Raw genomic sequence first — 48749 nt, 5'->3', positions numbered from 1 at the left:
CCTCGGGGTGCGAGGTGCTGAGGCTGCCCTTGTCGGGGCGGATGAGGAGCAGGAGGACGTCCTCCGCGATCAACACGCTGCCACGGTAGCCCTCCCGGAAGACGAGCGGGACCCGGCTGGAGAGATCCGGTCCGCTGCGCTGCGGGGTCGACCGTGGCAGGGGTTCGTGGCAGGGATTACTGCGTCGACTACTGCGCCGACCTCACCCGGATGCCGCTCAGCGGCACCGTGGTGGTGCCGGCGGGGTCGGTGAAGAAGTCGTTGCCCTTGTCGTCGACCACGATGAAGGCGGGGAAGTCCTCGACCTCGATCTTCCAGATCGCCTCCATGCCGAGCTCGGGATACTCGTTCACCTCGACGGACTTGATGCAGTCCTGGGCCAGCCTCGCCGCGGGGCCGCCGATGGAGCCGAGATAGAAGCCGCCGTGCGCGTGGCAGGCCTCGGTGACCGCCTTAGACCGGTTGCCCTTGGCCAGCATCACCATCGAGCCGCCGGCTGCTTGGAACTGCTCGACGTAGGAGTCCATCCGACCCGCCGTGGTCGGCCCGAACGAGCCCGACGCCATGCCCTCGGGGGTCTTGGCGGGGCCGGCGTAGTAGACCGGGTGGTCCTTGAGATAGGCAGGCATCTCTTCGCCGGCGTCGAGCCGCTCCTTGATCTTCGCGTGCGCGATGTCGCGCGCGACGACCAGCGGCCCGGTCAGCGACAGCCGGGTCTTGACCGGGTAGGACGACAGCGTCGCCAGGATCTGCGACATCGGCTGGTTGAGGTCGATCTCGACGACCTCGCCCGACTCGATGGTCTCGGCGACGCCCGCCTCGGGCATGTAGTGGGCGGGGTCGGTCTCGAGCTGCTCGAGGAAGACGCCCTCGGCGGTGATCTTGCCCAGCGCCTGGCGGTCGGCCGAGCACGAGACGGCGATGCCGACCGGCAGCGAGGCGCCGTGGCGGGGCAGCCGCACGACGCGGACGTCGTGGCAGAAGTACTTGCCGCCGAACTGGGCGCCGATGCCGAACTCCTGGGTGAGCTTGAAGATCTCCTCCTCCAGCTTCGGGTCCCGGATGCCGTGGCCGGTCAGGTCGCCCTCGGTGGGCAGGTGGTCCAGGTAGTGCGCCGAGGCCAGCTTGGCGGTCTTCATGGTGTGCTCGGCCGAGGTGCCACCGATGACGACAGCGAGGTGGTACGGCGGGCACGCGGCGGTGCCGAGGCTCTTGAGCTTCTCGTCCAGGAACGTCAGCAGTCGCTCCGGGTTGAGGATCGCCTTGGTCTCCTGGAACAGGAACGACTTGTTCGCCGAGCCGCCGCCCTTGGCCATGAAGAGGAAGTGGTACTCAGGCGCCTTGCCCTCGGTGCCCGGCGTGGAAAAGATCTCGATCTGCGCCGGCAGGTTGGTGCCGGTCGGCTTCTCGTCGTACGTCGTGATCGGAGCCATCTGCGAGTAGCGCAGGTTCAGGCTGGTGTAGGCGTCGTAGATGCCCTTCGCGACGGTCGCGCCGTCGTCGGTGCCGGTCAGGACGCCCTCGCCCTTCTTGCCCATCACGATCGCGGTGCCGGTGTCCTGGCACATCGGCAGGATGCCGCCCGCGGAGATGTTGACGTTCTTGAGCAGGTCGAGCGCGACGAAGCGGTCGTTGCCCGAGGCCTCCGGGTCGTCGATGATCTTGCGCAGCTGGGCCAGGTGGGCCGGGCGCAGGTAGTGCTGGATGTCGTGGATCGCCTCGTAGGTGAGGCGACGGATCGCCTCCGGGTCGACCTTGAGGAACGTGCGCCCGTCGACCTCCACCGTCGACACACCCTCAGCCGTCACCAGCCGGTAGGGCGTGTCGTCGTGGTGTGCGGGCAGGAGGTCGGAGTACTGGAACTCAGGTGCGTTCGCCACGGTGCCTGAGTTTATCCCGCGTGCTGGGTCGCCCGGGAGGCGGTGCGCCTGATCGCGGCGACGTACGTCGGCCACAGCGGCTCGGGGAGGTCGTGTCCCATCCCCTTGATCAGCAGCAGCTCCGAGCCGGGGATCGCCATCGAGGTGGCCCGGCCGCCCGAGACGTGGACCATCCGGTCGGAGAGTCCGTGGACCACCAGGGCGGGCACCGTCAGGCGCCCCAGGTCGCGGGTGCGGTCGCGCTGGGTGAGGACCGCCATCATCTGCCGGCCGGTGCCCGCCGCGCTGACGCCGTACTCCCAGGTGGCCTCGGCGTTGTAGACCTTGCGGGCCTGGGTGAGCCGGAAGGCGGGGGACTCGATCAGGGACCAGATCCGCACCGAGTTGCGGACGAACCCCTCCTGGCCGTTGGCCGGGGTGAGCAGGGCCGGCAGGATCCGTGGGTCCTGCCAGCCGACCGTGCGCTTGCCGGTGGTCGACATGATCGAGGTCAGCGACCTGACCCGCTCGGGGTGGCTGACCGCCATCGTCTGGACGATCATGCCGCCCATCGACATCCCGACCAGGTGGGCGCTCTCGATGCCGAGGTGGTCGAGCAGGGCGAAGGCGTCCTCGGCCATCTCCTCCAGGCCGTAGGGTCGCTTCACCGGCAGGCCGAGGAAGGCGCCGACGATGCCCGGCAGGGTGACCTTGCCGCGGATCTTGGTGGACTGGCCGGTGTCGCGGTTGTCGAACCGGATCACGTGGAAGCCGGCGTCGGCGAGCTGCTCGCACAAGCCGGTCTCCCACCAGATCAGCGGTCCGCCCAGGCCCATCACCAGCAGCAACGGCTCCGCCGACGGGTCGCCGAAAGTGTCGTAGGCGAGGTCGAGGGAGCCGAGCTGCGCGAGAGTCATATCGCGAGACTACGTGCCGAGGGGATCGCTCGCCTCCCGATGCGGGATCCGGCCGGCCCGGCCGAGGTCGACGGTGAGGTTCTCCGTGGTCGCCGGGTCGAACAGGTGCACCTTCTCCGCATCCATCCAGATCTTCACCCGGTCGCCCTCGGCCACCTCGCTGGAGCCGTCCAGGGTGATCACCAGCTGGGTGCGCACGACCTCGCCGTCGAGCTCCTGCTCGAGCTGGGTGAGCTGGCTGTGCACCTGGGGCGGCGCCTCGAAGGGGATGTAGGCGTAGGTCTCGTTGCCCAGCCACTCCACCACGTCGACGGTGGCGTCGAAGGTGTTGGCCTCGGAGACGTTGCGGGCGTGCGGTGCCGAGGCCTCGGCGAAGCTCTCCGGCCTGATCCCGGCGATCAGCAGGCCCCTGCCGGCGGCGGCCTGCGCCTTCTCGGCGGGGAGCTCGACCTCGCCGAAGGGGAGGGTGAGGGTGGTGCCCTCCACGGTGGCGGGCATGAAGTTCATCGGCGGGGAGCCGATGAAGCCGGCGACGAAGAGGTTCGCCGGGTGGTCGTAGAGCTCGCGTGGGGTGGCGAGCTGCTGCAGCACGCCCCGCTTGAGCACCGCGACCCGGTCGCCGAGCGTCATCGCCTCGATCTGGTCGTGGGTGACGTAGACGGTGGTGATGCCCAGCCGCTTCTGCATCCGGGCGATCTCGGTGCGCATCTGGCCACGGAGCTTGGCGTCGAGGTTCGACAGCGGCTCGTCGAAGAGGAACGCGTCCGCGTCGCGCACGATGGCGCGCCCCATCGCGACCCGCTGGCGCTGGCCGCCGGAGAGGTTGGACGGCTTGCGCTCCAGGTGCTCGTTCAGCTCCAGGGTCTCGGCCGCCGCCCTGACCTTCGTCTCGATCTCGGCCTCGGGGGTGCCCGCCAGCCGGAGCGGGAACGCGATGTTCTCGTAGACCGTCAGGTGCGGATAGAGCGCGTAGTTCTGGAAGACCATCGCCAGGTTGCGGTCGCGGGGCGCCAGGTCGTTGACCCGTCGTTCGCCGATCAGCATGTCGCCCGACGTGATGTCCTCCAGTCCGACGATCATCCGCAGCAGGGTCGACTTCCCGCAGCCCGAGGGGCCGACCAGGATCATGAACTCCCCGTCGGCGACGTCGATGCTGACGTCGTTGACGGCCGGGAAGCCGTCGCCGTACTTCTTCACGATGTGGTTCATGGTGATGGACGCCATGAGGTCACCCCTTCACTGCGCCGGAGGTCAGTCCGGCGACGATCTTGCGCTGGAAGAGCAGGACGATGATCACGATCGGGATCGTGACGATCACCGACGCCGTGGCCAGCTGGCCGTACGGCGGGTTGAACGGGTCGCCGCCGACGAAGAACGACATCTGGGCCGGCACGGTGCGGGCTCCGGTGGTCGAGGTCAGGGAGATCGCCAGGGCGAACTCGTTCCACGCGAAGAAGAACGTCAGGATCGCCGCGGTGAAGACCCCGGGCGCGGCCAGCGGCACGATCACCTTGCGGAACGCCTGCCACGGGGTGGCGCCGTCGACCTGGGCGGCCTGCTCCATCTCCCACGGGATCTCGCGGAAGAACGCCGAGAGCGTCCAGATCGCCAGCGGCAGCGTGAACGTCATGTACGGGATGATCAGGCCGGGCCAGGTGTTGAACAGGTGGAAGGTGCGCCACATGTCGAACAGCGGGCTGATCAGGGAGACCACCGGGAACATCGCGATCGCCAGTGCAAGGGACAGCACCAGGCGCTTGCCCCGGAACTCCAGGCGAGCGATGGCGTACGCCGCCAGGGTCGCGAAGATCACCGACAGCACGGTGGCGATGATCGCGATCCCGAACGAGTTGCGCAGCGCGTAGAGGAAGTCGGAGTTGCTCAAGATGTCGCGGTAGTTCTGCAGGGTCCAGGTCTGGGGCAGGAACTGCGGGCTGCCGGAGTTGGTCTCGGCCTGCGACTTGAAGGAGAGCGACAGGATCCAGGCCACGGGCAGCAGGCACCAGACCAGGATCACCACCAGCCCGACGCCGTTGCCGACGAGGGTCTTGCGCGTCGTGCGTGCCATCAGCCCTCCCCTCGGGCCCGGGCCAGGTCGACCCGGAAGAGCTTGACGATTCCGAACGCCAGCAGCAGCACGGTGAGGAAGAGCAGCACCGACAGTGCCGACCCCATCCCGAGCTGGAACTGCTCGATCACCTGCCGGTAGGTCAGGAACGACGACGACTCGGTGTTCTGGGCACCCTTGGTCATCACGTAGATGTTGTCGAAGATCCGGAATGCGTCGAGTGCCCGGAAGAGCACCGCGACCATGATCGCGGCCCGCATGTTCGGCAGGATCACCTTCCACAGCCGCTGCCACCAGGTCGCACCGTCGACCTGGGCCGCCTCGAGCATGTCGTCCGACACCTGGGAGAGTCCGGCCAGGAGCAGCAGCGACATGAACGGCGTGGTCTTCCAGATCTCCGAGACGACGATCGCGAACATCGCGGTCCAGTGGTGTCCGAACCAGTTCGTCGCATCGGCTCCGGTCTGGATCCCGGGCAGCCAGGCGAACCAGCTGTTGACGAAGCCGTTGTTCAGGCTGAACGCGAACTGCCAGGCGAACGCCGAGACCACGGTGATGATGCCGTACGGGATCAGGATCGAGGTCCTGATCAGCCCGCGGGCGAAGATCACGCGGTGCATCACCATCGCGAAGATGAAGCCGATCACCAGCTCGACGGCGACGCTCACGATCATGATCAGCACCGTGTTGAGGGTGTCGCGCCAGAACAGCGAGTCGGTCAGGATCGTGCCGTAGTTGCTCAGGCCGACGAAGGCCCGGTCGTCGGGCGTGGTCAGCCGGTAGCGGTAGAGCGAGAGGTAGAGCGCCTGGATCATCGGCCATGCGGTCACCACCAGCATCACGATGACGGCCGGTGCGACGAGCTTGAGGCCGAGACGGTTCTCCGCGGCGGCCCTGTCGGTCGTGGCGCGCTGCCGGTGGGGCGTGGCAGCGGTGGCGACGGTGGTGGTCACAGCAGCTTCCTTCCGTGCAGCACCTGGGTGATGAAGGTGGAGGAGGCGCCAGGCGTGCTCGGGCTGACCGAGACCGGGGGGTGCCAGGTGGACTGGATCGCGCCGGAGATGTCACTCCAGTACGGCGTGGTGGGGCGCGGACCCGCCTGGTCGACGCTGGTCTCGAAGAGCTTGAGCAGATCGGCGGGGTAGGCCTTCTGCAGGGCGGGGTAGGCGTACCCCGCCGCGCTGGCCGGCATGTTGCCCTCGGCCAGGGCGTACGTGCCCTGACTGGTCGGTGAGGTCAGGCAGGCGACGGCCTGCATCGCCAGGTCGGTGTGCTGGGAGTACTTGCTGACACCGATCCCGATGCCGCCGTACGGCGGACGCGACTCCTGCCCCGCCACGGTCTCGGGGTAGCGGGCATAGCCCAGATCGCTGCCCAGCGTCTTGCTGTGGGCGCTGTAGATGTAGGTCCAGTTGGTCAGGAACCCGCCGATCGAGGAGGCGAAGGTGGCCTCGGACTGGCCCTCCTGGGCGATGGAGAGGTCCGGCGGTGCTGCCGAGCTGTGCGCGAGCTTCTGGATCACCTGGGCGGCGGCCTTGCCGGCGGCGGAGTCGATGTCGACCTTCGCGTCGATGCCGTCGGTCAGGTTGCTGGCGATGTCGCCCCCGGCACCCATGATCAGGGCGTTGATCAGCACGACGTAGCCCTCGTACTTGTTGGCCTGGACGGCGACCTTGGTGCCGGTCTTCGTGGCGGCGTCGATGATCTGGTCCCAGGTCACCGGCTTGGTCATGTCCAGGCCGGCCTTGCGGGCCACCGACGTGCGGTACCAGAGCACCTGGGTGTTGGACCAGAACGGGGCCACCGCGAGCTTGCCGTCCCAGCTGGAGGCGTCGACGGCGCCCTTGAACGACTGCTGCTTCAGGCTCGCCTGGAGTGCGTCGGGCAGGGTCGCCAGGTAGCCGGCGTTCGCGAGCTCGGCGGTGTAGGCCGGGTCGAGGCTCATCAGGTCGATCGAGCTGTCGTGGGCGTTGAGCCGGCGGGCGAGCTGGACGCGCTGCTGGGTGGCGTCCTGGGGGAGGAGCTGGGTCGTGATCGTGTACTGCGAGGTGCTGCAGTCCTTGGCCAGGGCTGCCTGCCCGCCGTTGTCGGGGTTGATGTACCAGACCAGCTGGGGCGTGCCGCCCGAGGATCCGCAGGCCGCCAGGGTGGTCGAGGCCAGGGCGGCAGCCGCGACGGAAGCGAGCACTTTCCCTCGTCGCCTCATAGAGCTGCCTTTCCCGATGTTCAGCAGTGACCTACATCACAGGTATAACCCCTGGGGCTGGTGGCGTCCAGCGTCGTCGGAGTGGTGCCCCCATCTAGGGGAGATCAAACAGCGCCGCCCTCCCACGGGGGAGGACGGCGCTGTGGCGGCGGGGCAGGCTCAGCGACCGAAGTCGATCGCCGAGTACGCCTGCAGCTTGGAGAGCTGGTGCTCGGAGGCGACCTTGCGGATCGTGCCCGAGCGGCTGCGCATCACCAGGGACTCGGTGAAGACCGAGCCGTGCGGGCCGAAGGAGACGCCGCGCATCAGGTCGCCGTCGGTGATGCCGGTGGCGACGAAGAAGCAGTCGTCGCCGGTGACCAGGTCGTTGGTGTGCAGCACGAAGTCGGGGTCCAGGTTGTGGCCGGCGTCCAGCGCGCGCTGACGCTCGGCGTCGTCGGTGGGCCACAGCCGACCCTGGATGGTGCCGCCGATGGCCTTCATCGCGCAGGCGGCGACGATGCCCTCGGGGGTGCCGCCGACGCCGAGCAGCAGGTCGGCGCCCGAGCCCGCCCGGGCCGCGGAGATGGCACCGGCGACGTCGCCGTCGGTGATGAACTTGATCCGGGCACCGGAGGCGCGGATCTCGTCGACCAGGTCGGCGTGACGCGGACGGTCGAGGACGATCACGGTGATGTCGGAGGGCTTGGTGCCCTTGGCCTTGGCCACCAGGTGGATGTTCTCGGCGGCGGGCAGCCGGATGTCGACGACGTCGGCGGCCTCGGGGCCGGTGACGAGCTTCTCCATGTAGAAGACCGCGCTCGGGTCGTACATGGTGCCGCGCGGCGCCACCGCCATGACGGCGACGGCGTTGCTCATCCCCTTGGCGGTCAGGGTGGTGCCGTCGATCGGGTCGACGGCGACGTCGCACTCGGGTCCGGTGCCGTCACCGACCTGCTCGCCGTTGTAGAGCATCGGGGCGTTGTCCTTCTCGCCCTCACCGATCACGACGGTGCCGTTCATCGCGACGGTCGAGATCATCGTGCGCATCGCGTTCACCGCGACACCGTCGGCACCGTTCTTGTCACCCCGCCCGACCCAGCGAGCAGCTGCCATCGCGGCGGCCTCCGTGACCCGCACGAGCTCGAGCGCGAGGTTGCGGTCGGGGGCGGGAGTCGGGACGTCCAGGGACTCGGGGAGGGTGCTCATAAGGCGCACCTTAGCGGTCGCGGGTTGCCTCACGATGACCTCTGAGCGTGCGTTTGTGAGACCTACGTCGCTTGAACGATCCATAGTGCCCTCTGGAACACTGGTCCGGTGACTCAGACGCAGCAGACCCCTTCCGAACCGGCGCAGGGAGCCCGTCGGTACCCGCGGACGTTCGGGGGCCTGATCGCGTCGATGATCGTCGCGGTAATCGGCGTGGTGGCCTACTGGGCCCTGCAGAACGCCACCCACGACCGGCCCGAGATCCAGCCCGAGGCGGTCGACTACCTGGGCACCGTGCAGACCGTGCAGGAGGCGAAGTACGCGATCGCCTATCCGCCGACCCTGCCCGCCGGTGCGATCGCCACCGCGGTCCGCTTCACCCCGGGCGACCGTCCGGTCTGGGGACTGTCGGTGCTGACCAAGGACGACAAGTTCATCGGCGTGGAGCAGGAGAACGAGGACCTGAGCACGCTGCTGACGACGTACGTCGACAAGCACGCGCGCCAGGGCAAGGACGTCACCCTCACCTCGGGGCTGGCCACCGGTCCGACCGCCTGGACGACCTGGTCGGACTCGGGCGGCGACCATGCCTTCGCGACCAAGCTCGGCACCACCACCGTGGTGGTCTACGGCTCGGCCTCGGTCGAGGATCTTCAGGCGGTCGCCGAGTCCCTGACCACGGCGCCGACTACTGCTCAGACTCGATAACGGCGTCGAGGCGGGCGCGCGCCCCGTCGAGCCACTCCTGGCACACGGTGGCGAGCCGCTCGCCGCGCTCCCACAGTGCCAGCGACTCCTCCAGGGTGGTGCCGCCGTTCTCCAGCGCCCGGACGACCTCGACCAGCTCGGCGCGGGCCTCCTCGTAGCTGACCTTCGGCGCGGGGTCGGCGGGGGACTCAGTCTTCTTCGCGGTCGCCATCGGCGGCCTCCTTGTCGTGCTCGGTCGTGCGTACGTCGGCGTGGATCCGCCCATCGGCCAGCCTGATGCTCACCGGGGCGCCAGGCGCGGTCGCGGTGATGCTGGTCAACACCCGGCCCTCGCCGTCCTGGACCACCGCGTAGCCGCGCCGTAGCGTCGCCAGCGGGGAGAGCGCCCGGGCTCGGGCGCGGTGGTGGTCGATGTCGTCGGCGGCCCGGTCGAGCTGGTGGGAGAGCACCCGTCGGCTGCGCTCGCGCAGGGCGGCGATCTCGTCGAGGCGCCCGTCGACCATCGAGCGCGGGTCGCGCATCTCGGGACGGTTGCGCAGTGAGTCCAGGCCGAGCTGCTCGCGGCTGAGCCAGTGGTCGAGCACGGTGCGCAGCCGGGCCCGGGCGCCGGTGACCAGGCGCAGCTCCTCGGCCACGTCGGGCACCACGTGCTTGGCGGCGTCGGTCGGGGTGGAGGCGCGCAGGTCGGCGACCAGGTCGAGCAGTGGGGTGTCGGGCTCGTGCCCGATCGCACTGACCACCGCGGTGGTGAGCCGGTGCACGGCGCGGATCAGGGACTCGTCGCTGAACGGCAGCAGGTCCTCCACCGAGCCGCCGCCACGGGCCACCACGATCACGTCGACGTCGGGGTCGTGGTCGAGGCGGTCCAGTGCGTCGATCACCTCGGGCACACAGCGGGTGCCTTGCATCGGGGTGTGGATCACGCGGAAGGTGGCGCCGGGCCAGCGCCGGCGTACGGTCTCCAGCACGTCCCGCTCGGCGGCGGAGTTGGCGGCGGTGACCAGGCCGATGGTGTGCGGCAGGAACGGCAGCCGGCGCTTGAGCTCGGCGGCGAAGAGCCCCTCGGCGGCGAGCAGCTGGCGGCGCTGCTCCAGCCGGGCCAGGAGGGCGCCCAGACCGACCGGCCGGATCTCGCGGGCGAAGAGCGAGAGCGTGCCGCGGTTGGCGTAGAAGGACGGCTTGGCGTTGATGATCACGCTGGCGCCCTCGGTCAGCGGGGTCGCCAGCGAGTCCACCACGTGACGCTGGGCGGTGACCTGGATGGAGATGTCGGCATGGGAGTCGCGCAGCGTCATGAAGACCGTCGCCATCCCCGGTCGGCGGCTGATCTGGGCGATCTGGCCCTCGACCCAGACCGCACCCAGCTTGTCGATCCACCCCGAGATCGCGTTCGCGATCTGCCGCACCGGGGCGGGCTGCTCCGGGGAAGTCTCCAAGGCCATGACGCAACCGTAGACTGGCCCGGTGACAGATCTGGCGATGCCCCGCGTGCTCAGCGACGACGAGAAGCAGGTCCTGCTGGCCTCTCCGCGCGGATACTGCGCGGGCGTGGACCGTGCCGTCGTCACCGTGGAGAAGGCGCTGGAGCTGTACGGCGCTCCGGTGTACGTCCGCAAGGAGATCGTGCACAACAAGCACGTCGTCGACGACCTGCGCAGCCGCGGTGCCATCTTCGTCGAGGAGCTCGACCAGGTGCCGGCGGGGGAGACCGTGGTCTTCTCCGCCCACGGGGTGAGCCCGGCGGTGCACGCCGACGCCGAGGTCCGCCAGCTCAAGACGATCGACGCGACCTGCCCGCTGGTGACGAAGGTGCACTACGAGGCGGTCCGGTTCGCCAACGAGGACTACGACATCGTCCTGGTCGGCCACGCCGGCCACGAGGAGGTCGAGGGCACGATGGGGGAGGCGCCCGACCACATCCAGCTGGTCCAGCACCCCGGCGACGTCGAGAACCTGGTCGTGCGCGACCCGGCCAAGGTGGTCTGGCTCTCCCAGACCACGCTGAGCGTGGACGAGACGATGGAGACGGTCAAGGCGCTGCGGGCCCGCTTCCCGCAGATGATCGACCCGCCGAGCGACGACATCTGCTACGCCACCCAGAACCGCCAGCTCGCGATCAAGGAGATCGCCGTAGCGGCGGACCTGGTGATCGTGGTCGGCTCGCGGAACTCCTCGAACACGATGCGGCTGGTCGACGTCGCACTGGAGGCCGGCGCGAAGGCGGCGTACCGCGTCGACGACGCCGGCGAGATCGAGGAGGGCTGGCTCGAGGGCGTCCGCTCGGTCTCGGTGACCAGTGGTGCCAGCGTCCCCGAGGGTCTGGTCCAGGACGTGCTGGCGTGGTTGGCTGATCGTGGCTTCCCCGGTGCGCAGGCGGTGACCAGCGCCGAGGAGTCGCTGGTCTTTGCCCTTCCCAAGGAACTTCGGCGCGACCTCAAGGCCGCTGCCCAGGCAGGAGCGTGAGATGGCTCGTTATCTCGATGTCCACCCGGTCAACCCGCAGCCGCGACTGATCTCGCAGATCGTCGAGGCGCTGCGCGACGATCAGGTGATCGCCTACCCGACGGACTCGGGCTACGCCCTCGGCGCGCGGATCGGGTCCAGGGACGGCAAGGAGCGGATCCTGGCGATCCGCGAGCTCGACGAGAAGCACCACTTCACCCTGATCTGCCGCGACTTCAGCCAGCTCGGTCAGATGGTGCACGTCGACAACAGTGCGTTCCGGGCGATCAAGGCGGCCACGCCGGGGCCCTACACCTTCATCCTGCCGGGCACCCCGGAGGTCCCGCGGCGCCTGCTGCACCCGAAGAAGAAGACGGTGGGGGTGCGGATCCCCGACCACGTGGTGGTGCAGGCGATCCTGGACGAGCTCGGTGAGCCGATCCTCTCCTCGACCCTGATGATGCCCGGCGAGTCCGAGGCGCGCACCAGCGGGTGGGAGATCAAGGAGGCGCTCGACCACGTCGTCGACATCGTCGTGGAGACCGGCGAGGACACTCCGGCCGAGCCGACCACGGTGATCGACTGGAGCGAGGGTGCCCCCGAGATCCTGCGTCGCGGCGCGGGGGACCCCGACCGCTTCTGAGCGCTTAGCTCGGGTACGTGCCGCCCGCCATCGACTCCAGCCGGGCGATCCGGTCCTCCATCGGCGGGTGCGTGGAGAACAGGTTGCGCACGCCCTCGGTGTTGAACGGGTTGGCGATCATCATCGAGGAGACGTTCTGCAGCTCCGGCTCGGGGGCGAGCGGGGCGGCGGCGGTGCCGTCCTCCAGCTTGCGCAGCGCCGAGGCCAGGGCGAGCGGATCGCCGGTCAGCTTCGAGCCGTCCTCGTCGGCGTCGTACTCGCGGGTCCGCGAGATCGCCAGCTGGATGATGCTGGCGCCGATCGGGGCCAGGATCGCCATCGCGATCGCGGCCAACGGGTTGGCCCGGTTGCCGTTCTCGTCGCGCCCGCCGCCGAAGAACATCAGGAACTGGGCCAGCGACGTGATCAGACCGGCCATCGCCGCGGCGATCGAGGAGGTCAGGATGTCGCGGTTGTAGACGTGCATCAGCTCGTGACCGAGCACGCCGCGCAGCTCGCGCTCGTCGAGCAGGCGCAGGATGCCCTCGGTGCAGCACACCGCGGCGTTGCTCGGGTTGCGGCCGGTGGCGAATGCGTTGGGTGCCTCGGTCGGGGAGACGTAGAGCTGTGGCATCGGCTGGCCCGCCTTGGTGGAGAGCTCGCGCACGATCCGGTACATCGCCGGCTGCTGCTGCTCGGTCACCGGGTAGGCGCGCATCGCTCGGATCGCCATCTTCGCGGAGTTCCAGTAGCCGTAGAAGGTCGTGCCCAGGCCGATCAGCACGAAGATCCACAGGAGCGACGACTTGGCGCCGAGCAGGGCCCAGACGCCGAAGACGACCGCCCACATGACCCCGAACAGCAGCGCGGTCTTGAGGCCGTTGAAATGGTGGTGCACGTTCCTATCAACGCACATTTCGGTGTTCTCGTTCCCGTAGCGTGGCCGTGTGGACGCTCACGAGGTCGCCGTGACGGCCCGGCTGCGTGCGGCGGGCTGCGTCTTCGCCGAGGAGGAGGCGGCCCTGCTGATCCAGGCCGCCGCCGGTGCGGACCTGGAGCGGCTGGTGGTCCGCCGTGAGGCGGGGGAGCCCCTGGAGGTGATCCTCGGCTGGGTCGACTTCGGCGGGCTGCGGCTGCACCTGTCCCGAGGCGTGTTCGTGCCCCGGCAGCGGTCGCTGGCCCTGGTCGCGGTGGCGCTCGCGACCCCCGACCCGCCGCGGCGTCTGTTGGACCTCGGCTGTGGGTCGGGCGCCCTGGCTGCCGCCGTACGCCGTCACCTGCCCGATCTGGAGGTGTGGGCGGTCGACGTGGACCCGGTCGCGGTCGCCTGCGCGGCGCGGAACCTGGCCGAGCCGGGCGACCGGGTGCTGTGCGGCTCCTGGTTCGAGCCGGTGCCGGCCGAGCTGGGCGGCACCGTCGACCTGATCGTGGCCAACGCGCCCTACGTGCCCTCGGCGGCGCTGGCCACGATGCCGCCCGAGGCCCGGCTGCACGAGCCGGCCACGGCCCTGGACGGTGGCGCTGACGGGCTGGACCACCATCGGGTCCTGATCGCGCAGGCCCCGGCCTGGCTCGCGGTCGGGGGCCGGCTGCTGATCGAGGTCGGGGTGGACCAGGTCGCCACCGGACTGACCCTGATCGCCGATGCCGGGCTGCGTGGGGCGGCGGTCCGTGACGAGGAGCGCGAGGCGACGGTGCTGATCGCCACCCGCGCGTAACCTTCGGGGCGTCGCAGGGTTAAGAGTCGTGTGACGTACCTCACTCGGCTCCTGCTGGTTCCGCTCCTGGTCGCCGCGGGGCTGACGCTGCCGGCCCGGGCCGCTGTCGCTGCCGACGCGATCCCGCGCCCGCACGACGACGCCTTCTACGCCGATCCGGCGGGGATGGCGGCCGCCAAGCCGGGGGCCGTGCTGCGCACCCGGGCGGTGACAGCGAAGATCGTCTCGACGATCCCGGTCAACGCCACCCAGGTGCTCTACCGCACCCAGGACGAGCTCGGCCGGCCGTCGAGCACCGTCACCACCGTGATCGCGCCGGTCGGTGCGATCTCGGGGGTGGTGAGCTACCTGAGCTTCTACGACGCCCTCGGCGACATCTGCTCGCCGAGCTACACCCTGCGTGGCGGCGACGCCGGCACCGCCGACAACAACCAGCAGGCCCAGATCGAGTCCGGCCTGATCGCCAGCCTGATCGCCCAGGGGTACGCCGTCACCGTGCCCGACTTCGAGGGCAAGGACCTGCACTGGGTGGCTGGCCACGAGTCGGGGTGGAACACGCTCGACGCGGTCCGCGCCACCGAGTCCCTGCTGGGCCTCCCGGCCACGACCAAGGTCGGGCTGTTCGGCTACTCCGGCGGCTCGATCGGCGGGGAGTGGGCCGCCGAGCTGGCGCCCAGCTACGCCCCCGAGCTCACCATCGCCGGCACCGCGATCGGGGGCATCCCGGTCGACCTGGCGCACAACCTGAACTACGTCAACGGCTCGAAGACGTGGTCGGGCGTCATCCCGGCGGCTGTGGTGGCGCTGGGCAGGGCCTTCGACACCGACCTGAGCCGGTACCTGTCGCCGTACGGTGCCAAGGTGACCCGGGCGGTCTCGGACCAGTGCATCGGCTCCTTCAACGGCGCCTATCCGGGGCTGACCGTGCAGCAGCTGGTGAAGCCTGCCTATGCGGACTTCCTGCACATCCCGGTGATCACCCGGATCGTCAACCGGCTGATCATGGGCAGCGTGCCGGGCCACCCGACCTCGCCGATGTTCATGGCGGTCGGCAACGCCGACGGCATCGGCGACAACGTGATGATCGTCAAGGACACCCAGGCACTCGCGCACGAGTACTGCTCGCAAGGGGTGAAGGTGAACCTCCAGGTGGTCGACAAGGCCGACCACACCACGGCCGCGCTGGCGTTCTTCGCCCAGGCGCTGCCGTGGCTGGGAGCACGGATGGCGGGGCTGCCGATGATCGGCAACTGCTCCTCCATCCCGGCCGGCAGCTCGCTGGCACCGATCGCCCTGAAGCGACTCTCGATCTCGCCGACGCTCACGGTCACGAACCGCGGACAGCGCCACGACGTGCTGCGGGTCTCGGCCGGGGCGGACGCGGCCGGTGCCACGGCCCGCTTCTATCGACTCAAGGGCAAGCGGAAGGTCCTGCTGCGGACCGCGACGCTCGACGCTCAGGGGCAGGCGAAGCGGGTCGTGCGCGACCGTAACGGGCGGGCGAGGACGCGCTACCTGGTGATCGTCGCCCAGGGCCGCGACACGGTCGCGGGCAGCACGAAATGGGTCGCCCACCGCTGAGTCGGCCTGGGAGGATGGCCCGATGGCGATCGTCCCCGATGACAAAGACTGGACCTGGGTCCTGGAGCGGCAGTGCTCCGAGTGTGGCTTCGACCCGGCGGCGGTGCGCTTCGCCGAGGTGCCCGGCGTGACCCGGCGCCACGTCGCCCTGTGGGTGCACCTGCTCGAGTCGCGCACCGGTCTCGGGGCCAGGCCCGACGAGGCGACCTGGTCGCCGTTGGAGTACGCCGCCCACCTGCGCGACGTCTGCCGGATCATGCTCGCCCGACTCGACCTGATGCTCGTCCTGGACAACCCCGACTTCGCGAACTGGGACCAGGACGAGACCGCCCTGGCCGCCGACTACGGCTCGCAGGACCCGGCCGTGGTCGCCGTCGAGCTGGCCGCTTCCGGAGAGGCGATCGCCCGGGCGATCGAGCTCGTCCCGGCCTCGGCGCTGGAGCGGACCGGGCAGCGCTCCAACGGCTCGCGGTTCACCGTGGCGACGCTGGTGCCGTACTTCCTGCACGACCTGGTGCACCACGGTCGCGACGTCGGCCTGGTCTAGGACCCGGTGTCGATCCGCTCGGGCCAGGTGTAGACGTTCATCCCCGAGCCGCGGACGAAGCCGGCCAGGGTCAGGCCGGTCTCCTCGGCGAGGTCGGCGGCCAGGGAGGACGGCGCCGAGACCGCGGCCAGCACCGGGATGCCCGCCATCACCGCCTTCTGCACCAGCTCGAACGAGGCGCGGCCGCTGACCATCAGGATCACCTCGTGCAGCGGGGTGAGCCCCTCGCGCACCGCCCAGCCGATCACCTTGTCCACGGCGTTGTGCCGGCCCACGTCCTCGCGGACGGCGAGCAGGGTGCCCTCGGCGGTGAAGAGCCCGGCGGCGTGCAGCCCACCGGTCTTATCGAAGACCGCCTGCGCCTCGCGGAGCAGGTCGGGGAGCCTGAGCACCGTGGTCGCCGCGACCAGGGGAGCGGTCTGCGGCGTCGGTGCGGTGAGCGGCCAGCGGGTCTGACGCCGGACGTCCTCGATCGACTCCTTGCCGCAGACCCCGCAGGCGCTGGTGGCGACGAACGTGCGCTGCCGGGTCGGCGGGGTGGCCTCGGGGCCGAGCTGGATCTCCAGCACGTTGAGGTCGGAGTCGAAGCAGTGCTGCGCGGTGATCACGTCGGCGCCACCGCCGATGATCCCCTCGCCGAGCAGGAACCCGTGGGCGAGGTCGACGTCGGCGCCGGGGGTGCGCATCGTCACCACCAGGGAGCGGTGATCGATCCGCAGCTCCAACGGCTCCTCGACGGCCAGGGTGTCGGGACGGCGTACGACGCTGTCGGGACGGACCTTGAGAACGGGGCGCCGGGTCGTCACCCGGCCCATGCGGACGGCTCCAACCGGACGACGACCGACTTGGAGGTCGGGGTGTTGGAGCCGGTGGCGACGGAGTCGAGCGGGATCAGCGGGTTGGTCTCGGGGTAGTACGCCGCCGCCGAGCCGCGTGGGGTGTCGTACTCGACGACCCGGAAGCCGGTGACCCGACGGTCGATGTCGTCCCCGGGCCAGTGCGCGACGATGTCGACCCGGTCGCCGTCACGCAGGCCGAGGGCCTCGATGTCGCGGCCGTTGAGCATGACGACATGGCGGCCGCCCTCGATGCCGCGGTAGCGGTCACTGAAGCCGTAGATCGTGGTGTTGTACTGGTCGTGGCTGCGCAGCGTCTGGAGCACCAGGTGGCCCGGCGGCACGTCGAACTCGTCCAGGTCGGAGACGGTGAACTGGGCCTTGCCGGTCGGGGTCTCGAAGCGGCGTTCGTCGCGGGGCGGGTGCGGCAGCACGAAGCCGGCGGTGGAGGCGACGCGGGCCTCGAAGTCGTCGAAGCCGGGCACGACCTGCTCGATCCCGGCCCGGATCCGGGCGTAGTCGGCGCGCAGGCCCGCCCAGTCGATCCCGCTGGCGGTGCCGAGGACCGCCTCGGCGATCCCGGTGACGATCGCGACCTCGCTGCGCAGCTCGGGGCTGGCGGGGTCGAGGCGTCCACGGGAGGCGTGCACCACCGACATCGAGTCCTCGACGGTGACGAACTGGGGCCCTGCGGCCTGCTTGTCGCGCTCGGTGCGGCCCAGGGTCGGCAGGATCAGCGCGGTCGCGCCGGTGATCAGGTGGGAGCGGTTGAGCTTGGTGGAGATCTGCACGGTCAGGGCGGTACGACGCAGCGCCTCGGCGGTGATCGCGGTGTCGGGGGCGGCGTGCAGGAAGTTGCCGCCCAGGGCGACGAACGCCCCGACCCGGCCGTCCAGCATCGCCCGGATGGTGTCGACGGCGTCGTACCCGTGCTCGCGGGGTGAGGTGATCGCGAAGGTCGCGTCGAGGGCGTCGAGGAAGTCGGCCGGCGGCTTCTCCCAGATCCCCATCGTGCGGTCGCCCTGCACGTTGGAGTGGCCGCGGACCGGGCACAGGCCCGCGCCGGGCCGCCCGATGTCGCCCTTGACCAGGGCGAGGTTGACGATCTCCTTGAGGGTGGGCACGGCGTGGCGGTGCTGGGTCAGGCCCATCGCCCAGCACCAGACCGTGGCGGTGGAGTCGGCGACCATCGCGGCGGCGGCCTCGATCTGGCGCCGCTCCAAGCCGGTGATCCGCTCGATCTGGTCCCAGTCGATCTCGGCGACGTGGGCACGCCAGGCCTCGAACCCTTCGGTGTGGGCCTCGATGAACTCGGGGTCGATGGCGCCCCAGCGCAGCAGGAGGGAGCCGATCGCGGTGAAGAGCGCCTGGTCGCCGCCGATCTTGATCGGCAGGTGCAGGTCGGACAGGTCGGTGCCGTGGCCGACGACGCCGCGCGGGGTCTGCGGGTTGCGGAAGTTGCGCAGCCCCGCCTCGCGCAGCGGGTTGATGCTGAGGATCTTGGCGCCGCGCCTCTTGGCGATCTCGAGGGCGGAGAGCATCCGGGGGTGGTTGGTGCCCGGGTTCTGGCCGGCCAGCACGATCAGGTCGGCACGGTAGAGGTCGGTCAGCGAGACACTGCCCTTGCCGATCCCGATGGTGTCGCCCAGTGCGACGCCGCTGGACTCGTGGCACATGTTCGAGCAGTCCGGCAGGTTGTTGGTGCCGTAGGCGCGAGCGAAGAGTTGGTAGACGAACGCGGCCTCGTTCGAGGCCCGGCCCGAGGTGTAGAACGCGGCGTTGTCGGGGGAGTCCAGAGCATTGAGCTGGTCGCCGATGAGCGCGAACGCGTCGTCCCAGGCGATCGGGGTGTAGTGCGTCGCACCGGGACGCAGCACCATCGGATGCGTGATCCGGCCCTGCTTGCCGAGCCAGTAGTCGGTGCGCTGGCGGAGGTCGGCGACGCTGTGCTCGGCGAAGAACTCCGGCGTCACACGCTCGGTGGTGGCCTCCTCGGCGACCGCCTTCGCGCCGTTCTCGCAGAATTCCGCGGTGTGGCGGTGCTCCGGGTCGGGATCGGGCCAGGCACAGCTCATGCAGTCGAACCCGTCGACCTGGTTGAGCTTGGTCAGGGTCTTCGCGGTGCGGGCCGGACCCATCTCGTGCAGTGCCCGCCCCATCGCCACCGCGACGGCCTTCACCCCCGCGGCGTGGTCCGCCGGCTCGGTGATCCTCAGGTCGGGCTCGTCGGGTACGCCGAACAGGTCGCTGGCCTCCATGCTCGTCAGGCTACCCCTCGTGAGGCGGCTGGAGGCCCGACGTTGTGGAGCGTCGTGGTGCCGCTGGGCGTGCGGAGGTAGTGCCGCCCTGCCGGGGTGGTCCAGAGGTAGATGCCGGGTTCGAGGTGCTGGTACTGCCATCCGCTGTGGGTCTTGAGGCGGTGGTGGTGGCGACAGAGCGGTGCGAGGTTGGTGCTGGTGGTCTGGCCGGGTGGTCCGCTGGGGTTGTAGGGGGTGATGTGGTCGAGGTCGCTGGCTCTGGCGGTGCGGTCGCACCAGGGGTGGACGCAGGTCCGGTTGATCAGGATCGCTTGTTCGCGCATGGTCTCGGTGGGGACGTAGCCGTCGCGGGTGTGCGGGGTGGCGAGGTCGAGGACGGGTCGGATGATGACCTTCGTGCCGGCGGTGCGGCACCACTCAGCTACACGTTCGACCGGGGCCAGGGTGTTGCCGGCTTCGATGTGGGCGACGGGTGAGTCAGGGGTGAGGTGGACGTAGGTATGCACCACCCGCGTCACCGCTCCTGGGGTCTCCCCAGCGAGGTGCCGGCGCGCGATCACCCCGACTGCCTTCGCCCGGCGGACGTCCAGAGACTCGGACTCGGCGTTCTCATCCACAGTGGCAAGCTCGGCCGCGACCTCTTGGATCGCGGCCTCGAAGTCCGCCGCGTCAGCGGCATCCAAGCGTCCGAACACGTCCGCGAGGCCGTCGGGCTGCCCGGTCCCGGAGACACTGATCGCCCGGCCCTCGGCTGCTGCCCGAGCCCGGGCGACCGCCGCGTCGGGGTCACTCAGGATCTCGGCGAAGACGACCATGCGTCGGAGCCGGGCCATCCCGACCCGATGCGCGATCGGGGCGATCACCTCGTCGACGTACCGCGCACCCTCGGCCGGAACACCGCGGAGTGTCGCGGCGACCTGCCGGGCTCGCCACACCTCGACCCTGCCTTCGCGGACGGCAGCGAGGGTCTCGGGGAACCGCCAGGCCAGGTCCCACGCATCAGCGAGATACGACAGTGCAGCGCGGGGGCTCATCTGGGCAAACGCAGCGAACTCGGCCACTGCTTCCTCGCCGATGCGAGGGCAGCCATCGCCACCAACGGGCATCTCCAGGCCGTACCGCTGCTCCGACGGGCCTATCTCGGCCACCACGGTGAGCCAGCGGATCGCCTTGTCCAAGGCCTTCACCTCACGACGGCGAGCCTTGGCCTGGTCGGCACGCCAGCCCGCCAACAGTGCCTCAGCACTGTTGGTGACGACGTCCGAACCACTCGGCTTCATACCCATCACAGTATGGGAAGGCACCGACAAAACCGGGCGGCCCGACCAGCCCGGCTCACTCGTCGGGAATCTGCTCCTCGGCCTTGTCGGCGTTGATCGAGGAGAGCAGCCACGCGGCTACCGAGGCGGTCACGACACCGACGACGGAGATCCCGACCAGCATCAGGGCGAAGGCCACGCAGCGGCCCTCGGTGGTGACCGGGTAGCGGTCGCCGTAGCCGACCGTGGTCACCGTCGAGACGGCCCACCACAGTGCGTCGCCGAAGGTCGTGATGTTCGCACCGTGGGCGTCGCGCTCGGCGTCGAGCATCGCCAGGGCGCCGAGGCCGACCGCCATCACCGCCACCCCGGCGACGTAGGTCACGGCCCGGGAGGCGCGGGAGGCGGCCGACCGGTTGAGCACCCGCACCAGGCCGAGCAGGCGCAGCATCCGCAGAGGTCTGAGCATCGGCAGGACGATCAGGAGGACGTCGTACCAGTGGGAGAGGGCGTAGGCCCGTCGATCGTGGGCGAGGAAGAGCCGGATCGCGAAGTCGACGGCGAAGACGATCCAGACCGCCCAGGACGCGATCGTCAGGACGGTCTCGACGTCAGGGCTCAGCCGCGGGTCCAGGACCGGCCAGGCGTAGGCCAGCAGAAACCCGAGGGCGAGCAGCAGCAGCGGGACCTCCGAGCGACGCTCCCAGCGCTGCACCCGCGTCATCGTCATGACCCGCGCACCCACCGTCGCCACTCAGGCTGCGGGGCGTAGCCGGCAGCGGCCCACACGGACTGCCCCAGCTCGTTGCCCTCCAACACCATCGCGTCGAAACGGCCGGCACCGAGGTCGCGGAGCCGGGTCTCGGCGGCGGCGAGGAGTGCCGAGCCGATCCCACGCCGCCGGGCGTCGGGGTGCACGGCCAGGCGGTACAGGTGGGCACGCCAGCCGTCCCAGCCCGCGATGATCGAGCCGATGATCGCGGAGCCCTCCTCGGCGACGAGGCAGCACTCCGGGTCGCGGGCGAGCAGCGTCTCGACCATCGCCGCGGTGTCGGTCGGCCGGGAGTCGTTCTCCGCCGCGACCGCCCACAGGGTGAGCAGAGCCTGCACGTCGCGCTGGGTGGCGGGTCGGATCACAGCGCGACGCTAGCAAGGCTCAGTCGGTGAGGTCGACGACCACGGGAGCGTGGTCGCTCGGGGCGCCCGTGCCCTGGGCCGGGTCGCGCTCCTCGGTGTCGATGAAGGCGCCGGTGACGCGGGAGGCGAAGGTGGGGGAGCCCAGCACGAAGTCGATCCGCAGCCCCCGGTTGCGCTCGAAGCGCTGCCGGAAGTAGTCCCAGTAGGTGTAGACCTCCGGGCCGGGGGCGAACGGCCGCACCACGTCGGCGTACGTCGACTCGATCGCGAAGAACGCGTCGCGCTCGGGCTGGGTGAGGTGGGTGGAGTTCTTGAACTGCTTCGGGTCGAAGCAGTCCTCGTCGAACGGGCACACGTTCCAGTCGCCGACCAGGGCGGTGGGGGTGTCGTTCCACTCCGCAGCGGCCACGCGCAGCGCCTCGAGCCACTCCAGCTTGTAGGCGTAGTGCGGGTCGTCGGGCTTGCGGCCGTTGGGGACGTACAGCGAGCCGACCCGGACGCCGCCACAGGTCGCGAAGATCGCGCGGGCCTCGTCGGCCTCCTTGAACTGCGGCATCCCGTCGAAGCCGACCTGGACGTCCTCGATCCCGACCCGGCTGATCAGGGCCACGCCGTTCCACTGGTTGTAGCCCACCGCGGCGACCTCGTAGCCGCGCGACTGCAGACCCATCATCGGGATCTGGTCGCTCTTGGCCTTGATCTCCTGGACAGCCAGGACGTCGATGTCGTGACGGTCGAGGAAGGCCTCGACCCGGTCGATACGGGTCCGCAGGGAGTTCACGTTCCAGGTAGCGATGCGCACGCGCCCAGGCTAGCGACCCGCCCCGACAGGACCACGGACCGGACCGAGAAGTCGGTTCTGTCCTACCCGTGGGGAAGAATGTCGCGAGTGAAGCTGCGCCGCGACGGGGAAGCACCCGCTGACCCCGCGATCGTCGTGCAGAACGTCTGCCGGCACTACGACCTGCCCGACGACTCCCGGGTGATGGCGCTCAGCGACGTCGACCTCAGCGTCCCCTCCGGCGCGTTCGTCTCCATCATCGGCCCCAGCGGCTGCGGCAAGTCCACCCTGCTGCGCCTGATCGGTGGCCTGGAGGAGCCCGACCGTGGCACCGTCACCGTCGACGGCATGACCCCGCGGCAGGCGGCCGAGCGCAAGGCCCTCGGCCTGGTCCCGCAGGGCCCGTCGCTGCTGCCCTGGCTGAGCGTGCTCAAGAACGTCAGCCTCCCGGCCAGGATGAACCGCAAGCACAACCGCACCCCGCTGCCCGACATGGAGGACCTGCTCCGCCGGGCCGGCCTGGGCGAGGTGATGCACAAGCTCCCCAGCCAGCTCTCCGGCGGGATGCGGCAACGCGCCGCGATCGTGCGCGCGTTCGGACTGCGTCCCGACGTGATGCTGATGGACGAGCCGTTCTCCGCCCTCGACGAGTTCACCCGCGAGGCGCTCCAGGAGCAGCTCCTGGAGCTGTGGGGCGACACCCGCTCCACCGTCGTCTTCGTCACCCACTCGATCTCCGAGGCGGTCCGGCTCTCCGACACCGTCGTGGTGATGGCACCGCGGCCGGGCCGGATCACCGACGTCGTCGACATCGACCTGCCCCGACCGCGCGGCAACGACGTGGTGGAGAGCCCCGAGTTCCACGCCTACGAGCTCCAGATCCGTGAGCAGCTCCGGTTCGCCTTCGGCCACTCCGAGACGGCGGAGGAGCGATGAGGACGTCGGTACGTCGTCGGCTGAGCTTCCTCAGCCCCGCGATCTGGGGTCCGGGCGTCGTGATGGCCGTCGTGCTGGGGTTCGTGTGGCACTGGGCCGCCGGGCAGTGGCCCTATCTGCTGGCGCCGTTGAGCGACATCGGCAGCCAGCTGCGCGACCAGCCGACGTACTTCCTGGAGCAGGCCTGGGTGACGTTGCGCGAGGCCCTGGCCGGGCTCGGGATCGGGTTCGTGGTGGCGTTCGCGCTGGCCATCCTGATCTCCGAGCTGCCCCTGGCCCGGCGCGCGATCATGCCGGTCGCGGTCGTGCTCAACGTGACCCCGCTGGTCGCGATCGCCCCGGCGCTGGTGGTGGCCTTCGGGTTCGGGCCGGCGCCCAAGCTGATCCTGACCAGCCTGATCTGCTTCTTCCCGATCCTGATCAACACCGCCGCCGGGCTGCGGACCGTGCCCAAGCAGGTGCTGCAGGTCTATGAGTCGGTGAACGCCTCACGCTGGGAGGTGCTGCGCTACCTGCGCATCCCCGGCTCCCTGCCCTACGTCTTCGCCGCGCTCCAGATCGTCTTCCCGCTCTCGATCATCGGCGCCGTCGTCGCCGAGCTCAACGCCGCAGGCTCCGCCGCAGGCCTCGGCACCACGATCCAGGTGGCCACCTCCATGAACCACCTGTCCACGGTGTGGGCCGCCATCTTCGTCCTCGCGATGATGGGCTCACTCCTCCTGCTGTTCGTCACCATCGTCGAACGCAGGGTTCTGCACTGGCAGGAGTCCAGACAGAACACCTAAGAAAGCCCCCGCCCGGGGGCCCAACAAGGAGAAACGAATGTTCATCCGCACCCGACTGCGCCACACCGTGGCTGCCCTGGGAGCCGCTGTACTCGTTGCTTCGCTTTCCGCCTGTGGTGGAAGTGACGACAAGAGTTCGGCGTCCCCCGGCAGCTCCGGTGCCATCTCGGCAGCGCGCTGCAAGACCAACGAAGCCGCAGGCAAGATCACCTACATGTCCGGCTATTACTGGCAGGCCTCAGCCTCGATCCTCGAGGTCATCGCCGCCGACAAGCTGGGCTACTACAAGGATCTCTGCCTCAACGTCGACCTCCAGCCCGGGCAGGGGGACACCACTGTCAACGCCAAGCTTGTGCAGAGCGGCAAGGTCCAGATCGGTCCGCTCTCCGAGCAGGACGTGCTGACCTCGAACGCCTCCACGATCGCCAATGGCGGTACGCCGAAGGTGCTCGGCGTGTCGTCGTACTCCAACGCCGGCCTCGACGTGCTGATGACGATGCCCTCGATCACCGACCTCACCCAGCTGCAGGGCAAGACCCTGGGCTACAAGGGCTGGGTGCCGGTGTCGGTCTCGGCGATGCTGGACAAGGCCGGCGTCGACATGAGCAAGGTCAAGCAGGTCAAGGTCGGCTACGACCCGACGATCCTGACCCGCGGACAGGTCCAGGGTCTGACCGGCTTCATCTCCAACGAGCCGAACCTGCTCAAGGACAAGGGCACCAAGGTCACGGTCTGGGAGCCGAAGGACTACGGCGTCGCGGGCTCCGTCGGGGCGATCGCGGCCAACGCCGACTGGGCTGCGGCCCACCCCGAGGCGCTGGAGGACTTCCTCCGGGCGACCTTCAAGGCGTTCCAGTACTGCGCCGAGCCGGCCCACATCGCCGAGTGCATCGACCTGCAGCAGAAGCAGCAGGCCGACCCGAACGACGACAAGGCCCACGAGACCGCCGTGTGGACCACCGAGTCCACCCTGGTGGCCGACAACCCGCTGCCGGGCAAGTTCGGCTCGATCGACCTGGCCAACGTGACCTCGCTGGTCGGCGACGTCAACACCTACGCCGGCTCGAAGATCGACCCGACCACCGCCCAGACCTGGTTCGACAACGACTACGCGAACAAGGTCGTCGGCGACGACAACAAGGTGATCTGGCCGGCTCCGTAAGCGGCCCGTCGACGACATGATGAAGGAGAGTCAGGTGGAGACCGAGTACGGCGTCTTCCTGCCGATCGGCAACGGCGGCTGGTTGGTCTCCACCACGGCCCCGCACCCGGAGGCGACCTATGCCTACAACAGGCAGGTCGCGGTCGATGCGGAGCAGGCCGGACTCGACTTCATCATGTCGATGGCGAAGTGGAAGGGGTTCGGCGGCAGCACCGACCACTGGGGCGAGACCCTGGAGTCGATGACCCTGATGGCAGCCCTCGCCGAGTGCACCTCCACGGTCAGGATCTGGGCGACGATGCACGCCAACCTGCACCACCCGGTGGTGGCGGCGAAGATGTACACCACCCTCCAGCAGGTCTCCGGGGGCCGAGCCGGGATGAACGTGGTCAACGGCTCCTACGCCGACGAGTTCCAGCAGATGGGGCTGTGGAGCGAGCTGTCCAAGGCCGATCGCTACCGGATGACGGCGGAGTGGACCGAGGCGGTCACCCGGCTCTGGGCGGCCGAGGAGGTGTCGATGGACTCGGAGTTCTTCACCCTGGACCGCGCCGAGTCACGCCCCCACCCGAGCCCGCGTCCGACGATCATCAACGCCGGCGCCTCGGACGAGGCCATCGAGTTCCAGGCCACCTGGGCCGACGGTGCCTTCCTCGGCGCCGACTCCTTCGAGGAGATGGCCGACAAGTCCCGGCGCGTCCACGCCCGCGCCGCCGAGCTCGGCCGGACCTGCAAGACCTACGCGATGCTCACCGTCGTCCAGGGCGAGACCGATGCCGCAGCGCAGGCCCGCGTGTCGGCGTACGGCGAAGGCCTGGACCGCGAGGCGCTGCTCAACATGAGCCTGGCCTGGGGCATCCCCGAGGACTGGGCCCGCTCCTGGGTCGAGGACGCGACGGGGGAGAAGGCCTTCCAGGTGCCGTACGTCGCCGGGGCGGCCGACACCGTCGCCGCCGAGATCCGACGGCTGGTCGCCGCGGCCGACCTCGACGGGCTGATGCTGATCTTCCCCGACTACCTCAGTGACCTGCCGCTGTTCGGCCGGACCGTTCTGCCACAGTTGAGGGCATGAACGAATGGCGTCGCCTCGGCCCCGACTCCGCTGAGCGGGCGGGGCTGCTCGCCCTGTCGGACCACCTCGGGGTGCGGCTGCGTCCCCGGGCGTTGGAGATCGCGCCGGGCACCAACGTCGAGCTCGAAGGGGTCGACCCTGAAGGGACGTTCCTGATCCAGGCGGTGCTCAACCAGGGTGCCTACACGTCCCAGCAGCGCAACAAGACCCTCGCCGACCTGTTCAAGATGCAGTGGCTGCGCGAGCGTGAGTTCCCCGGCGCCACCATCGGCCTGCTGCTCAGCGAGACCACGGCCGAGGCGTTCAAGCCGCGCTCGTGGACCTTCATCGCCGCCCGCGAGCTGGGCGTGCGGCTCTTCGTGCTGCGCTCGGGGGCGATCACCGAGCTGGGGTGAGGAACGGCTCCACCAGGGTCGGGGTCGCCCCGGCCGCCAGCGTGATCGCTGCGCCCAGCGGTACGTCGTGGATGACGACCTTCTCCTTGCCCGCGGCCGTCGTCGCGGTCAGCCGGGCCAGTCCGAGCCGGCGGTCGAACGGGGTCTGGCGCAGCCGCCAGCCGACGATCCCGTCCAGCTCGAGGGCGACCAGGTCCTCGACCAGGAACCCCGAGCGCGCCACCAGATGGTGCTCGGTCTGGGTGTGGCCCAGCGCCCGCGCCCGGCCGATCGCGCTCAGCGTCAGACAGGCCAGCACGACCACGGTCGGCACCGCCACCACCGCCCAGGACGAGTCGAACGCCCAGACCGGCACCGCCAGCACCACCGCGACCACGGCCGCCTTCACCACCGCCCAGCGCAGGTAGCGCCACAGCGGCTTGGGGCCGTGGGGCCTCAGCGGGGCCACGAGCGGGGCGTCGTCGGCGAGCACGTTCGCTCCGAGTCGACGTACGACGGGCAGGGGAGCGGCCGGGAGGAGGGCCGGGGTGTCGTCCTTGAGGCCGATGGTGAGCAGCGACAGCTCGGCCCCGCCCGCAGCCCGGATCAGGAGCTGGCGGCGCAGGCAGATGCCGCGGACCTTCGACTCGTCGACGGTGATCGACTGGGTGGTGAAGAGCCCGGAGTGGCGCCGCAGCGTCGGGCCGTCCTTGCCTTGCTCGCGGGTGACGCTGAGCCCGAACCAGCGCAGCGCGTAGCCGAGGCACGCGACCACGGTCCAGCCGACGGCGATCGCGAGCACGACCACGATCGCCAGCCACAGCGCGCCGTGGCTGAGCACGTTGCTGACGGTGTCGCGGTTGATCACCGAGCGCAGGTCGCCCTGGAGCTGGCCGGCCAGGGCGGCGAGGGTGCCGCCCAGCAGGGCGAGGTTGACCAGGTTGAGCGGGGCGAAGCGGAGCCAGGACCACTCCATGTGGGCGATCGGGGCCGGGGCGGCGGGGGTCGGGTCCGCGGTGGTGTGGGAGCGGTGGAGCAGGGAGCGGCGGAGCTCCTCGGCGCCGGCCTGCGACAGCGAGTCGAGCTCGACCTGGCCCTCGTCGACTCCGGTGCCGATCTTGACCGTGGTGATGCCGAGCAGGCGTTGGATCAGCTGCGCCTCCAGGTCGACGCTGCGGACCCGATCCAGACGTGCGGTCAGGGTGCGCCGGTTGAACACGCCTGAGCGGATCTCGACGTGGGTCGCGGTGATCCGGTAGCTCGTCGTCAGCCACGGGATCGCCCCCAAGAACGCGGAGCCGGCCAGAGCGAACGGCAGCACGAACAGGGCGCCCCAGCCGCCGCCGGTGGAGGCGATCCCGATCATGCCGACCAGGGCGGGGACGGCGAAGTTGCGCAGCACCTTGATCGGGTCGGTCAGCAGGGTGCGCTTGTCCAGCGAGCGCCAGCCGTCAGGATCCACGCTCGGGGCGAAGAGCCTCACGTAGCGTCCTCCGGGGTCGCCGCGGTGATCGCCACCAGGTGGGCGACCACCTCCCGGGCGACCGGGTCGTCGAGCTGGGCGATCTCGACGTGGCCGGCCGAGGAGGCCGTCTTCACCGTCACCGTGCGCAGCCCGTAGTGCTGCATCAACGGCCCCTGCACCGAGTCCACGGTCTGGATCCGTGACAGCGGCACGATCTCGTCGGTGCGGATCAGCCAGCCGTGCCGGACGTGCAGCGCCAGGTCGGTGACGTCCCAGCGGTGCACCCGGTAGCGCAGCACCGGGATGAGCGTCAGCCACGGCAGTGGGGCGAGCAACGCGAGTACGCCGACCACGGTGAGGCCCCAGTGCCATCCGGCGGCCTCGGCGCGCAGCCCGAGCACCAGTGCGAGCACGCCCAGCACCCAGACCGGAACCGCCAGCAGCAGGGCGACCAGCCGCCACAGACGCGGGGCGAGGTGGCTCACCGGGCGGGTGGGCTGACGCAGGGTGGGGCTGTTGTCGGTCCTCACCTGACAGAGCGTGGCACACGGAGGATTCCCCGGGCCGACGTACGGGCCCATAAACTCAACCCTCGTGGCTCTCACCATCGGAATCGTCGGTCTCCCCAACGCGGGCAAGTCGACGCTCTTCAACGCGCTGACCAAGAACAACGTGCTCGCGGCGAACTACCCGTTCGCCACGATCGAGCCCAACGTCGGCGTCGTCGGTGTGCCGGACGAGCGGCTGGCGAAGCTCGCCACGATCTACGGCTCGGAGAAGCTGCTCCCGGCGACCGTCCAGTTCGTCGACATCGCCGGCATCGTGCGCGGCGCATCGGCCGGTGAGGGCCTGGGCAACAAGTTCCTCGCCAACATCCGTGAGGGCGACGCGATCTGCCAGGTCACCCGCGTCTTCCGCGACGAGGACGTCACCCACGTCGACGGCGACGTCAACCCGGCGTCGGATATTTCGACGATCCAGACGGAGCTGATCCTGGCCGACCTGGAGACCGTGGACAAGGCCCTGCCGCGCCTGGAGAAGGAGGCGCGGATCAAGAAGGAGACCGCCCCCAAGCTCGCCGCGGTCAAGGAGGCCAAGGACGCGCTGGAGGCCGGTTCGCCGATCTCGGCGACGAAGATCGACCGCGAGCTGATCCGCGAGCTCACCCTGCTGACCGCGAAGCCGTTCATCTACGTCTTCAACTGCGACACCGACGAGCTGGCCGACGAGGACCTCAAGGCCCAGATGCGCGAGATCGTCGCCCCGGCCGAGGCGATCTTCCTCGACGCCAAGATCGAGTCCGAGCTGATCGAGATGACCGACGAGGAGGCCCTGGAGATGCTCAACGACCTCGGCATCTCCGAGTCCGGCCTGCACCAGCTCGCCCGCGTCGGCTTCGCCACCCTCGGCCTGCAGACCTACCTCACCGCCGGGCCCAAGGAGGTCCGCGCCTGGGAGATCCCGCAGGGCGCCACCGCCCCCGAGGCTGCCGGTGTGATCCACACCGACTTCCAGAAGGGCTTCATCAAGGCCGAGATCGTCTCCTTCGACGACCTGATGGCTGCCGGCTCCGTCGCCAAGGCCCGCGAGGTGGGCAAGGTGCGGATGGAGGGCAAGGACTACGTGATGCAGGACGGCGACGTGGTGGAGTTCCGCTTCAACGTCTGAGTCATGGGCGATTTCTTGCCTCGCAGTACCCTTGACCGGCAGTGGGCCTATAAGGTTGAGGGTGGGTGAGAGCTTACGGATCGCCGCGAAGTGTTGCGAGCGCTCCAGGCCAGTCGTCGAGGAGTGTCTCGACATGCAATATCTGCGGAAATTCATGTCGATTCGACTGTCGCAACAGGGTGAATCTCGAAAAGTGAAGCGAGGGGCTGTGGTCAATCTCAATAGTGACACGGTTCGCATTGGAAAACTCTTTGCTGAAGGGTTCTTCTTTTCTGTCCCGAATTATCAACGTCCATTCTCGTGGGATCGAGACCAGCTCTCGGATCTGATAGACGACTTGATGGCAGCCAAGAGAGATACCGATTATTTTTTGGGAACTCTTGTGCTACATGAGACTGCTCCGGAGTCCTTCGATATCGTTGACGGCCAGCAGCGCCTCACGGCTCTTTCAATACTGCTAGCATGCCTGAGGGATCTACTCGAGTCCGATGCGGACGAGGTTCAGGACCTACTCGTGCAGCCAGAGAAGAAGTTCCAGGGAATTCCATCTAGGCCACGACTCTCAGTTCGCGACTCTGGCCCGTATGAACGAATTGTGGTGCGATCGCGCGGCACGCTTGATTCGGAGATCGAAATTCTGCCGCTGGATGCGACTGCTCGCCGATATCGAGACGCCGTATCCATATTCCGGGATGCACTCGTGGGTCAATCTCAGGACTACCTCCGAGGTCTCATCGAATTCATTGTTCAGCACGTCGTGGTAATTTACCTTGCTGCGAGCAGTTTTGATGACGCCTTTCGGCTATTTACAGTGGTCAATGACCGAGGAAAACAGCTCCGTCGGATCGATGTCTTGAAGGCAATTAATCTTAGCCCGAGTGAAATCTCGCATGATGATTTGCGGGAGGAGTATGCACGTAAGTGGGAGGGGTATGAAGAGGCACTGGGAGAGCGTGATTTCGAGGCCCTTTTCGCTGCGCTTCGATTGATTTATGTGCAAGAGAAGCCGGAGGGCGACCTTCTGCATGAGTTCGAGACCCGCATCTACAACAAGCCGGGTCGGCCATCGCCCGGCACGGATTTCATTAACTCCTTGGGTGAGTATGTTGATCTCTGGGACGCGATTTTCATTGCCAGGGACTTCCTTGCTGACACCGAGGATAATGCGCGCTTTAAGACCCTAATGCATGCAATGGTTGGAGAATTTCGGGCGAGTGAGTGGAGGGCTTGTGTCCTGTCCTTCGCTGGCAAGTTTGGAAAATCCGATTTAATGACATTTCTCTTTGCTCTCGAACGCCTATTTGTGGATCAGTGGGTTCGAGGAGTTCGCAAGGATGAGCGCTATTCGTCTTATACGGGCGTTCTGAAGTCAATCGACGTCTCAGTTCGGCCGGCGACTGTGATTGAATCAATGGACGTGGGCCTCGAGGCAGTTCAGAATGCCTGTCGCGAAAGTAAGTTCTATGGATCTGGATTCGCGAAGTATCTCCTCGTTCGTGCGGAGATTCAGGCGACTGAATTGATCGAACCGCGAGAGTTCTCGCCTCGCTCTATCGAACATATTCTGCCTCAGAATCCGCGCGCCGAGAGCCAGTGGTTGACAGACTTCACTGTCGACGAAATAAAGTCTTTGGTTCATTCGGTTGGAAATCTGGTCCTGCTTAGCAAGTCTAAGAATTCATCTGCTCAAAACAAGGACTTTAGTGAAAAGAAGGCGACATATCTGTCGCCTCGGGTTTCGGACTATCCGCGTAGCGTCGGAACGCTCGGATATGAATCCTGGACCCCGGAAGTTATTCGGAAGCGAACTGAGGAGTTTGCAAACACGATCCTTAAGCCCATCTGATCCGTCTTCGTGTGGCGCAAGGGCCTTGCTGGCTGGCGGCTCAATATCGCGATTCACGACGTCCTGACGCCTTGAAGACTGTCAGTTCGTGCCGGCGGATGGGCCGGAAGGATTCACGGATGATCGCTGACAGGGATCCTGTGGATCCGTTTCGCTGTTGCGATAAACGCACTATTGCGGCGAGACGCAATTATTCGCGACAAGCGGGGGTTCATGGCCGATGCCGTCTTGCGGCGGCTGAGTCGCTACCTCTGAGTCTCTACTGAGTTCTTGCTCAAATTCCAGGACCACTTTGGTAGACATCGAGGCCGACCAGATTCAGACCGGTCTCCTCCTGAAGGAGATCGGCCCCAAGGACTTCGAACGGGCGGACTGGAAGCTCCTGGCTGATCGCCTGGTCCGGTGGGCGGCGACCGACCTTCCTGCGTCGATCCCGGACCAGCCGTGGACCGCGAAGCTCGGCTGCATCGTGAACATCGATTACCGAACGCCCTGCCACGACGAATTGGCGGCTGAGACGAAGCGACGGGTGGGGGAGGCCAGAGACCGCTTGGCGGTGTAGGCCAACCGCCGGCAGGGGGAGCAGTACGCTCGGGCCGTGTCTCACTGGTTCGGCGTGCGCAGCGTCTATCGCTTCGCTGAGCGACTCGACGGGCGCGACGTCTACGAGGAACGGGTCGTCATCTTCAAGGCTCCGGACCTCGACGATGCGATCGCCCAAGCCGAAACCGAGGCGGCCGAGTACGTCGACCTGCTCGGCGACGGGGAGGCGGTCGGCTTCTACCAAGCCTTCGCGATGAGCGACGAGCCGAGCCAGGGCGCTGAGGTCTTCTCTCTCATGCGCACCTCGGACCTGTCGGTGGCCGACTACCTGGACCAGCACTTCGACTCCGGCGAGGAACGGCAGCAGAGCGCCACGTGACGCATTCTCGTCGTCGGTGTGCTCCGTGGGTATTCGTTTCCTCAGCCGTTGACTGAGGATCAGCCGCGTCTCAGCATGGGCTTCTAGGTTCGCCTCAGGCCCGCGGGTGCGGGTGCTGTCATCTCGAAGATCAGAAGCACAGCAATGGCAAAGTTTCTCCTTCTTTATCGGACCGACGCCAGCGCGGCGGAGCAGATGGCCAACGCCACGCCCGAGCAGCAGCAGGCGGGGATGCAGGCTTGGATGGACTGGTTCGGCAGGGCGGGGGATGTGATCGTCGATGGGGGTTCGCCGGTCCAGTCCGAGAGCGGCATCGGTGGCTACTCCATCCTGGAGGCCCCGTCGCGCCAGGAGATCGATGCGGTCCTGGAGGGCCATCCGCACCTTGGAGGTCGGCACCATCGAGGTGGCCGAGTTCCTTCCTGTGCCGGGCGTATTCGGCGCGCGCCGGCCGCCGCGCTCTGAACGCGCGGAGTCAGCGCCCCAGCAGCCTGCTGAACCAGGTCCGCGGCCGGCGCTCAGCGGCGCGCACCGCCCGATGGGCGGGCGGAGAGGGGAGCAGGGTCTCCTCCTGGGGGTCGTAGCAGACCAGCCCCATCGAGGCGGCCAGCTCGGCGAGCGGATCACGGGCGTACTCCGCACCGGTCCACGTCAACGGGAAGCAGAGGGTGTCGCCGACGATCTCGTCGGCCAGGGGTGCCGACGCCCACGGACAGTCGTCATCGGAGCCTTCGGCGCCCTCAGGAGCGTCGTCGAGCGCGGGGTAGAGGGCGAGCGCGGCCTCGACGTACGCCAGGAGCTCGGGTGCGGGAGTGAGCTCCCCGTCGGCCTCCTCCAGCTGATCCATCCGACGCTCGAACTCCTCGTCGGCGGCGTGTGGACTCGAGGGGATCGCGCCGACCCAGACGGCGACGTCGTACGTCATGAGACGAGGTTACGGGGTCGGGGGTAGTGCCTGTCGGGAGACCGAGGGCTCCTCGATCTCGGTGCGCAGGTTCTCCATCCGCTCGTCCAGGTCCGCCGCCAGCCGGGCCGCGAAGTCGAGCTCGGCGCGGAGCCGGTCGGGCAGGTCGGTGTCGTGCTTATAGAACAGCTTGTGCTCGACGCTGGCCCAGAAGTCCATCGCGATCGTGCGGATCTGGAGCTCGACGAAGACGTGCTCGGTGCGGTCGGAGAGGTAGACCGGCACCGAGATGATCTGGTGCAGGGAGCGGTAGCCGTTGGCCTTCGGGTTCTTGATGTAGTCCTTGACCTCGACCACCGTGACGTCGGGCTGCTGACTCAGCATCTGCGCGATCCAGTACACGTCGGTGGTGAAGCTGCAGGTCACCCGGATCCCGGCGATGTCGCGGATGTGCGCCTTGATCTCCGACGGGACCAGTGGCACGCCGAGCCGCTGCGCCTTGGCGATCAGGCTCTGTGGCGTCTTGAGCCGCGACCGGACGTGCTCGATCGGGGAGTAGTCCCGGGTGCCCTCGAACTCGCGCTGGAGCATCGAGATCTTGGTGAGGACGACGTCCATCCCGAACCGGTAGTGCAGGCGCATGGCCAACAGATCCGCGCCGACGTCGAGTGCGGAGTCGTGGAGCTGCTCGAGCGGGGTGCTGGTTTCAGAGGTCACTGATCGGCTTTTCGTCGGGGGCGGGGGCCTTCATTGTGCCCCGGGGGTCGATACGGGCGAGCCTGAGTCGTAACGCCTCATTCTGGTCCTCCAGTCGGAGGACGACCTCCACTCCAGCGAGGTTGAGGCCGTCGGACAGGAGCGTGGTGATACGGCGCAAGCGGATGAGGTCGTTGGCACTGTAGAGCCGGGTGCCGCCCGGGGTCCGGTGCGGGGCGACCAGACCGCGTCGCTCGTACGCGCGCAGATTCTGGATACCGGTGCCGACCAGCTCTGCGGCGATGGAGATGGCATACAGCGCCACCGTCCCATCCTGGCTGTCGTGGGGGATCGCCATCACCGGTCCTGTCGTGTCGGTCGCGTCGGGCGTGGAGGCTCGCGGCTCCACTGGCTCTTGAAAGCTGCACATCGGAGTGCTAAATAAATCTCTAGCGGCCACTATAGGTCGTCAACCAGATCTCATTGGAGGTGAACCACTATGTTGATGCGTACTGACCCGTTTCGTGACTTCGATCGGCTCGCCCAGCAGCTTCTGGGGACCGGCACGACCTCACGCCCGGCCATCATGCCGATGGACGCGTGGCGCGAGGGCGACCGCTTCATCGTCGAGCTCGACATGCCCGGCGTTGCTGCTGACACCCTTGATATCGACGTTGAGCGCAACGTGTTGACGGTCAGAGCCGAGCGACCGGCTCGCCATGGTGACTGGGAGCCGTTGGCCTCGGAGCGCCCGAAGGGGCTCTTCAGCCGGCAACTGGTCCTGGGCGACAATCTCGACCTCGGCCAGATCGACGCGCACTACGACGCCGGGGTGCTGCGACTCACGATCCCGGTAGCGGAGAAGGCCAAGCCGCGCCGGATCGAGGTGCGCAGCGGCGACGCGAGCGGTCGTCACGACACGCCCGAGGCGATTACCGCCTAGCAGCGAGACACACCATGGCGCGCGGCGCACCGGGGACCCGGGGCGCCGCGTCTGCCTGTCCGGGGCGGCCCGATGTGGCGCCGTTCAGGACCCTCAGTACGCTTCAGGCCTGATGTCGAAGCCGATCACCCTCCTCGTCGAGTCTGCCGCTGATCAGGCGGCCCTGGTCGCGTTCGCGCCGCGCTATGGCGTGGACTTCGAGACCGAGAACATCACCGTCACCGTGCTCAACGGGGCCGGCAACTTCGGGCGCGGGATCGAGGAGGCCACCGCCGCCGGGCACCGCGTCGGCGGGCTCTACTCCGAGGCCGAGGAGCGGTTCGTCGCCGGAGCCCTCAACCGGCAGGAGGGCGAGGACCTCACCCGCCAGGGCTTCTTCGCCTGCCGCAGGGATCTGCTCGACGAGCTGATCGGTGCGATCGGGGTCAGCGAGCTGACCCCCGTGCTGGAGTCGTACGTCGACCTCAGCGGGTTCCGCTCGTTCCAGGCCCAGGCAGCCCACAGCGAAGCCGAGCCGCGCGAGCAGCTCCGACGCTTCTTCGCCGCCTCGTCGGAGCGCAAGGCGAAGTACGCCGCCCGGATGGCGGCCGACGTGGACCTCGGGTCCGTCCCGGAGCCGCTCAGCGGCCTGGTGAACTGGATCTGGGGCGCCTGACCTCAGGCTCCCGGCGCGTCCTCCGAGGCCAGCCGCGGCTCCACCCGCTTGTCCGGGTGGAACCCCGCCTTGTCGGCATAGAACGCCCGGATCACGTCCATGTCGGCGGCGATGTCCCCGGTCAGCTCGATCGTGGGGCCGAGCCCGGTCGTCTTCGTGACGCGGTCGACGTACCCCAGGGTGACGGGCATCTGCGTCTCCCGCGCGATCCGGTAGAACCCGGACTTCCAGTGCGTGTGCGCGCCCCGGGTGCCGTCCGGCGTCACGACCAGGCCGAACACCTCCCCGGCGTGGGCCTGGGCGACCACGTTGTCGACGACGCCCGCCGGGTTCGAACGGTCCACCGGGATGCCGCCGAGCCCGCGCATCAGCGGTCCGCGCCAGCCGCGGAAGAGGCCGTCCTTGCCCAGCCACCGGACGTGGATCCCCAGCCGCCACGCGATCGCCAACATCAGGATGAAGTCCCAGTTGGACGTGTGCGGCGCCCCGATCAGCACCGTCGGGCGGGTCGGGGCCGGCTCGGTGACCAGCTTCCAACCGGAGACGGACCAGAACAGGCGGGCAGCGATCCGTCGAAGCATGCGGCAAGGCTAAGCGGTGGTGGCCGCACATCCCGTAAGGACGCCGTCGGCAACGAGCTGGCCGACGGTGACACCGTCACCATCGTCAAGGACCTCAAGGTGAAGGGTGCCGGCGGCGGCACCGTGAAGGTCGGCACCAAGGTCAAGGGCATCCGCCTGATCACCGACGGCGTCGGCGACCACGACATCGACGCCAAGGTGCCCGGGTTCGGGCAGATGCAGCTCAAGTCGAGTGTGGTGAAGAAGGTCCTCTGAGGTCGCTCAGGGCCTGCGTGATCTCGACTGTGCGGGCCCAGAACGCCCGCTCGTCGAGCCGCTTGCGCCGCATCCAGACCGTCAGCTCGGTGTTGCACTTGCTGGCGTTGCACGACGCGCACGCCGGTACGACGTTGTCCAGCGTGTACCGCCCGCCGCGGGAGATGGGGAGCATGCAGTCGCGCTGCAGTCCCTGGCCCGGCCCCGTGCCGCCCGCCGCGCCGCAGTAGGCGCAGCCGCCCCACGCCTCCTGGATGGCCTCCCACTGGGCGGGGGTGAGGTCGTGGTCGACCTTCGCCATCCGTCGCGCCCGACGCCGTGCGTAGGTGGCGGCCTTGGTGCGGGAGGGCATGGGAGGAGCCTAGGGTGCTCGCGTCAGTCTCCGAGCAGCAGCCGCGCCAGCAGGGCGAGACCGGTCGCGATCGCGGCGGCGGCGCACACGACCCAGACCCCGGTGAGGTCGCCGAGGCCGGTGGGACGGTGATGGTGGTGGTACGGCGGGATGCGCATGCCCCTACTGTGCGGGCGCCGGGACGCTCGGCGGGGAGCCCTGACGGGGCACTGACACGATCCTGATGCGGACCTAACGCGGTTCGGCTGGCCTCGGGGCCACCGCGGGAGGAGGGTCGGAGTGACCGGGCGCGGAACGGATCCGTGGCCCCCGCAGAGGAGTTGACCTCGATGGCCCAGGCGCTGGACGCCCCACGTGATCACATCGTCGTGCCCGTACGCCGGGTCGGTGACGGGATCGACGTACTCCTGACCGGTCGGCTGCCCGACGGCACCCGCACCGCGATCGCGTTCACCTCCCTCGGCCGGCTCGAGGAGGCGATGGGTGCGGGCACCGCCCACGACCACCTCACCCTGCGCCGGCTGCACGAGGTCCTGGACCCGATCGGGATCGAGCGGGTGCAGGTCGACCCGGACCTGGTGATGGCTCCGGGTGGGCTGCGTAGCCCCGCCTAGGTGGGGGTTACTTTCCCCAAGTTCGCGCCGTGGTGGGGGTTACTCTCCCCCTGTTCACGTCGTGGGGGGGGGCGTTACTTTCCCCTGTTCGGCTGAGAGGGTGGGGCCATGTCTGGCCTGCGCACCACGCTCGCTGCCGTCCTGCTGATCGCGTCGCTCCTCGTCGGGTCCTTCTCCTTCGTCGCGGTCTGGGGCCAGCATCACCTGCTCGACAGCGACCGGTGGACCAGTGCCGTCGGCCCGCTGATCGAGCGGCCCGAGGTGCAGCGGCGGGTGACGTCGGCGCTGGTGCAGGCGATGGAGGAGAACGGGCTGCCGTCCGCGCTCGCCCCGGTGGCCTCGGCCACGACGGCGAGGGTGGTCGCGACCGATCAGTTCGCCCAGGTGTGGCGCACGGCAGTGCGCCGCTCGCACCAGGAGCTGGTGGCCACGATCCGGCGAGAGAACCTGTGGGCGAGCGTCTCGAACCAGTCGCTCAGCGTCGATCTCGGGGTGCTCTTCGAGGGACTCCGCGAGCGCCTGACGGCGATGGGGGTGCCGTTCGCGAGCGCGCTGCCGACGCCGAGCGGGACCGTCGACATCGCCGCCTCACCGTCGCTGGTCAGGGCGCTGGACTCCGCGAGGCTCCTCGACCTGCTCGCCGTACCCTCCCTGGTCGCCACCCTCGTCCTGGCCGCTGCCGGTCTGCTGGTCGCACAGCGGCGGGCCACCGCGCTGGTGATCGCCGGCCTGGCCGTGGTGGGGACGGCACTGGTCGGGCTGGTGGCGTGGTTCTTCGCTCGCGGGGTGGCCCTGGACGCGGCCGACGCGCTGGGTGGGGCGGTGCTCGACGCGCTCACCTCCGACGTCACGGCCTGGTTCCTCGCCGTCGCTGCCGGGGGTGCGGTGCTCGCCGTGGTGGGAGCGGCCTGCACCAGGCTCACCCCCGGCCGATAGGTTGCGGGCGTGCCTACCCTGACCTACTCCGCGTCCGTCACCGTCGCCGCTGCCCCGGAGGAGGTCTACGCCCTCTTCTCCGACGTCACCCGGACGGGGGAGTGGTCCCCGGTCTGTCATGAGGTGGTCTGGGACGACGGTGCCGTCGCCGAGGTCGGGGCGTCCTTCCTCGGACGCAACGAGGTCGCCGGCCGCACCTGGGAGACCCGCAACGAGGTCCTCGTCGCCGACGGCACCACCTTCGGCTGGTCGACCGGCCCGGGCATCGCGTCGTGGACGTACGCCGTCACGGCCGGCCCCGAGGAGGGCACCGCGGTCCTCACCGAGTCGTGGGAGTTCTCCGAGGAGGGCCAGGCCACGATCCGGGTGAAGTACCCCGAGCGTGCCGACACGATCATCGCCGGTGCCCCGGGCAACGCCGAGGCCGGCATCACCGCCACCCTGGCTGCGATGAAGCAGATCCTGGAGCCGGCCGCCGTCTGAGCGACCGGCCCCCGCGCGGCCTCAGCCGCGCTTGAACAGGCGGCTGAGCAGCCCGCCGCTGCGCTCCTCACGCGGGTGCCCGCCGCACCACATGTCGGCGGGTACCCCGGCCTTCACCTGGGCGATGTGCTGACCACATCCGGCCCAGGTGATCTTCTGGCACGTCTTGCAGGTCACGGGACGGCACATGGCTCAGGCCTCCTGCTCGTGGGCCTCGACGGCGTCGGCGAACTCGCAGAAGGCGTCGTACGCGCGGGCACCGTGGATGGTGGCGGGGCCGCCGTGCATCAGGAACGTCACGCCGATGGCCTCGGCGGCCTCCTGGCGGGTGGCACCGGCGCGTGCGGCCGACTGGCCGTGCGAGGCGATGCAGCCGTCGCAGCCCTCGACGACGCCGATCGCGAAGGCGATCAGCTCCTTGGTCCTGCGGTCCAGGGCTCCGTCGGCGAAGGCAGCGCCCGAGAGCTCGCCGAACCCGCGGTAGACGTCGGGGATCGCACGGCGCAGGTTGCGGTGCAGGGGCGTGAGCTCGCGCAGCACCTCGGTGCCGTGCGGGGAGTGGTCGGTCATGGCTGCCTCTCAAGACGAAGGAACCCCCTGGGGGGATATGTTTCGACCGTAACACATCCCCCTAGGGGGTTACTATTGGTGGCATGCAGCTCGAGCCCGCCGAGATCAAGGCCACGATCACCCGCCTGAAGAAGGCCAACGGACACCTCGCCTCCGTCATCCGGATGCTGGAGGAGGGGGCCGAGTGCGAGGCTGCGCTGATGCAGCTCGCCGCGGTCAACAAGGCGATCAACCGGGGCGCCTACGCTCTGGTCGCCACCGGCCTGGAGCAGTGCCTGGTCGAGGGTGGGCGGGAGAGCGTGGACGCGCAGAAGCTGGAGAAGCTCTTCCTCGCCCTGGCCTGAGACCAGGCCTGAGCGCTCAGGAGGAGCCGAACCGCGCCGTCGTCCAGGCCAGCAGGTCCGCGATCAGCGGCGACCGGTCGTCGACCAGGCCGATGTGGTCCTGGCCCGGGTACGTGCGGTAGTCCACCGCCCCGCCCCGAGCGCGGCGGCCCTCGACGTACGTCTGCTGCATCGACGGCCGAACCAGGGTGTCGGCCTCGCCCTGAGCGATCAGCAGCGGGGCCGTGATCGTGCCCACCGGAGTGTTCTCCGCCAGGCGGCGTCCCAGGGCGCCCGAGGCCGGGTCGCGCGACCACGGCGAGGAGCCGAACAGCAGCGCCGACAGTGCCGAGACGAAGACCTCCGGCTCGTCCAGGCAGCGGGTCGCCATCTCCCTGATCGGGATCCGCGCCGTGGCCCTGACGTAGTGGTCGAACGAGACGTCGGGATAGGTGTCGGCATAGGCCTGGAGCACGTAGGACGCGAACACCGAGCTGATCCGCACCGTCGTCAGGTTCGCGACCAGCCCGGTCAGGTCACTGGCCGGCGCCAGCGCCGCCACCCCGACCAGGTCGAGGTCGGGGGCGTACGTCGGCGCGAGCTGCCCCGCCCACAGGGCCGCATGACCGCCCTGGGAGTGGCCCCAGATCGCGGTCCGCTGCGAGAGCGAGACGCCGGGCAGATCGTGGGCCGCCTTCACCGCGTCGAGCACCGAGCGCCCCTCGCCCTGGCCGATCAGGTACGGGTGCGGACCGGCGGTGCCCAGCCCCACGTAGTCGGTCGCGACCATCGCCCAGCCGTTCCTCACCACCTGGCTCAGCGCCGGGGTCGCGCCCGCCTCGAACGGGTCCGAGAGCAGCGACGGCGCACAGCCCCGGGCATAGCCGGTGGTGCCGTGCGCCCAGGCGACCACGGGGCGCGGGGCGGCCGAGGCCGCCTCGGGGACCAGCACGATCGCGCTGGCCACGGCGGGGACGCCGTCGGCGCGCGTGGTCGTGTAGAGGATCCGCCAGGCGCGCGCCCCGGCCGGCACCTGCCGGGTGAACGGCTCGGAGCGGAGCAGCACCCCGGCGGCGGACGGCACCGGGGCCGGAGCGTCGTAGAACGCGTCGGGGTGCGGCTTGTCGGCATTGAACGTCAGGCTGATCAGCAGCAGCACCAGGGCACCGCCCAGGGCCAGTCCAGGCTTGACCTTCGACCACCAGCGGGTCGAGGGCACCGTGATGAACTGGCTCAGACCGAAGCGCAGCAGCCGGATCGCGAAGAGTGCCGAAAGCACGATCAGGGTGACGTCTGGCCAGCCCAGCGCCAGCGCACCGAGGATCACCGAGGCGAGCCCGGTCAGGTAGCGGCGCTCGGCGACCAGGCCGATCGCCCCGTCGACCACCAGGCTCAGCCCGACCATGATCGCCAGGCCCCGGACCCCGACGTCGGGCCACGCCACCAGCACGAGCGCCGCGCCCAGCCACGCTACCGCCCTGGCCCGTGCCCAGCGTGGGTGGTCGTGCTCGCCGGTGAACTCGCCGACCGCCAGCGCCAGCAGTCCGCCGACGGTGATCAGCACGATCAGGGCGAGTGAGGAGACCGGACGGAACAGGAGCAGGGCACCCAGCACGATCGCGCAGGCACCCGCACCCCGGGTCAGCCAGCGGGCGGTGACCGGGCCGCTGTGCGTCATCTGCGTAGGATCCCATGCCGCCGGCCCGCAGCGGCACGCTAGGGTTCGGCTGATCCGTCGGCCGTCACTTGGGCCGATGTGTGCGTTCCCGGACTTGGGGAGGTGCGATCACCAGCGCAGCCCGCCTCGGGTGTGCGCGGTCTGTGCTGCCCCGACACCTCTGGAGAACCCATGAAGCTCACCCCCGCCCTGATCCCCGCCCTGCTCGCCGGGTCGCTGGCCCTGGCGGCCTGCGGATCCTCCGACACCACCGGCGCCTCCGGGTCGCCGTCGGCTTCGGCCGCCTCGGCCGGAACCGTCGACAACTGCGGTACGACGGTCACGCTCGGCACCGACCCGCAGCGGATCGTCACGATCAAGTCCACCTCGACCGAGCTGGCGCTCGCCCTTGGCCTGGGATCCAAGCTGGTCGGCACCGCGTTCGCCGACGGCCCGGTGCCCACGCAGTGGGCCGACCAGGTCGCGAACGTGCCGGTGCTTTCGGACCAGGCCCCCAGCAAGGAGGTCGTGCTGGCCAAGGAGCCCGACCTGGTCTTCGGCGGCTGGGAGTCGAACTTCAGTGCCGACACCGCCGGTGACCGGGCGACGCTGGCGAAGCTCGGCGTGGCGACGTACGTCTCGCCGGCGGCCTGTCAGGAGCCGGCCTACCAGCCGAAGAAGATGACCTTCGACCTGCTCTTCTCCCAGTTCGAGCAGGCCGGCCAGGTGCTCGGCGCGGAGAAGGCGGCGACCGCCCTGGTCGCCGAGCAGCGCGCTGCGCTGGCCAAGGTCGCGAAGGCCAAGGCCGGCACCACCGCACTGTGGTGGTCCTCGGGCGATGACACCCCGTACGTCGGCGGCGGCATCGGCGCACCCCAGATGGTGCTCGACGCGGTCGGCCTGACCAACGTCGCCGCGGACCAGAAGGCGACCTGGACCTCGATGGGCTGGGAGGCGATCGTGGCCTCCGACCCGGACGTGATCGTGCTGGTCGACGCCACCTGGAACCCGGCCACAGCCAAGATCAAGACCCTGGAGTCCAACCCCGCCACCGCCGCCCTGACCGCGGTCAAGAAGCACCGCTTCCTGGTGATCCCGTTCCCGGCCGCCGAGGCCGGCGTCCGGTCGGTCTCGGCCGCGCAGACGATCTCCGACGACCTCGGCTCGATGGGCCTGCTCGCGCAGTGAGGCAGCTCGGCTGGGTCGGGCTCGCCCTGCTCGCATTGGCCGCCTCGATCGTCACCGCGGTGACCTTCGGGGCGGCCGACCTGAGCGTCACCGAGGTGTGGGGCTCGATCGCGTCCCACCTCGGGATCGGGCACAGCGACCTGAGCCTGATCCGCGACGGCATCGTGTGGCAGTTGCGGCTACCGCGAGTGCTCACCGCCGCTGCGGTCGGGGCCGGCCTGGCGCTGTCGGGGGTGGTGATGCAGGCCCTGACCCGCAACCCGCTCGCCGACCCGTACCTGCTCGGGCTCTCCTCCGGGGCCAGCCTCGGCGCCGTGCTGGTGCTGCTCGCCGGCCTGTCGGTGCTGCTCCCGGTCGCGGCCTTCGTCGGGGCGATGGCCGCCCTGGCCGCGACGCTGGCGCTGGCCCGCTCACTCGGCGCGATCACCCCGACCCGGACGGTGCTGGCCGGTCTGGCGGTCTCCTCGTTCGTCGGCTCGCTGACCTCGCTGGTGATCTTCTCGGAGTCCCACGGCGACTCCTACCGCCAGATCCTCAACTGGCTGCTGGGCTCGCTGGGCGGCGCGGACTGGTCCTCGGCGGCGATCTCGTGGGGCGCCTTCGCCGTGGTCGGACTGCCGCTGCTGGCCTCGGGCCGGATCCTGGACGCCTTCGCGTTCGGCGACTCCGCTGCGGCCGGGCTCGGTGTGCCGGTCTCCGCGGCGCGCTGGGTGCTGCTCGGCGGCACGGCCCTGCTGACCGGGTCGATGGTCTCGGTCTCGGGGTCGATCGGCTTCGTCGGCCTGGTGCTGCCCAACGCGGTCCGGCTGCTGGTCGGCTCGCGCCACCGTCTGCTGCTGCCGCTGTCGGCGGTGATCGGTGCCGTCTTCATGATCTGGGTCGACACCGGCGCCCGGACCCTCTTCGAGCCCCGCGAGCTCCCTGTCGGGATCATCACCGTGCTGGTCGGCGCCCCGGTCTTCGTCGCCGTCCTGATCAGGAACCGAGGACGCGCATGAGAGGTCTCCACGTCGTCGACCTCACCGTCGAGCGAGCCGGGCGCCGGATCGTCGACGCGGCCTCGCTCAGCGCCGAGCCCGGCACCGTCACCGCCCTGGTCGGCCCCAACGGCGCCGGCAAGTCGACCCTGCTCCGCGGCCTGGCCGGCCTGCTGCCCGCTACCGGCACCGTCCTGTTCGGCGGCGAGGACGTGTTGGCGATGCCACGGCGCCGCCGTGCCCGGCTGCTCGCCCTGGTCGAGCAGGACGCCCGCGCCGACATCGGCGTCACGGTTCGCCAGGCCGTCGACCTGGGCCGCACCCCGCACCGCTCGCTGTGGGGCTTCGACGGCCTCGCCGGAGCGACCGGGCAGGACGACGCCGTCGAGACCGCGATGAAGCGCGCCGGGGTCGACGCCTTCGCCGAGCGCGAGCTCGGCTCGCTCTCGGGCGGTGAGGCCCAACGCGTCCACCTCGCCCGCGCCCTGGCCCAGGAGCCGCAGGTGCTGTTCCTCGACGAGCCCACCAACCACCTCGACATCGCCGCCCAGCTGCAGACCCTGACCCTGGTGCGCGAGCTCGCCGCCGACGGGATCACCGTGGTCGCGGCGCTGCACGACCTCAACCTCGCCGCGTCGTTCTGCGACCAGGTGGTCGTCCTGGCCGACGGGGTGGTGCGGGCGGCCGGCAGCCCCGAGACGGTCCTGACCCGAGAGCTGATCGGGACGACGTACGGTGTCGAGGTGGACGTCCTGAGCCACCCCCGCACCGGACGGCCGCTGATCGCGTACGCGTAGGTGAACGCCCTACGATGGCGCCCGTGACGAGCGTCGGATACGTGGCAGCCGTCGACCGGCTCGCCCCGCGTGACGCGGTCGAGCTGGCGGTGCTGGCCGAGCAGGCAGGGTTCGTCGGAACCCTGGCCGCCGACCTGTTCCAGCCCTGGCTGCCCAGCCTCGGGCAGGCCCCCGCGGTCTGGCCCGTCCTGGCCGCCATCGCCGAGCGCACCGGCGGTGACGTCGGGCCCGGGATGGCCACCGCGGGTGGCCGGATGCACCCGGCCGCGATCGCCCAGGCCGTCGCCACCCTGGGGGCGATGAACCCCGGCCGCGCCTGGCTCTCGCTCAGTGCGGGGGAGGCGCTGCACGAGCACGTCACCGGCGGCTACTGGCCCGAGCCGCCGGAGCGGATCGCCCGGCTGTTCGAGGCCGTCGACCTGATCAAGCGGCTCTTCGCCGCCTCCGCCGCCGGCCGCGACACCCGCTTCGCCGGGGACCACTTCACCCTGGAGACCAGCCGGCTCTGGACGATGCCGGCCACCGCGCCGGCGGTGCTGGTGGCGACCGGGGGACCGGTCACCGCCCGGCGCGCCGGGCGCACCGCCGACGGCCTGCTCGCCGTCGGTGTCTCCTACGACCAGGCCGGCACCGTGCTGGAGCGGTTCCGGGCCGGAGCCGCCGAGGCCGGCAAGGACGCCGCCGCGATGCCCGCCTGGCTGCACCTCAACGTCTCCTGGGCCCCGACCGACGACGAGGCGCTGGCCCAGGCGGTGACGCACTACCCGATCGGTGCGATGCGCTTCGCCCGCGGCGACCTGCGCTCACCGCAGATGATCGAGCAGATCGCCCGGCTGGTGCGACCCGAGGACCTCGACGGCCGCCTGGTGGTCAGCGCCGACCCGGCCGTCCACGCCGCCGCCATCCAGGGACACCTCGACCAGGGCTACGACCGCGTCTTCGTGCACAACGTCGGCCTCAACCAGGCAGCGTTCCTGTCGACGTACGCCGACCACGTGCTGCCCCGGATCGGATCGCCCCGGGGGTGAGGGATGGCGGACCGGGCGCGCTACACCTTCACCTCCACCTGGGAGGTCGATGCGCCGGTGCCCGCCGTCGCCGCGGTGCTGCTCGACCTCGCCGCCTACCCGCGCTGGTGGCCCGAGGTCCGGGCCGTGGCCCGGCTCGACCAGGAGACCGCCTGGCTGGTGTGCCGCTCGGTGCTGCCGTACTCCCTCGACCTGGTCGCGCACGCCTCGGCCCGCGACCTCCCGGTCCTGGAGGTCACCCTCGGCGGTGACCTGGACGGCTTCGCCCGCTTCACCCTGACCGAGACGGCACCGGGTCGGACCCGGTTGGCGTTCCGTCAGGAGGTGCGGGCCCGGGGTGCGCTGGGGGTGGCGTCGGTGCTGCTGCGTCCGGTGCTGGCCTGGAACCACCGGGCGATGATGCGCAGCTGCCTGCGCGGGCTGGCCTCAGCCGCGGCGGACCGCCAGACGACCGGTGGCGACGCCGACGGCGACACCGATGATCGTCTCCACGGTGCGGTCCACGACCAGCTCGTGGATCGGGGAGGGGTGCGCCAGGGAGACCATCAGCAGCGCGGTCGGGGTGATCGCGAGCAGGCCCAGGGCGTAGTTGCGGCCCACCAGGAGCTCGCCGATGGTCTGGGTCGCGATGATGCAGCAGACCAGGCCGAGGGTGGGCAGGCCGAGGTCGAGCAGGAAGGCCGCGACCAGCACACCGCCGACGGTGCCGACGATGCGCAGGATGCCGCGTTCGAGCTGGACGCCGATGTCGGGGACGACCAGGGGCACCACCGCTGAGACCATCGCCCAGTACGGGTGACCGATCCCGACCGCGGTGGCCAGGGTGCCGGCGATCAGGCAGGCCAGGCCGCAGCGCACCACGTGCCGGTAGGGGATCGAGGAGAAGTCCCAGGCCTCGAACCGGGTCGGGTCGCTCCACCCGCGCAGCGAGCGCAGCCACCAGCCGGCCGAGCCGACCACTACCGAGACGGCCACCGCGCCGGCGCTGACCGCGAACGCCGGCACCAGGTCGCTGGGCGTGGACGGGATCGTGGCGCAGGCGGCACTGGCGAAGACCAGGAAGAGCGGACCGGGCGGGTGCTGGCGCTGCGCGGTCGAGATCGCCGCACCGACCGCGGCGATGGCGGCGACGATCGGGATGGCCAGCCAGGTCCGCGCCGGGCTCATCCCGACCAGGACTCCGATCAGGACCGAGGCGGTGATCAGGGCGCCGGAGGAGACCTGCAGCTGCAGACGCGCGCGGCCGACCGTCGTACGACCGTAGAGGGAGGTGAAGGCACCGAACGCGGCGTAGATCGTCCAGGAGATGTGATCGGTCGCCCACAGCGTGAGCAGCGGCACCGCGATCGAGACCATCGCACGCCCGGCGATCCGGTGGGCGCCGTTGTGCGGGCCGACGTTCAGCAGGCGTTGGGTGGTGGGGGGCAGGTCCCCGAACGATCGGCTCACCTGCTGATCTTCTCGCCCACGACCCACCACAGCGCCGCCCCCACGACGACACCCGCCGCAGATGCGACGGTGATCACGCCGGTACGCCGTCCACGGGTCCGCCACGACGTCACCGCGCCGTCGGACTGGGCCGAGAGCAACGCGCCCCGGGACTGGAAGGAGCCGATCGAGAACTGCGACATCGCCGAGCCCACCGACCCCATCGAGGCGAAGGAGGCCACCGAGCCGAGGGAGGCGAACGACCCGCTCGACCCGATCGAGAGGACCGAGTCGGCCGAGCAGATCGACAGGATCGAGTTGCGTGAGCGCAGCGACCACAGGGATGAGGAGCGGGCCATGAGAAAACTCTAGGCTGGACCTCATGTCTGAACAGCGCGTCATCATCCACACCGACGGCGGTTGCACGCCGAATCCGGGTCCGGGTGGATGGGGTGCGGTGCTGCGGTACGGCGACCACGTGCGCGAGATGTGCGGCGGCGAGTCCGAGACGACGACGAACAACCGGATGGAGCTGACCGCCCCGATCATGGCGCTGGAGACCCTCAACCGGGCCGTCGAGGTGCACATCTACACCGACTCCTCCTACGTCCGGAACGGCATCACGTCGTGGCTGGCGGGCTGGAAGCGCAACGGCTGGAAGACCGCCTCGAAGCAGCCGGTGAAGAACGTCGACCTGTGGCAGCGCCTGGAGGCGGCCTGCGAGCGGCACACCGTGGAGTGGTTCTGGGTCAAGGGCCATGCCGGGATCGCCGACAACGAGCTGGCCGACCAGCTCGCCACCCGCGGGATGGCCCAGGCGATGAACCCGGGCGCGCGGTGAGCGCTGCCGGACCGACGCAGGCCGACCGCACCGCACTGATCGCCCCGGACCTGGCCCTGGCCGAGTCCTGGCTGGACTGCGTGCGGGAGTTCGAGTCCGACGTGGTGGCGACGGGGGAGCCGCTGGCGTTCGCGCTGCACGGCAGCCCGGCCTGGCGGGTCGAGGGGTTCGACGCCGACCTGCCCAGCCTCGACGCGGTGCTCGCCGCGGGGCGCCAGGAGGCCGACCCCGCGGGTGTCCTGCCCGACGGGCTGGTGCCGTGCGACTCCTTCTGGATCATCGATCCGAGCCTGCCCACGGTGGTGCTCGGCTTCGGCGCCGTACGCCACCGGCTCGACACCGACTTCCTGCGCACCGAGGGCGGCCACATCGGCTACGCGATCCGGCCCTCGGCCCGGCGACAGGGCCACGCCGGGCGCGCGCTGCGCCTCCTGCTCGCGCACGCGGCCACGCTCGGCATCGAGCAGACGCTGCTCACCTGCCGGCACGACAACGTCGCCTCGGCCCGCACGATCGAGCGTGCCGGTGGCGAGTACGACGGCGACGTGGCCGACAAGCGGCGCTACTGGATCTCGACGAACACCTGACATTCCGACGGTATGGAGCCGTAGGCTCGGGTCATGAGCGCCCCGCAGAGTCGTAGTGCTGAGATCGCCGACATCATCGTCGTCGGCCACGGACTGGCCGGCCTGGTGGCCGCCGCCGAGGCGGCCGACGCCGGCAAGCGGGTGCTGCTGGTGGACCAGGAGCCTGAGCAGGCGCTCGGCGGGCAGGCGTTCTGGAGCCTGGGCGGGCTCTTCTTCGTCGACAGTCCCGAGCAGCGCCGGATGGGGATCCACGACTCGGTCGACCTGGCGTTGCAGGACTGGAGGGGCAGTGCCCAGTTCGACCGCGAGGACGACCTGTGGCCGCGGCGCTGGGCCGAGGCGTACGTGCACTTCGCGCACGAGGAGAAGCGGGCCTGGCTGCGCGAGATGGGGCACCGGGTCTTCCCGATCGTCGGGTGGGCCGAGCGGGGTGACGGTCGGGCCGAGGGGCACGGCAACTCCGTGCCGCGCTTCCACATCACGTGGGGGACCGGCCCCGGCATCGTGGACCCGTTCGAGCGGCGGGTGCGCGAGCATGTCGCGGGCGGGCGGATCAGGTTCGCCTTCCGGCACCGGG

At 69.6% G+C, this 48749-nt stretch carries 58 protein-coding genes and 2 pseudogenes (1 of these 60 running past the window's edge); 31 read left to right on the top strand and 29 right to left on the bottom strand.

What is annotated here, in order from left to right; genetic code table 11:
• Positions 1-188: 188 nt before the first annotated feature.
• From Q1V88_RS05195 to glpX, 7 genes are all read right to left on the bottom strand, one after another.
• Positions 189-1880 carry a fumarate hydratase gene (locus Q1V88_RS05195; protein WP_300678841.1) on the bottom strand — a complete coding sequence of 564 codons (1692 nt, stop codon included), beginning with the start codon at positions 1878-1880 and terminating at the stop codon, positions 189-191.
• A gap of 11 nt (positions 1881-1891) precedes the next feature.
• Positions 1892-2776, bottom strand: a complete 885-nt coding sequence (locus Q1V88_RS05190) for an alpha/beta hydrolase (RefSeq protein WP_300678838.1) — start codon at positions 2774-2776, stop codon at positions 1892-1894.
• Positions 2777-2785: 9 nt separating this feature from the next.
• Positions 2786-4000 carry a sn-glycerol-3-phosphate ABC transporter ATP-binding protein UgpC gene (gene ugpC / locus Q1V88_RS05185; RefSeq protein ID WP_300678835.1) on the bottom strand — a complete coding sequence of 405 codons (1215 nt, stop codon included), beginning with the start codon at positions 3998-4000 and terminating at the stop codon, positions 2786-2788.
• Between the two features lie 4 nt (positions 4001-4004).
• On the bottom strand, positions 4005-4844 hold the full coding sequence (locus Q1V88_RS05180) for a carbohydrate ABC transporter permease (protein ID WP_300678833.1): 840 nt from the start codon (positions 4842-4844) through the stop codon (positions 4005-4007).
• Positions 4844-5797: a sugar ABC transporter permease gene (locus tag Q1V88_RS05175; RefSeq protein WP_300678831.1), complete on the bottom strand. Its 954-nt coding sequence runs from the start codon at positions 5795-5797 to the stop codon at positions 4844-4846. The genes Q1V88_RS05180 and Q1V88_RS05175 overlap by 1 nt, the downstream gene beginning before the upstream one ends.
• A complete protein-coding gene (locus Q1V88_RS05170) occupies positions 5794-7032 on the bottom strand; it encodes an extracellular solute-binding protein (protein ID WP_300678825.1) in 1239 nt (412 codons plus the stop codon). Before Q1V88_RS05170 ends, Q1V88_RS05175 begins: the two co-directional genes overlap by 4 nt.
• A gap of 177 nt (positions 7033-7209) precedes the next feature.
• Positions 7210-8238 (bottom strand): class II fructose-bisphosphatase, encoded by a 1029-nt coding sequence (gene glpX / locus Q1V88_RS05165; RefSeq protein ID WP_300678820.1) that lies wholly within the window; start codon positions 8236-8238, stop codon positions 7210-7212.
• Between the two features lie 108 nt (positions 8239-8346).
• Here glpX and Q1V88_RS05160 point away from each other — a divergent pair, with 108 nt between their 5' ends.
• Entirely contained in the window at positions 8347-8946 is a 600-nt protein-coding gene (locus tag Q1V88_RS05160) for a DUF4245 family protein (RefSeq protein WP_300678816.1), read from the top strand.
• On the opposite strand, the gene Q1V88_RS05155 is transcribed toward Q1V88_RS05160, so the two are convergent.
• Positions 8927-9157, bottom strand: a complete 231-nt coding sequence (locus Q1V88_RS05155; RefSeq protein ID WP_300678813.1) for an exodeoxyribonuclease VII small subunit — start codon at positions 9155-9157, stop codon at positions 8927-8929. The two genes, Q1V88_RS05160 and Q1V88_RS05155, sit on opposite strands and share 20 nt — an antisense overlap.
• Complete coding sequence (xseA, locus tag Q1V88_RS05150; RefSeq protein WP_300678810.1) at positions 9135-10388, bottom strand: exodeoxyribonuclease VII large subunit; 1254 nt, start codon at positions 10386-10388, stop codon at positions 9135-9137. The genes Q1V88_RS05155 and xseA overlap by 23 nt, the downstream gene beginning before the upstream one ends.
• 37 nt (positions 10389-10425) lie before the next feature.
• Here xseA and Q1V88_RS05145 point away from each other — a divergent pair, with 37 nt between their 5' ends.
• Positions 10426-11409 (top strand): 4-hydroxy-3-methylbut-2-enyl diphosphate reductase, encoded by a 984-nt coding sequence (locus Q1V88_RS05145; protein ID WP_300678847.1) that lies wholly within the window; start codon positions 10426-10428, stop codon positions 11407-11409.
• Position 11410: 1 nt separating this feature from the next.
• Positions 11411-12031: an L-threonylcarbamoyladenylate synthase gene (locus Q1V88_RS05140; RefSeq protein ID WP_300678808.1), complete on the top strand. Its 621-nt coding sequence runs from the start codon at positions 11411-11413 to the stop codon at positions 12029-12031.
• Between the two features lie 4 nt (positions 12032-12035).
• Here the strand turns inward: Q1V88_RS05140 and htpX are convergent, their stop codons facing one another.
• The gene (htpX, locus tag Q1V88_RS05135; protein WP_300678805.1) at positions 12036-12908 is read right to left on the bottom strand and encodes a zinc metalloprotease HtpX; all 873 of its coding nucleotides are present in this window, start codon (positions 12906-12908) and stop codon (positions 12036-12038) included.
• A 49-nt stretch (positions 12909-12957) separates the two neighbouring features.
• Between htpX and Q1V88_RS05130 the strand changes: the two genes are divergently transcribed.
• The 3 genes from Q1V88_RS05130 to Q1V88_RS05120 are packed head-to-tail and all read left to right on the top strand — an operon-like array spanning position 12958 to position 15856.
• Entirely contained in the window at positions 12958-13728 is a 771-nt protein-coding gene (locus Q1V88_RS05130; protein WP_300678804.1) for a putative protein N(5)-glutamine methyltransferase, read from the top strand.
• Positions 13729-13758: 30 nt separating this feature from the next.
• On the top strand, positions 13759-15309 hold the full coding sequence (locus Q1V88_RS05125; protein WP_300678801.1) for a lipase family protein: 1551 nt from the start codon (positions 13759-13761) through the stop codon (positions 15307-15309).
• A gap of 22 nt (positions 15310-15331) precedes the next feature.
• A complete protein-coding gene (locus tag Q1V88_RS05120; protein ID WP_300678798.1) occupies positions 15332-15856 on the top strand; it encodes a DinB family protein in 525 nt (174 codons plus the stop codon).
• On the opposite strand, the gene fdhD is transcribed toward Q1V88_RS05120, so the two are convergent.
• The 6 genes from fdhD to Q1V88_RS05090 are packed head-to-tail and all read right to left on the bottom strand — an operon-like array spanning position 15853 to position 22148.
• A complete protein-coding gene (fdhD, locus tag Q1V88_RS05115; protein WP_300678796.1) occupies positions 15853-16671 on the bottom strand; it encodes a formate dehydrogenase accessory sulfurtransferase FdhD in 819 nt (272 codons plus the stop codon). The genes Q1V88_RS05120 and fdhD overlap by 4 nt on opposite strands.
• Positions 16659-18950, bottom strand: a complete 2292-nt coding sequence (locus tag Q1V88_RS05110) for an FdhF/YdeP family oxidoreductase (protein WP_300678794.1) — start codon at positions 18948-18950, stop codon at positions 16659-16661. Before Q1V88_RS05110 ends, fdhD begins: the two co-directional genes overlap by 13 nt.
• 5 nt (positions 18951-18955) lie before the next feature.
• Entirely contained in the window at positions 18956-20230 is a 1275-nt protein-coding gene (locus Q1V88_RS05105; RefSeq protein ID WP_300678791.1) for an HNH endonuclease signature motif containing protein, read from the bottom strand.
• 55 nt (positions 20231-20285) lie between these two features.
• Complete coding sequence (locus tag Q1V88_RS05100) at positions 20286-20939, bottom strand: potassium channel family protein (protein ID WP_300678788.1); 654 nt, start codon at positions 20937-20939, stop codon at positions 20286-20288.
• Positions 20936-21346 carry a GNAT family N-acetyltransferase gene (locus tag Q1V88_RS05095; RefSeq protein WP_300678785.1) on the bottom strand — a complete coding sequence of 137 codons (411 nt, stop codon included), beginning with the start codon at positions 21344-21346 and terminating at the stop codon, positions 20936-20938. The genes Q1V88_RS05100 and Q1V88_RS05095 overlap by 4 nt, the downstream gene beginning before the upstream one ends.
• A 19-nt stretch (positions 21347-21365) precedes the next feature.
• Positions 21366-22148: an exodeoxyribonuclease III gene (locus tag Q1V88_RS05090; protein ID WP_300678783.1), complete on the bottom strand. Its 783-nt coding sequence runs from the start codon at positions 22146-22148 to the stop codon at positions 21366-21368.
• Positions 22149-22235: 87 nt separating this feature from the next.
• On the opposite strand from Q1V88_RS05090, the gene Q1V88_RS05085 reads away from it, so the two are divergent.
• From Q1V88_RS05085 to Q1V88_RS05065, 5 genes are all read left to right on the top strand, one after another.
• Positions 22236-23063: an ABC transporter ATP-binding protein gene (locus tag Q1V88_RS05085; RefSeq protein ID WP_300678780.1), complete on the top strand. Its 828-nt coding sequence runs from the start codon at positions 22236-22238 to the stop codon at positions 23061-23063.
• A complete protein-coding gene (locus Q1V88_RS05080; protein WP_300678778.1) occupies positions 23060-23848 on the top strand; it encodes an ABC transporter permease in 789 nt (262 codons plus the stop codon). Before Q1V88_RS05085 ends, Q1V88_RS05080 begins: the two co-directional genes overlap by 4 nt.
• 214 nt (positions 23849-24062) lie before the next feature.
• On the top strand, positions 24063-25010 hold the full coding sequence (locus tag Q1V88_RS05075) for an ABC transporter substrate-binding protein (protein ID WP_300678775.1): 948 nt from the start codon (positions 24063-24065) through the stop codon (positions 25008-25010).
• A gap of 34 nt (positions 25011-25044) precedes the next feature.
• On the top strand, positions 25045-26082 hold the full coding sequence (locus Q1V88_RS05070) for an LLM class flavin-dependent oxidoreductase (RefSeq protein ID WP_300678773.1): 1038 nt from the start codon (positions 25045-25047) through the stop codon (positions 26080-26082).
• The gene (locus Q1V88_RS05065; RefSeq protein ID WP_300678770.1) at positions 26079-26477 is read left to right on the top strand and encodes a hypothetical protein; all 399 of its coding nucleotides are present in this window, start codon (positions 26079-26081) and stop codon (positions 26475-26477) included. The genes Q1V88_RS05070 and Q1V88_RS05065 overlap by 4 nt, the downstream gene beginning before the upstream one ends.
• Here the strand turns inward: Q1V88_RS05065 and Q1V88_RS05060 are convergent.
• Together Q1V88_RS05060 and Q1V88_RS05055 are read right to left on the bottom strand one after the other, a co-directional pair.
• Positions 26461-27939 (bottom strand): PH domain-containing protein, encoded by a 1479-nt coding sequence (locus tag Q1V88_RS05060; RefSeq protein WP_300678769.1) that lies wholly within the window; start codon positions 27937-27939, stop codon positions 26461-26463. The genes Q1V88_RS05065 and Q1V88_RS05060 overlap by 17 nt on opposite strands.
• A complete protein-coding gene (locus tag Q1V88_RS05055; RefSeq protein WP_300678766.1) occupies positions 27936-28451 on the bottom strand; it encodes a PH domain-containing protein in 516 nt (171 codons plus the stop codon). The genes Q1V88_RS05060 and Q1V88_RS05055 overlap by 4 nt, the downstream gene beginning before the upstream one ends.
• 64 nt (positions 28452-28515) lie before the next feature.
• Here Q1V88_RS05055 and ychF point away from each other — a divergent pair, with 64 nt between their 5' ends.
• From ychF to Q1V88_RS05030, 5 genes are all read left to right on the top strand, one after another.
• A complete protein-coding gene (gene ychF / locus Q1V88_RS05050) occupies positions 28516-29589 on the top strand; it encodes a redox-regulated ATPase YchF (RefSeq protein ID WP_300678764.1) in 1074 nt (357 codons plus the stop codon).
• A 133-nt stretch (positions 29590-29722) separates the two neighbouring features.
• Positions 29723-31435: a DUF262 domain-containing HNH endonuclease family protein gene (locus tag Q1V88_RS05045; protein WP_300678763.1), complete on the top strand. Its 1713-nt coding sequence runs from the start codon at positions 29723-29725 to the stop codon at positions 31433-31435.
• Between the two features lie 292 nt (positions 31436-31727).
• Entirely contained in the window at positions 31728-31997 is a 270-nt protein-coding gene (locus Q1V88_RS05040) for a hypothetical protein (protein WP_300678762.1), read from the top strand.
• 36 nt (positions 31998-32033) lie between these two features.
• On the top strand, positions 32034-32357 hold the full coding sequence (locus tag Q1V88_RS05035; protein ID WP_300678760.1) for a hypothetical protein: 324 nt from the start codon (positions 32034-32036) through the stop codon (positions 32355-32357).
• Between the two features lie 144 nt (positions 32358-32501).
• On the top strand, positions 32502-32822 hold the full coding sequence (locus Q1V88_RS05030) for a hypothetical protein (RefSeq protein WP_300678757.1): 321 nt from the start codon (positions 32502-32504) through the stop codon (positions 32820-32822).
• Positions 32823-32832: 10 nt separating this feature from the next.
• Here the strand turns inward: Q1V88_RS05030 and Q1V88_RS05025 are convergent, their stop codons facing one another.
• Genes Q1V88_RS05025 through Q1V88_RS05015 form a run of 3 tightly spaced genes read right to left on the bottom strand, consistent with a single transcriptional unit; the run spans position 32833 to position 34282 of the window.
• Positions 32833-33282 (bottom strand): hypothetical protein, encoded by a 450-nt coding sequence (locus Q1V88_RS05025; RefSeq protein ID WP_300678756.1) that lies wholly within the window; start codon positions 33280-33282, stop codon positions 32833-32835.
• A 9-nt stretch (positions 33283-33291) separates the two neighbouring features.
• Positions 33292-33978, bottom strand: a complete 687-nt coding sequence (locus tag Q1V88_RS05020; protein WP_300678753.1) for a GTP pyrophosphokinase family protein — start codon at positions 33976-33978, stop codon at positions 33292-33294.
• Positions 33968-34282: a MerR family transcriptional regulator gene (locus Q1V88_RS05015; RefSeq protein ID WP_300678751.1), complete on the bottom strand. Its 315-nt coding sequence runs from the start codon at positions 34280-34282 to the stop codon at positions 33968-33970. The genes Q1V88_RS05020 and Q1V88_RS05015 overlap by 11 nt, the downstream gene beginning before the upstream one ends.
• 174 nt (positions 34283-34456) lie before the next feature.
• On the opposite strand from Q1V88_RS05015, the gene Q1V88_RS05010 reads away from it, so the two are divergent.
• The gene (locus Q1V88_RS05010; RefSeq protein WP_300678748.1) at positions 34457-34900 is read left to right on the top strand and encodes an Hsp20 family protein; all 444 of its coding nucleotides are present in this window, start codon (positions 34457-34459) and stop codon (positions 34898-34900) included.
• Positions 34901-35012: 112 nt separating this feature from the next.
• Positions 35013-35555: a hypothetical protein gene (locus Q1V88_RS05005; RefSeq protein WP_300678745.1), complete on the top strand. Its 543-nt coding sequence runs from the start codon at positions 35013-35015 to the stop codon at positions 35553-35555.
• Between the two features lie 2 nt (positions 35556-35557).
• Here the strand turns inward: Q1V88_RS05005 and Q1V88_RS05000 are convergent, their stop codons facing one another.
• Positions 35558-36136: a 1-acyl-sn-glycerol-3-phosphate acyltransferase gene (locus Q1V88_RS05000; protein WP_300678743.1), complete on the bottom strand. Its 579-nt coding sequence runs from the start codon at positions 36134-36136 to the stop codon at positions 35558-35560.
• 33 nt (positions 36137-36169) lie between these two features.
• Here Q1V88_RS05000 and Q1V88_RS19560 point away from each other — a divergent pair.
• Positions 36170-36391, top strand: a pseudogene (locus Q1V88_RS19560) (alkylphosphonate utilization protein); the annotation flags it as partial.
• On the opposite strand, the gene Q1V88_RS04990 reads toward Q1V88_RS19560, so the two are convergent.
• Together Q1V88_RS04990 and Q1V88_RS04985 are read right to left on the bottom strand one after the other, a co-directional pair.
• A complete protein-coding gene (locus Q1V88_RS04990) occupies positions 36360-36743 on the bottom strand; it encodes an HNH endonuclease signature motif containing protein (protein ID WP_300678738.1) in 384 nt (127 codons plus the stop codon). The pseudogene Q1V88_RS19560 and the gene Q1V88_RS04990 overlap by 32 nt on opposite strands.
• Positions 36744-36766: 23 nt before the next feature.
• On the bottom strand, positions 36767-36901 hold the full coding sequence (locus tag Q1V88_RS04985) for a hypothetical protein (protein ID WP_300678735.1): 135 nt from the start codon (positions 36899-36901) through the stop codon (positions 36767-36769).
• Between the two features lie 144 nt (positions 36902-37045).
• On the opposite strand from Q1V88_RS04985, the gene Q1V88_RS04980 reads away from it, so the two are divergent.
• The 3 genes from Q1V88_RS04980 (at position 37046) to Q1V88_RS04970 (ending at position 38776) form a co-directional block, all read left to right on the top strand.
• Positions 37046-37357, top strand: coding sequence for an SAV_915 family protein (locus tag Q1V88_RS04980; RefSeq protein ID WP_300678734.1), 312 nt, complete (start codon positions 37046-37048; stop codon positions 37355-37357).
• 108 nt (positions 37358-37465) lie between these two features.
• Positions 37466-38293: a hypothetical protein gene (locus Q1V88_RS04975; RefSeq protein WP_300678731.1), complete on the top strand. Its 828-nt coding sequence runs from the start codon at positions 37466-37468 to the stop codon at positions 38291-38293.
• Between the two features lie 9 nt (positions 38294-38302).
• Positions 38303-38776 (top strand): SRPBCC family protein, encoded by a 474-nt coding sequence (locus Q1V88_RS04970; RefSeq protein ID WP_300678728.1) that lies wholly within the window; start codon positions 38303-38305, stop codon positions 38774-38776.
• A gap of 21 nt (positions 38777-38797) precedes the next feature.
• Here the strand turns inward: Q1V88_RS04970 and Q1V88_RS04965 are convergent, their stop codons facing one another.
• Positions 38798-38953, bottom strand: a complete 156-nt coding sequence (locus Q1V88_RS04965) for a hypothetical protein (protein ID WP_300678850.1) — start codon at positions 38951-38953, stop codon at positions 38798-38800.
• 15 nt (positions 38954-38968) lie between these two features.
• A complete protein-coding gene (locus tag Q1V88_RS04960) occupies positions 38969-39346 on the bottom strand; it encodes a carboxymuconolactone decarboxylase family protein (RefSeq protein ID WP_300678725.1) in 378 nt (125 codons plus the stop codon).
• 83 nt (positions 39347-39429) lie between these two features.
• On the opposite strand from Q1V88_RS04960, the gene Q1V88_RS04955 reads away from it, so the two are divergent.
• Entirely contained in the window at positions 39430-39690 is a 261-nt protein-coding gene (locus Q1V88_RS04955; RefSeq protein WP_300678723.1) for a metal-sensitive transcriptional regulator, read from the top strand.
• A 16-nt stretch (positions 39691-39706) separates the two neighbouring features.
• Here the strand turns inward: Q1V88_RS04955 and Q1V88_RS04950 are convergent, their stop codons facing one another.
• Positions 39707-41347 (bottom strand): lipase family protein, encoded by a 1641-nt coding sequence (locus Q1V88_RS04950; protein ID WP_300678720.1) that lies wholly within the window; start codon positions 41345-41347, stop codon positions 39707-39709.
• 171 nt (positions 41348-41518) lie between these two features.
• On the opposite strand from Q1V88_RS04950, the gene Q1V88_RS04945 reads away from it, so the two are divergent.
• The 5 genes and pseudogenes from Q1V88_RS04945 to Q1V88_RS04925 all read left to right on the top strand — a co-directional run.
• Positions 41519-42514 (top strand): putative F420-0 ABC transporter substrate-binding protein, encoded by a 996-nt coding sequence (locus tag Q1V88_RS04945; RefSeq protein ID WP_300678717.1) that lies wholly within the window; start codon positions 41519-41521, stop codon positions 42512-42514.
• The gene (locus Q1V88_RS04940) at positions 42511-43512 is read left to right on the top strand and encodes a putative F420-0 ABC transporter permease subunit (RefSeq protein WP_300678714.1); all 1002 of its coding nucleotides are present in this window, start codon (positions 42511-42513) and stop codon (positions 43510-43512) included. The genes Q1V88_RS04945 and Q1V88_RS04940 overlap by 4 nt, the downstream gene beginning before the upstream one ends.
• Positions 43509-44288: an ATP-binding cassette domain-containing protein gene (locus Q1V88_RS04935; protein ID WP_300678711.1), complete on the top strand. Its 780-nt coding sequence runs from the start codon at positions 43509-43511 to the stop codon at positions 44286-44288. Before Q1V88_RS04940 ends, Q1V88_RS04935 begins: the two co-directional genes overlap by 4 nt.
• 23 nt (positions 44289-44311) lie before the next feature.
• Complete coding sequence (locus tag Q1V88_RS04930) at positions 44312-45316, top strand: TIGR03557 family F420-dependent LLM class oxidoreductase (RefSeq protein WP_300678708.1); 1005 nt, start codon at positions 44312-44314, stop codon at positions 45314-45316.
• Between the two features lie 3 nt (positions 45317-45319).
• A pseudogene (locus Q1V88_RS04925) lies at positions 45320-45691 on the top strand (SRPBCC family protein); the annotation flags it as partial.
• Positions 45692-45742: 51 nt separating this feature from the next.
• Here the strand turns inward: Q1V88_RS04925 and Q1V88_RS04920 are convergent.
• Both Q1V88_RS04920 and Q1V88_RS04915 read right to left on the bottom strand, forming a co-directional pair.
• On the bottom strand, positions 45743-46765 hold the full coding sequence (locus Q1V88_RS04920; RefSeq protein ID WP_300678706.1) for an FUSC family protein: 1023 nt from the start codon (positions 46763-46765) through the stop codon (positions 45743-45745).
• Entirely contained in the window at positions 46762-47103 is a 342-nt protein-coding gene (locus Q1V88_RS04915) for a hypothetical protein (protein WP_300678703.1), read from the bottom strand. The genes Q1V88_RS04920 and Q1V88_RS04915 overlap by 4 nt, the downstream gene beginning before the upstream one ends.
• Positions 47104-47126: 23 nt before the next feature.
• Here Q1V88_RS04915 and rnhA point away from each other — a divergent pair, with 23 nt between their 5' ends.
• The 3 genes in view from rnhA to Q1V88_RS04900 are tightly spaced (at most 33 nt apart) and all read left to right on the top strand, a layout consistent with a single transcriptional unit that may run on beyond the window.
• The gene (gene rnhA, locus Q1V88_RS04910; RefSeq protein ID WP_300678700.1) at positions 47127-47585 is read left to right on the top strand and encodes a ribonuclease HI; all 459 of its coding nucleotides are present in this window, start codon (positions 47127-47129) and stop codon (positions 47583-47585) included.
• Positions 47582-48172 (top strand): GNAT family N-acetyltransferase, encoded by a 591-nt coding sequence (locus tag Q1V88_RS04905; protein WP_300678697.1) that lies wholly within the window; start codon positions 47582-47584, stop codon positions 48170-48172. The genes rnhA and Q1V88_RS04905 overlap by 4 nt, the downstream gene beginning before the upstream one ends.
• A gap of 33 nt (positions 48173-48205) precedes the next feature.
• On the top strand, positions 48206-48749 hold the beginning of the coding sequence (locus Q1V88_RS04900; RefSeq protein ID WP_300678694.1) for an FAD-binding dehydrogenase. It continues 1139 nt past the right edge of the window; 544 of the gene's 1683 nt are visible here — the first part of the coding sequence; its start codon is at positions 48206-48208; its stop codon lies beyond the right edge, outside the window.

The sequence above is a fragment of the Nocardioides sp. genome (assembly GCF_030150155.1).
GTDB lineage: Bacteria > Actinomycetota > Actinomycetes > Propionibacteriales > Nocardioidaceae > Nocardioides.
This window is presented reverse-complemented; position numbering and strand designations above follow the sequence as displayed.

Excerpts from the sequence above, each read along its gene's own strand:
- xseA (WP_300678810.1), bottom strand. The coding sequence starts at position 10,388 with ATGGCCTTGGAGACTTCCCCGGAGCAGCCCGCCCCGGTGCGGCAGATC.
- Q1V88_RS05045 (WP_300678763.1), top strand. The coding sequence starts at position 29,723 with ATGCAATATCTGCGGAAATTCATGTCGATTCGACTGTCGCAACAGGGT.
- Q1V88_RS04990 (WP_300678738.1), bottom strand. The coding sequence starts at position 36,743 with ATGCCCTCCCGCACCAAGGCCGCCACCTACGCACGGCGTCGGGCGCGA.
- Q1V88_RS05000 (WP_300678743.1), bottom strand. The coding sequence starts at position 36,136 with ATGCTTCGACGGATCGCTGCCCGCCTGTTCTGGTCCGTCTCCGGTTGG.
- Q1V88_RS05120 (WP_300678798.1), top strand. The coding sequence starts at position 15,332 with ATGGCGATCGTCCCCGATGACAAAGACTGGACCTGGGTCCTGGAGCGG.
- ugpC (WP_300678835.1), bottom strand. The coding sequence starts at position 4,000 with ATGGCGTCCATCACCATGAACCACATCGTGAAGAAGTACGGCGACGGC.
- Q1V88_RS05100 (WP_300678788.1), bottom strand. The coding sequence starts at position 20,939 with ATGACGATGACGCGGGTGCAGCGCTGGGAGCGTCGCTCGGAGGTCCCG.
- Q1V88_RS05105 (WP_300678791.1), bottom strand. The coding sequence starts at position 20,230 with ATGAAGCCGAGTGGTTCGGACGTCGTCACCAACAGTGCTGAGGCACTG.
- Q1V88_RS05075 (WP_300678775.1), top strand. The coding sequence starts at position 24,063 with ATGTCCGGCTATTACTGGCAGGCCTCAGCCTCGATCCTCGAGGTCATC.
- Q1V88_RS04960 (WP_300678725.1), bottom strand. The coding sequence starts at position 39,346 with ATGACCGACCACTCCCCGCACGGCACCGAGGTGCTGCGCGAGCTCACG.
- Q1V88_RS04945 (WP_300678717.1), top strand. The coding sequence starts at position 41,519 with ATGAAGCTCACCCCCGCCCTGATCCCCGCCCTGCTCGCCGGGTCGCTG.
- Q1V88_RS04950 (WP_300678720.1), bottom strand. The coding sequence starts at position 41,347 with ATGACGCACAGCGGCCCGGTCACCGCCCGCTGGCTGACCCGGGGTGCG.
- Q1V88_RS05005 (WP_300678745.1), top strand. The coding sequence starts at position 35,013 with ATGTCGAAGCCGATCACCCTCCTCGTCGAGTCTGCCGCTGATCAGGCG.
- Q1V88_RS05140 (WP_300678808.1), top strand. The coding sequence starts at position 11,411 with ATGGCTCGTTATCTCGATGTCCACCCGGTCAACCCGCAGCCGCGACTG.
- Q1V88_RS04955 (WP_300678723.1), top strand. The coding sequence starts at position 39,430 with ATGCAGCTCGAGCCCGCCGAGATCAAGGCCACGATCACCCGCCTGAAG.
- Q1V88_RS05010 (WP_300678748.1), top strand. The coding sequence starts at position 34,457 with ATGTTGATGCGTACTGACCCGTTTCGTGACTTCGATCGGCTCGCCCAG.
- Q1V88_RS05180 (WP_300678833.1), bottom strand. The coding sequence starts at position 4,844 with ATGGCACGCACGACGCGCAAGACCCTCGTCGGCAACGGCGTCGGGCTG.
- Q1V88_RS04985 (WP_300678735.1), bottom strand. The coding sequence starts at position 36,901 with ATGCGCATCCCGCCGTACCACCACCATCACCGTCCCACCGGCCTCGGC.
- Q1V88_RS04935 (WP_300678711.1), top strand. The coding sequence starts at position 43,509 with ATGAGAGGTCTCCACGTCGTCGACCTCACCGTCGAGCGAGCCGGGCGC.
- Q1V88_RS05065 (WP_300678770.1), top strand. The coding sequence starts at position 26,079 with ATGAACGAATGGCGTCGCCTCGGCCCCGACTCCGCTGAGCGGGCGGGG.
- Q1V88_RS05030 (WP_300678757.1), top strand. The coding sequence starts at position 32,502 with ATGGCAAAGTTTCTCCTTCTTTATCGGACCGACGCCAGCGCGGCGGAG.
- Q1V88_RS05025 (WP_300678756.1), bottom strand. The coding sequence starts at position 33,282 with ATGACGTACGACGTCGCCGTCTGGGTCGGCGCGATCCCCTCGAGTCCA.
- glpX (WP_300678820.1), bottom strand. The coding sequence starts at position 8,238 with ATGAGCACCCTCCCCGAGTCCCTGGACGTCCCGACTCCCGCCCCCGAC.
- Q1V88_RS05145 (WP_300678847.1), top strand. The coding sequence starts at position 10,426 with ATGCCCCGCGTGCTCAGCGACGACGAGAAGCAGGTCCTGCTGGCCTCT.
- Q1V88_RS05190 (WP_300678838.1), bottom strand. The coding sequence starts at position 2,776 with ATGACTCTCGCGCAGCTCGGCTCCCTCGACCTCGCCTACGACACTTTC.
- Q1V88_RS05110 (WP_300678794.1), bottom strand. The coding sequence starts at position 18,950 with ATGGAGGCCAGCGACCTGTTCGGCGTACCCGACGAGCCCGACCTGAGG.
- fdhD (WP_300678796.1), bottom strand. The coding sequence starts at position 16,671 with ATGGGCCGGGTGACGACCCGGCGCCCCGTTCTCAAGGTCCGTCCCGAC.
- rnhA (WP_300678700.1), top strand. The coding sequence starts at position 47,127 with ATGTCTGAACAGCGCGTCATCATCCACACCGACGGCGGTTGCACGCCG.
- Q1V88_RS04915 (WP_300678703.1), bottom strand. The coding sequence starts at position 47,103 with ATGGCCCGCTCCTCATCCCTGTGGTCGCTGCGCTCACGCAACTCGATC.
- Q1V88_RS04975 (WP_300678731.1), top strand. The coding sequence starts at position 37,466 with ATGTCTGGCCTGCGCACCACGCTCGCTGCCGTCCTGCTGATCGCGTCG.
- Q1V88_RS05155 (WP_300678813.1), bottom strand. The coding sequence starts at position 9,157 with ATGGCGACCGCGAAGAAGACTGAGTCCCCCGCCGACCCCGCGCCGAAG.
- Q1V88_RS05080 (WP_300678778.1), top strand. The coding sequence starts at position 23,060 with ATGAGGACGTCGGTACGTCGTCGGCTGAGCTTCCTCAGCCCCGCGATC.